Source organism: Flavobacterium sp. JAS, assembly GCF_020991455.1.
GTDB lineage: Bacteria > Bacteroidota > Bacteroidia > Flavobacteriales > Flavobacteriaceae > Flavobacterium.
Genome location: NZ_JAJMOX010000007.1, coordinates 1 through 57,671, shown reverse-complemented (window position 1 = coordinate 57,671; position 57,671 = coordinate 1). Strand labels below are relative to the sequence as shown.

Here is a 57,671-nt window from a genome sequence, read left to right as displayed (position 1 = left end):
ATTTTGTCTCTGGTAATTCTATAGGCATTTCCGTAAGAGCAATATAGCATGAAACCAACATCATGCGTATTTTTTATATTTCGAATAGAATCTAGTGCAAGCGTGAATTTTTTGGCTTCTTCGGCCAATGTTTTATCTCCGGTAAGTTCATAGCCATACCAAAGACTTCCGGGAAAGAAACCCGTAGTCCAATCTGTCAAGCCAGCCAGTCTTACAGTTCCATCAGGATTTACTGAGCGCGGATTCTTTCCGGGTTTATAAGTTTGAGCAGCTTTGTTTAATTGAAATTGAACTACTTCAGTTGTTTTTTTAAACCAAAGCAAAGATGGATCATCCTGAACAGGTTTAGCAAAAGCACTAAAAGTAATGGTCGTGAGAGCCAGAAATAAGTTGAAGGTTTTTTTCATCGTTTAATCGTTTATATGAATATTCGGTTTGGTTGAATATTTTATAAAGCGAATTTAAACGGGAGTTTGAAAATAGGCTTTCAGTTTTTATTATAAATGTTTTGAATTTGTGTAATGACCATATTTTAAGGGTATAATATTGTCATTTTAATTCTTATAATGCTGAAAATTGACAGTTATACTGTAGTATTGTTTTTTTTGTTTTTAATATGTTCCCGATGAGATATTCCCCAGTTAATCATTTCGGTGATAATAGGTCCAAATGATTTGCAGTAATCTGTAGATTCATAAAGGATCGGTATTATTGCATCTCTGTCTTCTGTTCTTTTGACAAGATTGTTGAGTTCCATATCTTTTAATTCTTTCGAAAGCATTCGTGAAGTAATTCCCGGAATGCTTTGCTGAATTTCTTTAAATCGGGTATTTCCATTACAGATAGAATTGATAATAGGCAATTTCCATTTACCACCTAAAACATATATAGTATCCTGAAGTGCACGAACTTCTTCTTGTTGATTTCTTGCCATTGGTAAATATTTTATACTAAGGTATAAAAACATTTTATAATTTTTTCCGATGTGAGTTGTCCACCATATAGGTCAGATAATAAAATATAAGTTATTCGTTTAGTAAGTAACTCAACTCAAATGAACTTCAACAACTTACATGGTTTAACTTTTTTTAAATTGGTATACTCAATGATACCGCTGAAAAAGTAATATGTTCTGCGTTTTAACTTTGTACCGTTAATTTAAAACATAGAAAATGGACAATTTAAAAAATAAAGTTGCAGTAATAACAGGCGGAAATAGCGGTATTGGTTACGCCACTGCAAAACAATTAAAAGAACAAGGAGTTACAGTTGTTATTACAGGAAGAAGAAAAGAAGCAATTGAAAAAGCAGCCTCAGAATTGGGTGTTACAGCTATTGTTGCAGATCAATCGAGTGTTTCGGATATTGATCGTTTAGCTTTAAAAGTCAAAGAAGATTTTGGACCAATTGATATTCTGTTTATCAATGCAGGAATTGCAGGATTAGGAACTATTGAGCAAGCGACAGAAGCTTTATATGATGATATTATGAATATAAACCTTAAAGGAGCGTATTTTACTTTAAGCAAATTTATTCCAATTTTGAAAGACGGAGCTTCGGTTGTGTTTCTTTCTTCTAATACGGCAAGTATGAGTGGGGCAGGTTCATCGATTTATTCTTCGAGCAAAACGGCTCTTAATGCTATAATGAAAATTGCAGCGCTTGAATTGGCTCCAAGAAAAATCAGAGTAAATTCGGTAAGTCCGGGCCCAACAGAAACGGAAGTAATGAAAAAAGTAGGTTTAGACGAAGAAACTGTAAAATCTATTATGGATGTTGTTGTTGACAGGATTCCACTAAAACAAATGGGAACTGCAGCCGATGTCGCTAAAATGGTTTCGTATATAAGCAGTGAAGCTGGTGTGTTTATAACCGGTGCTGATATTATTATGGATGGCGGAATGGTTTTGGCTTAAGCCGAAGTTTTAAGTGAGATGTTGAATGTGATTGTGTTTTCTGCGTCGAATTAGCTTTGATAATTACATAAAAAAGCTCCATTTACTAACCGATAAAGTTAGTAAATGGAGCAACTATTATTTTTTGAATGCAATATAAAATTGCTTTCGGAATTTATTTACGTACTGATTTGAAAGCAGCTCTTAATTCTTTGCTAAAGGTTTCAGGTTGTTCCCAGGCTGCAAAGTGACCTCCTTTTTCTAATTTATTGAAATAAACCAGATTTGGATATGCTTTTTCTGCCCAAGTATGTGGAGTTGTGTATATTTCATCAGGAAAAGCGCTTACTGCTACAGGGATTTTTACATTCTTTGGTGCAAAGAAAGCAAGTTTGTTTTCCCAATACAAACGAGAAGAAGAAACTGCGGTATTTGTTAACCAATACAACGTAATATTGTCCAGAATATCATCTTTAGTAAGACCTTCATTTTTTCCGGCAAAGGTACGCGAGATCAACTCCAGACTTCTTGCATCATGATCTAATATCCATGAAGCTAAACCAATAGGTGAATCCTCGATCGCATATAAGGTTTGAGGACGATTTCCCATTTCCTGAGCGTATGCAAGACCATGTTTGTAGAAAAAGGCAAGTTGTCCATAGGCTTTCTTTTCATCAGTTGAAAGGTTAGTAGGTTCAGGAGCACCACCAAAAGCAGCAGCATCAATTGAAGGAGGAACTGCGCCGGCCATATTTGTATGGATTGCAATAAGTTCTGGTGCAGCTTGTACGCCCATCATATCAGTAATAAGAGCACCCCAGTCACCACCTTGAGCTACAAATTTTTGATATCCAAGACGTTTCATTAAAGTTACCCACGTTTTTCCAACGCGCTCAGGACCCCAGCCTAATTCAGTTGGTTTGCCTGAAAATCCGTATCCGGGAATTGAAGGGATAATAACATCAAAAGCATCTTCGGCTTTTCCACCGTAAGCTGTTGGGTCAGTAAGCGGACCAATAATCTTAAGCTGCTCGATAATAGAGCCCGGCCATCCGTGAGTAATGATGATTGGCAAAGCGTTTTTATGTTTAGATTTTACCTGAATAAAATGGATATCAACTCCATCAATTGTAGTAATGAAATTAGGATAAGAATTGATTTTGTTTTCGATCTTGCGCCAGTCATAATCGTTTGCCCAATATTTGGCAAGTGATTGAATTGTCGCTTGTGGCACACCTTGCGTATTATCTGTAACAAGTTCTTTGTCTGGCCATTTTGTGTTTTGTATTCTACGTTTTAAATCGTCAAGCTGAACTTGTGTCGCATGATATTCAAAAGGACGAATAGACTCAGAAGCATTATTTGCGGCTTGTTTTTTCTGCGCCAAACCAGCTGTTACCATTAATAATAGTAAAGCGGTTGTCAGAATACCGGTAAAGCGTTGTTTGTATTGTTTAATTGTTTTCATTGTTTTTGGTTTTAAAAGAATATTGATTTTAAATTTCTGAGACAAAGGTATTTTGACAATCCAGTTGCTACAATCAGAGAATAGGTCAAACAGGCGAAGTGGGTAGTGAACTGGACAATTTAAAATCTGAAACTTTTGGGCTTAGAAAACAGAATCAAATTATTGGATAAGAAAAGAAATTGTCTTTATTATTAAATCTAATAAATTGGCCTTATGCTATATTTTTGTCTATAAGCTTTTGTAAAAGCGGTCCAATAAGTAGTATAGCGGGTATGACAAGAATATAAGCCATTCCCCATGATCTAAGCCAGACCTTCAAAAAGTTATCCGTAAAACCAAGGTTTATTGCAATCAGACTGAAAGAAATGATTCCTGTTGTAATAATACCCATGCTAAGTGCAAATGCAATTTTATTTTTCATAATTATTTAGATGTTATTAAAAGCACCACATTTATAAGATATGATGCTTTTAAATTGAATTAATAGTTTTGTTGCTGATACTATAAAATGTTACTTTCTGCTGATTTCTCTCAGATCAATGGATACTAATAATGGTTCAGGAAACAATGGAGTGTTATCTTCCTGTCTTACGTATACATTTCTTTTAGTAGCTATTTTAATGCCCTGAACATCGATATAATCAGATAAATAATGCGCAGCGGTAGCACCTCCGGCAATATCTACATTATAATCATGTCTTTTGATAAGGCCATCTTTGTCTATATAAAAAGTCTGCACGGGAGAATGCGTAGCTACTTCTTCCGGAAAGGTTACCTGAAGTCTTCTAAATACTTCCCCTTTTTCTTCCCACGGTTCCAATTCTTCTACTTTGTAACCTTCACCTGCAAAATTAAAGGGAGCATTAAAGTAGGTCCACATTGCATATCCGGTAAAATAAGCAAGTTGAAGACGGCTCCACGGAGTTTCTGTAGTGTATCCCGCAAAAGAGTCCCGCGGATTTGAAAGCTCTTCAAGGACTTCATCTTTACTATTCTTTACAGCAACGTGTCCTGCCGTAAATGCAGTATGCCAGTCTTCATTTAGAAATGGAGAGTGTGAAGTAAATTGTTTATTTGTGTTAGAGGTAACATAAATATCGTCTACTGATCCCGGATGTCCTACCATTGACCAAAGCACTCCATCGCAGATAAGTCTTGCTGAGACAGTCTCGAACTTATTAAAGTTCTCTGTGCCGCCGTGAGCTTTGATTGTCAATTCTAATAAATCATTTTTTGCTTTTTGTTTAGCTGCTTCCATTGTATTTGATTTTAAATTATTTTAAATTTCTGAAACAAAGGTATTTTGACTGTACAGCCAGTACATTCAAAATATAGGTTAAACAGACGAAGTGGATAGTGAACCTGACAATTGCAAACCCGAAATGTCTTGGGTCTGCAGCACTATAATAATGGAATCAAATTATGGGCAAAAAAGCATTTGCCTTTATCCTAAAGGGGGGAGTCTGAATGTGCGGATAAGTGAATTTTTAATATAAAGGTATTCTAATATAATACTGTTATTGTTTTAATATTCAGTTTATTAATGTTTGAAGATCTATTTGCAAAAATCATAAGAAAATACATTTGTAAAGTATTGTAAATAGCAGTTAGAATATCATTTAATATTGGTTATGATAGTATTAAGAGGTAATTTTACATTGTAATACTTATTCAATTCCTGGAATTCTATCTACAATAAGCAGTACGTTAGTCCCATCGCTTCCATCTATTTAATTTTAGAAAAATTGCCATTATTCTGACTGGTTAGATTTTTCAAGTTTGAGAATGTCCGTTTGGGCATCAACTTCGCCTGTTTGAGATATTTCTTGATTTTAAAAGGCTTGTTATCGGGATACTTTTGACCAAGAAATTAACTGATAAACAAATAATTTAAAATCAAAAACACAATGGAAACAATTCAAACAAACAAACGAAGCATTGCAAATATTTTTGCCGTAGGTGCTTTTATGTTGCTTACCACAACAGGTTTTGCACAAAAGAATTTGGAGAAAAGCAAAATAAATTCAGAAGCGATTCGTCCTTATCACATTAGTATTTCAGAAAAAGCAATTACAGAACTTCGTGAACGAGTAAATGCTACAAGATGGCCACAAAAAGAAACGGTAAAAGATCAATCTCAAGGAGTGAAATTAGAACAAATACAAGGTCTTGTAAAATATTGGGGAACGGATTATGACTGGCATAAAACAGAAACCAAGCTAAATGCTTTACCACAATTTATAACGAACATCGACGGATTAGATATTCAATTCATCCATGTAAAATCCAAACATAAAAATGCATTACCTATAATTATTACGCATGGTTGGCCGGGATCTTTCTTTGAACTTTTAAAAGTTATTGGCCCGCTAACAGACCCAATTGCTTATGGCGGAAAAGCCGAAGATGCTTTTGATGTGGTAATTCCTTCAATGCCCGGGTATGGTTTCTCAGAAAAACCTACAGGAACGGGTTGGGGAGTAGAAAAAATTGGAAGCGCTTGGGATGTATTAATGAAACGTTTAGGATACAAACATTATGTTTCGCAAGGTGGTGACTGGGGTTCTGTAATTGCAGATGCAATGGCGCGTCAGGCTCCTGAGGGATTGTTAGGTATTCATGTGAATATGCCTGCAACTGTGCCAGCAGATATTGCCAAAGCATTACAAGACGGAGATCCGGCACCTGCAGGATTATCAGTTAAAGAAAAAGCAGCTTTTAATTCGCTTAATAAATTATATACTCGAGGTGGAGGATATGCCGGAATGATGGTAACCCGTCCTCAAACTATCGGATACGGACTTACAGATTCACCAGTTGGTTTGGCTTCATTTTTCCTTGATAAATTCAATGATTGGACTTACAGCGGTGGTAATGCCGAAAAATCACTTACCAGAGACGAAATCCTTGACGATATATCGTTGTATTGGTTCACTAATACAGCCAATTCTTCGGCAAACTTATATTGGGAGAACAACAATAACAATTTTAATGTTGTCGAGCAAAAAACAAATGAAATCAAAATTTCGGTTGCTGTAACAGTATTTCCCGGAGAGATTTATCAGGCACCAAAAACATGGACTGAAAAAGCCTATAAAAACCTGATCTATTTCAACGAAGTAAATAAAGGAGGTCACTTTGCCTCTTGGGAAGAACCACAGCTTTTTACAGAAGAACTTCGTGCAGCTTTTAAATCATTAAGAAAATAATTTAAAAATCCTTGTGTGGCTTTTTAAACACATATAAACATAGATTTTAATTTTTAAGAAAGAGTAAAATAGAAAATTATAATTTCTTCACATAGCTATGTGAATTCACGCAAAGTGAAACGCCTTTTCAACATTAAGCAGAACTATGTTTCTATGTGTTAAAATAATAACACACAATTTAAACACAAACATTTATGAAAACAAATAAAAATTTAGGGTTATCAGCAATTGTCGTTTTACTTCTTATGGCTTTTGCTCCAAACAGCGCTTCGGCACAACAATCTGACATAAAGCGTACTGATTTACAAAAACATGATTTAAGCATTCCCGGAAGAGAAGCCGTTCAGGTAAAAATTGATTTTGGACCGCATACTGCTTTTGGAAAGCATTACCATCATGGTGAAGAAATCATTTATGTATTAGATGGCACATTAGAATATGAAGTAGAAGTAGAAGGAACTGTAACGCTAAAAGCGGGAGAAGTTTTGTTTATTCCTGCAGGAACAGTTCACTCAGCAAAAAATACGACCAATGCAAAAGCTTCTGAGTTGGCTACCTATGTAGTTGAAAAAGGGAAACCAATTTTAGTACTGAAAAAATAAAACCCTTTACAAATGAATATTAAGCGAATAACTTCGCCCGAAAGCCTGTCCATTTCAGGATTCAAGTTGTCCATTTGAGCTATTTTCTGATCGTCCAGGGATTGTAACCAAGATACCTTTGACGAAGAAATTAACTGATAATGAATTAGTTTAAAAATTAAGTACAATGAAAAATATAGAATCAAACCGAGTTTTAAAAGTGGCTGCAGTACAAATCAGCCCCGTTTTATACAGCCGTGAAGGTACTGTTGAAAAAGTAGTCAACAAGATATTAGAATTAGGAAAAAAAGGCGTTCAATTTGCCACATTTCCAGAAACAATTGTGCCTTATTATCCTTATTTCTCTTTTCTGCAAGCTCCGTTTGCAATGGCAAAAGAACACCAACGTTTATTAGAAGAATCTGTTACGATTCCGTCTGCAGCAACAGATGCAATAGGAAATGCGGCAAAAGAAGCAAATATGGTTGTTTCGATTGGCGTAAACGAGCGAGATGGAGGAACAATTTACAACACACAACTTCTTTTTGATGCAGATGGAACACTAATTCAACGCCGTCGCAAATTAACACCAACTTATCACGAAAAAATGGTTTGGGGACAAGGCGATGGTTCAGGATTGCGTGCAGTCGATAGTGCAGTTGGTCGTATAGGTCAGCTTGCTTGTTGGGAACATTACAATCCGCTTTTTAGATATGCATTAATTGCAGATGGAGAACAAATACATTCAGCTATGTATCCGGGTTCAATCTTTGGACCATTGTTTAGCGAGCAAACAGAAGTTAACGTTCGACAACACGCTCTTGAATCTGCTTGTTTTGTTGTTGTAGCGACCGGATGGTTAGATGCAGATCAACAAGCTCAGATTGCCAAAGATAGCAACGGACCAATTGGCCCTATTAGCGGAGGTTGTTTTACAGCTATTATAGGTCCTGACGGACAAATTATTGGTGAAGCCCTTAAATCTGGAGAAGGCGAAGTAATAGCCGATATAGACTTTGCACAAATAGATGCCCGTAAAAGACTTATGGATGCAAGCGGTCATTACAGTCGTCCTGAATTGCTAAGCTTACTTATTGACAGAACTCCAAAACCTCATGTTCACGAACAAACTGTTTTGCAAGACTAATTTTTGCAGAACAAACAAGAATCAAAAAAAAGAAAATACAAAATGAAAAATAAAGTAAAAATCATTGCTTATACATTAGGAGCAATACTATTCGCAGTTGTGTTTAGTGAAGTTACAGCACAAGAAAAAATTAAAACAGACGAGACAATTCGTCCTTATCGTATCAATATTTCCAATGCAGATTTAAAAGATCTTAAAGAACGCATTCAGGATACAAAATGGCCAGGTAAAGAAACCGTTGCCGATCAGTCTCAGGGAGCAAATCTTTCTAAAATGAAAGACTTAGTAAATTATTGGGGAACTAGTTATGACTGGAGAAAAGCCGAAGCTAAACTAAATGCTTATCCGCAGTTTGTGACTAAAATTGATGGTGTTGATATTCATTTCATTCACGTTCGTTCTAAAGAAGCAAATGCAATGCCTCTTATTCTAAGTCATGGATGGCCGGGATCTGTATTTGAATTTATGAATGTGATAGGACCACTTACTAATCCTGTCGCTTATGGCGGAAAAGCCGAAGATGCTTTTGATGTAATAATACCTTCTTTGCCAGGTTTTGGTTTTTCAGGTAAACCAACAGAAGCGGGATGGAATATTGATCGCATAGCAAAAGCTTGGGTAGTGCTAATGGATCGTTTAAAATACAAACATTATGTTGCTCAAGGTGGTGACTGGGGTGCAGGAATTGTCAATTCTATGGCTTTGCAGGCACCGGCAGGATTACTTGGTATTCATAGTAATTTACCGGCAACATTACCAACAGAAGGTGGTAAAGCACTTGCAAGCGCTATAGCACCAGAAGGATTTTCAGAAAAAGAACGTGCCGCTTTTACACATCTTAGTAAATCAATTAAGGAAGGTGATTTTACCTATAAAATGACAATGACCTCAAAACCACAAGCAGTTGGTTATGCTTTAAATGATTCTCCGGCAGGTCTTGCAGCATGGTTACTTTTACACCCGGGTTTTGCTAACTGGTCGTATGGTACAGATCCTAAGCAATCGCCAACAAAAGATCAGGTATTGGATGATATTTCATTGTACTGGCTTACCAATAGCGCAACTTCTGCAGCACGAATTTACTGGGAAAACAGAAACATCGAAATCGTTGGTTCAGCTTCAATGAAAACAGATCAGATCAAAATACCCGTAGCAATTACTGTATTTCCTCATGACGTTTTTACTTCACCAGAAACGTGGGCAAGAAAAGCGTTCAAAAACCTAATCTATTTTCATGAAGTAGACAGAGGTGGACACTTTGCAGCATGGGAACAACCAGAATTGTTTACAGCAGAACTTCGTTTGGCATTCAAATCTCTTCGATAATAACAGTACAAATTCAAAACAAATAAAAATTTAGAATCAAGTAAAAACAAATAATAAATTTAATTCAACAACAAAATGGAAACAAATAATTCAAAAGTGCTTTACACAGCTGTAACGCACACAACAGGCGGAAGAACAGGAGAATCTCGTAGTTCAGATGGTAAATTAGATATTAAACTTTCAAGCCCGGGATCTACAGGTCCGGGAACTAATCCGGAACAATTGTTTGCAGCAGGCTGGTCAGCTTGTTTTATTGGAGCGATTGGAAAAGCTGCAGCAAATTTAAATGTAAAAGTTCCTGCTGATCTTTATGTTAGTACAGAAATAGACTTAGTTTCAGGAGACGACGGATATTCATTACAAGCACGTTTAAATATTAGCTTGCCAGGTATAGATCCAGAAGTTGCCAAAGCTATCATACAAGGCGCATCAGAGACATGTCCTTATTCTAAAGCTATAAAAGGCAACGTTAAAACAGAGTATAATCTTATCTAAGAAATAAAAGCTCATCTAAAAGGTTCTGATCTCAATATAAAGATCAGAGCCTTTTTTGTTTTATTGAAGAAAGTAAGTTTTAAGACAGAACAATAAACTAATCTCAGACATTATATAAGCCTAAAACTTCAACTTTATGCCTGTCCATTTCAGTCTTTACTTTGTCCGTTTGAGCTGTTTTCTGATTGTATAAGAACCGTTATCGTAATACTTTTGATGAAGAAATTAACTAGTAATCAATTTATTATAAAATTAAAAACGATGAAAACAATATCCAAAATCAAAAGAAACATTATCAGAACAGTAGCTTCAAAAGTAGTTTTAATTGCCGTTTTAGTATTTACAGCTACACAAATCTCGGCTCAATCAGATAAACAAAACACAAAAAAAATTGAAGTAAGCAGTTCACTTGGAACCTTAAAACAAATCAACGCCGGATTATTAAACGTAGGATATACAGAGGCAGGACCTTCAAACGGAACTCCTGTAATTTTGCTTCACGGCTGGCCTTACGACATTCACAGTTATAATGAAGTCGTTCCCATTCTAGTTTCAAAAGGGTACAGAGTAATCACACCTTATTTAAGAGGATCAGGAACAACAACATTTCTTTCAAAAGATACTTTTAGAAACGGACAACAAGCTGCATTAGCCAGTGATATTATTGCTTTGATGGATGCACTTAAAATTGATAAAGCCATAATTGGTGGTTTTGACTGGGGCGCAAGAACAGCGGTTGTAATGGCGGCACTTTGGCCGGAACGTTTACAAGGATTAGTTTCGGTAAGTGGTTATCTGGTTGTAAATTTAGAAGCCAATTTAAAACCATTGCCTCCAAAAGCAGAACTTGGATGGTGGTATCAATATTATTTCGCTACCGAAAGAGGAAAATTAGGATATACACAAAACACTTATGAATTTAATAAACAGATTTGGCAATTGGCTTCTCCGTTATGGAAATTCGACAAAGCCACGTATGATCAAACTGCTCAATCTTTTGACAACCCTGATCACGTAGCAATTGTGATTCATAATTACAGATGGCGTCAATCGCTTGAAGCCGGAGAATCTAAATACGATAGCTTAGAGAAACGTCTTGCAACAAGACCAACAATTAAAGTACCGACGATTACAATAGGAAGCGATTTTGATGGCACTTACGCAGATGGAAAAGCGTACGCAGATAAATTTACAGGAAAATACGAACACAGAATTCTAAAAGGCATCGGACATAATGTACCGCAAGAAGATCCAAAAGCATTTGCGCAAGCAATAATTGATGTTGATGGTTTTAAGAATTAACACCAAATTACTCATCCTGCAAGGTTTTCAAAACCTTGTAGGTTTGATCTTAAGTCTGGAAAATCTAACTATTCCAAGCAAAATATACCTACAAGGTTTTGAAAATCTTGCAGGAATGCAAATAACACATTAAATATAAAATCATGAAAAAAATAAAATTATTACCGGTTTGGATTGCTTTATTTCTTCTGGCAGGAACGATGGCTTTTAGTCAAAATAATCCTGAGAAAAAAGAAACTAAAGGTTTTGCCTTATTAGAATTATACACTTCCGAAGGCTGTTCGAGTTGTCCTCCCGCAGATGAATTGATGGGAAGAATCCAAAACGAATATAAAGACAGCAATGTTTATGTTTTGGCTTATCACGTAGATTATTGGGACAAACAAGGCTGGAAAGACATTTTTAGTAATGCTGATTATACCAAAAGACAGTACGAGTATGCAAAATTTCTGGGTAAAGAACCTATTTACACACCACAAGTAATCGTAAACGGAAAAGCAGATTATATCGCCTCTCAGGAAACGGTTGTGAGAAATGCAATTAAAACGGCACTTTCTAAACCAGCTCTTACCGATTTATCACTAGAAGCTACTCAAAACAATAACAATCTGGCAGTGAATTATACTGTAGAAGGAACTTCAAGAAACAATCAATTATTGATTGCGGTGGTTCAAAAAACTGTCAAAAGCAATGTAAAAAGAGGGGAGAATGCACACCGTGTTTTATCACATTATCAAATTGTTCACCATCTTCATACAATAGATTTAAAAGATAAAAAAGGATCAGTTTCGATACATCTTCCAAAGGATTTCAACACAAATGATTTTGAAGTAATTGGATTTATTCAAGACAGTAAAACCGGAAGTATTTTAGGAGTCAACAGAGCAGATTTTAAGGCTTCTTCATTATAAAAATTAATAGAAAACAGAGTAATGAGAATGATTACTTTAAAGAATAGACTATTGGTTACTATTTGAAAAACAATCATTTTTAATACTTTATTTAAAGTTATAGTTTATATTTATAAAGGTAATTTATTTTGTGATGTAAAAATCAGAACGAAATAAATTGCCTTTTAAAATATCCTATCTTTGACAAAGCAAGAGCTAAAAAACAGATAAAAAATATGGAAAAAGTAAAAAGCTTTCACGTTTCCCGCAAGGTAATTTGGGGAAGTTCTATAGCATTAGCGATTCTTGCTTCGATACCTAAATTATTCGATACCGATTCGACACCTGGAGATATTGTCATTAATTCGTCGATTACGCTAATGTTCTCCGTTTTTATTTGGTATTATAATATTTACAGTCTGCCAAAATTTTCGGCACAGCGCACAAATAAAAGTCTATTTAACTGGAAGCTTTTATTGAGTGTATTATTAGGGATCGTGATTATGGTAATACTCGTAATTGGACATCAGGAACTTTTTCAAATCTCTAAAATGGATGCTCCAATTATGTTTGAATTGCGAGGGATTCTGATCAATTTGATTGTTTATATGTTTCTGCATTTGCTTTTTCAAAACTATCAAACGCAGCAAATGGGAATGGAATTAGAACGTACTCACGCTATAAATCTTGGCGCACAATATGAGCTTCTAAAACAGCAGGTTAATCCTCATTTCTTATTCAATAGCTTGAATACACTAAAATCAATGGTAGATATTCAGGATCCACAGAGTTCTGACTTTATTTTGAAGTTATCGGACTTTTATCGTTTTACCCTCGAAAGTCGTAAACTAGATTTAATTCCGCTTCGGGAAGAACTTCAAATTTTAGATTCGTATGTTTATTTATTGAAAGCCCGTTTTGAGGACGGATTTGTTCTCATAAACGAAGTAGATCAAAAACAATACGATTCGGCTATTCCGCCTTTTACTTTGCAATTATTAATTGAAAATTGCATCAAACATAATATTGTTTCTTTGGATAAACCTTTGCAGATTAATCTATATTCTGAAAATGATTTTCTGGTTATCGAAAATCATATACAACTGAAAAGAGGCGTGTTATCTACAGGCGTTGGTCTTGATAATATCAATCAGCGTTTTGCACATCTAATCCATAAAGAAATTGAAATTGACAAAACTGAAACTACTTTTAAAGTAAAAATACCAATGATCTATGACTATCATAATAATTGAAGATGAAGTAAAAACGGCCAAAGCTCTTGGCCAGCTTATTTTGAGTATCAGGCCCGATGCTCAAATTTTGTCGTATATACAAAGCATAGATGGCGCCGTGAGTTACCTTTTAGAAAATGATCAGCCAGATCTTATTTTCATGGATATTCAGTTGGCAGATGGCTTGTGTTTTGAGATTTTCAAAAACGTTGAGGTTTTATCGCCTGTAATTTTCTGTACTGCTTTTGATGATTATGCTATTGAGGCTTTCAAATCAAACGGAGTCGATTATGTATTGAAACCTTTTTCAAGAGAAAGTATTGCATCGGCAATTAAGAAAGTAGGCGAACTGAAGAATTTCTTTCAAAGGAATAAAAAAATGATGCCTGATTTCGAATATTTATTGACCAGAACAGGGGAGAATGCAGGAAAAAGCAGTTTTTTGGTCTTTAAAAACAATAAATATCAAACGGTTTTAACGGAGAATATTGCCTTTTTCTATATCAAAAATGAAACTCCAACGATTATGTCTTTTGACAAAACAGAATATCAAATTACACAATCTCTTGATGAGGTTCATAAGCTATTGTCTCCAACACAATTCTTTAGAATCAACAGACAATACTTGGTTAATTTCTCGGCTATCAGAGAAGCAGAACATTATTTTTCGCGCAAATTAATCATCAAATTGACAATTCCGACGGAAGAAAAATTACTGGTTGGAAAAGAGAAAGCAACTGCTTTTTTGAGTTGGTTAGAGAATAGATAAGATATTATTATCTACACAAATACAAAAGCTGATTTATTATAAATCAGCTTTTGTTGTTATAAGTATTTTTCCGGTAACGGTATTTTGAATAAAACCAATTAACTCAAAGTCTTTCGGATTTAAATTATTGGTTTTCAGGACAGTAACTTTTCCTTCTTTATTCGTTAATTCAAAAGAATTAAGCTGTCTTACAATCTGTATATGATGTAATGTATTGTCTTTGTTTTCACCTCGAATTACTTTCGAAGTGGCTTGTTTTTGAATTGTAGCCACAAACAAACTGGTGTTTTTCTCTAATAGATTGGTCTTAAAATGAATTTCTAAAGAATCTTTATCAGGTTTTGCTCTTAAGGCTAAATCTGCCGTTGTTTTGATTTCTAAAGCATCTGAAACTTTTCCGTTTAGCGCCGATTCATTATAACCTGCAAATTCTGTAGTTCCGTTAATGATAAATTGAGGCGTGTACATTATAAACAAGTGAAGCCAATCCTGATATTTTTGTTGTCGATTTGTAAATTCTTTCAAACTAAATTGATCGATCCATCCTAAACGATCCCAATAATCTACATGATACGCCAGGAGATAAATGTTTTTGTTACCAGCTTCGCGGTGGAGTTTCGCTATTAATTCATCGGCTGGGGGACAACTCGAACAGCCTTCTGAAGTAAAAAGTTCTACAACGGCGAAACCATTATTGTTAGAGATTTCCAGATTCGTTTTTTCAGATTTGGAGTTTCCCATTAATTCCTCCTGACTATCCGGAAACATGAAACAGTTGAGGAAAAAGAGACCGGAAAGTGCGATCGCTGCGAGTATTAAAAGAGTATTTTTCATAATGTTTTATTTTAAAAATTATTGATTAGCTGTTATTTTATTCAAAGGTAGAGTTGCAATTGGGCGTTAATAAGTAAAAAAGTGCCAACTGACCAGAATAGTAGTTGAATAGTCCAATTTTCGGTATAAATAAAATTGGCTTAGATTGAATCTTAGGACCAATTTTAGTTACAAATCAAAAATGCCCGAGATTAAGTTCTCAGGCATTTTTTGTAATTTCTAATTAGAGTAAAATTAGTCAACCACTATATTTTTGGTATAATTTGCAGTGTACAATTCTCTAAACATGGCATAAGTTACACTTACCATCGCAAAAGCAATTATAGCATCGATTGTAGCAGGAAAACCTAATACAACCAGTTTTGAGAAGAAGGCAAAAATGATATCAAAGAAAATACCTGCAAATACCCATTCTTTCAATCTTAGTAATTTGTTTGGAATTAATAATGTAATAACTCCTGACACTTTCATTACGCCAAGCAAATAAATAAAATGCTCGGGATAACCCAATTGCTGTGTAATTTTCCAAACCACAGGATTTGTTGTAAGTTCAAAAAAACCGCTGGCACCAAACCATAAAGAGGTTAGAATAATTCCTGTCCAATAAATAATTTTTGTTGTTTTTGTGTTCATGATTTTAAATTTTAAGTTGTTAAACAGTACAAAATTGCGTCAGACGCGATCAAAATCATACTGCTTTTTTACTGAAATGGACAATTTTAGATTTGAATCAGACATTATAAACTTTTAGCTTTTGTATAGAACAACCGTTTTGATCTGATGCCGATTCCGTAACTTTGAGGAATACTTTCTGAACGAATTAAATTCATAATTATAAGAATGGGAGCCAAAGAATTATTACAAGAACATATTGCCAAAACTGCTGTATTGACAGAAAAGGAATTCGATTACTTTTTTTCTCATTTTTCACCCATTTCTTTCAAGAAAGGACAAACTATTGTGAGTGCCGGAGATCATGTTGATTGCGAATATTTTGTGGTTTCGGGCTGTTTAAAAGCCTTTTATATAAATGATGATATAAAGATGTATATACTTCAGTTTGCAATGCCAACGTGGTGGACTTCTGATTATAATGCTTTATACAATCAAACGATCGCAACAATAAACATTGATTGTATTACTGATGCCGAAGTGCTTTGTCTTTCGAGTAATGACCGCGAGAAACTATGTGCAGAATTCCATCAAGTGGAACATTTTTTTCGCTGGCGAACCAATAAAGGATATATAGCATCGCAAAAAAGGCTTTTATCTTTTATGAATAACAATGTCAAAAAACGCTACGAAGAGCTTTTGGCATTATATCCTCAATTGTACAATCTTGTCCCAAAACATTTGATTGCTGCTTATTTGGGTGTTTCCAGAGAAACCTTAAGCCGATTACAGGCTCATAAGTAAAGAAGATTTTTGTCATGTTTGCGTTTAGTTTGTCATTTCGACGGAGGAGAAATCTCCGCAAGAAACTAACACAAGTATTTTTCCTAAATTGTCGAGCTACTTGCGAAGATTTCTCCTCCGTCGAAATGACAAGATTGGGTTCTGATTGCGAATGATGGGTTAAAATCCATCTCTACAATATATTTTGTTCCTTCGGAACTCTTCTGATTTAACCCCAAAATCAGAATGTGATCTAGGTCACGTAACCAATTTCTATATCCGCCGTTCCTTTGCATTGTACTTTTAAATACAATAAAAATGGAAACAACAAATTTTAAAATCGTAAGCTCAAATAGCAACGTAGAATGGACTGGTAAAAAAGTTACTGGTGCACATAATGGTACAATTGGTATCAAAGAAGGTAATTTCATCTTGAATGGTGGAAAGGTAAAAGGAGGTAATATCGTTATTAATACTTCTACAATAAAAATTCTGGACATTACAGATCCTGCAACAAACGAACAATTTGCAGGGCACCTTGCTTCAGATGATTTTTTCTCTATCGAAAAATTCCCAACCGCAACTTTTGATATTCTTTCCGTAAAAGAATTGTCAAGCAACACTTATTATCTTGAAGGTAATCTTACTATAAAAGATATTTCGCATGTTGTTGGTTTTGAAGCAAGCGTAGAGAATATTGAAAATGCAATTACACTTTCGGGTAAACTGGTAATTGATCGTACCAAATACGACATCAGATTCCGTTCAGGTAATTTCTTCAAAGACTTGGGAGATACATTGATTTACAATGATTTTGAATTGGATTTCAATATTTCTGCTAAAGCAATATAATTAGAACAAACTAAAAAATTAAAATCATGCCTTACGTAAAAATTGAATTGACTCGCGAAGGAGTAACTCGTGAGCAAAAACAGGAATTAATAAGCGGAATAACCAATTTGATTACAGACGTTTTAAACAAAGATCCGCACTTAACTCACGTTGTAATTCAGGAAATTGAATTAGACGATTGGGGTTACGCAGGAGAACAAGTATCAGTATTAAGAGAAAAAGGCATAACAGCCGATAAAAAATAAAATCATGAAAAAACAAACAATAATCGTAACAGGTGCAGCATCTGGTATAGGAAAAGGAATTGCAAAATATTTTTTGGACAGAGGTGACAATGTTGTCATCAATTCATTAACGCCAAGTGCATTAGAAAACACTTTTAATGAATTTGGAGCAGGTGATAATCTTGCATTGTTTGCTGGCGATGTCAGCGATGTAGCAACAGGAAAGCAATTGGTTGCTCTGGCAATCGAAAAATTTGGATCGGCAGATGTACTTGTGAATAACGCCGGAATCTTTGACAGCAAACCGTTTTTGGAAGTTGACGAAGCGTATTTAGATAAATTTTTGAAAACAAATCTAAAAGGAACCTTTTTTACTACACAAGCAGTGATTTCTCAAATGTTGGAACAAAAAGGTGGAGTAGTAATCAACATCGGAACTCCACTTGTAAATCACGGTTTGGGTGGATGGCCAGCTTCGGCTCCGGTATCAAGTAAAGGTGCTATTCATGCCTTGACAATTCAGTTGGCAGCCGAATTTGGAAAACAAAATATTCGTGTAAATACTGTTGCTCCTGGAGTTATTCGTACTCCAATGCACGGTGATAAAGCAGATCAGAATGCAGGTTTACATTTACTAAACAGAGTTGGAGAAATCGATGATGTTGCCGAAATGGTTTATACTGTAGCAAAAAGTAATTTTATTACCGGATCAATTATCAATGTTGATGGTGGTAAAGCAGCTGGACATAATTTAAACTAAGGTGAAAACTTTTATAGTGATAATAGCTTTGATGTCCTGTGTAACAGCAGGACTTAAAGCACAAAATAGAATTAAAATGGAAAATCAGCAGGCAGATATAGCAGCGATTACAGATGTAGTAGAAAACTATTATTTTAAAGGAATTTACGAAGGCGACGAAATGTTATTGGGGAGTATTTTTCATCCAGGAACATTAGTTTTTGGAAATGTAAAAGGACAACCCTACTTCAAAACGGTAGATCTTTATTTGGATGGTGTCAAAAACAGACAAAGCCCAAAAGATTCAGGAAAACCTTTTAAAGGCCAAATTCTGAATATAAAAGTCGTAAATTCTATTGCGATTGCAGAGATTAATGTTAAAATGTACGACTTTAATTATCGAGATTTTTTATCTCTCCATAAGATTGATGGTCAATGGCTTATCGTCAATAAAATGTTGACAGATTTAAGCGAATAAACTCTAAAACTATAAAGTCATGTGGTACAATACAGAAGCTTCGAAGTTGTTAGGAATCCAATATCCCATTCTTCAGGGACCATTTGGAGGAAATTTATCATCCGTAGAATTGACAGCCGCAGTCTCAAATGCAGGCGGACTTGGCGGATATGGAGCTTATACAATGAGTCCGCAGGAAATTTTTGAAGCAGACAAACAAATAAAAGCGGCGACCAATAAACCGTATAATCTAAATCTTTGGGTTTCGGATTCTGATATGCATCCGAATGGTATTTCAGACGAGCAATTTAATAAAGCAAAAGAAATATTTAAACCGTATTTTGATGAAGTTGGAATTCCGTTGCCGGAGAAACCAGCCTCATTTCAATCCAGATTTGAGAATCAGCTTGAAGTCATTTTAAAGGTTCGTCCCAAAGTATTCAGTTTTATGTTTGGAGTTCCATCTGCCAATGTTTTAGAACAATGCCGAAAATCAGGAATTGTTACTGTTGGCGCAGCGACAACATTAGACGAAGCTATCTTTTTAGAAAATGCCGGTGTAGATATGATTATCGCTTCGGGTTTTGAAGCGGGCGGACATCGACCTTCTTTTTTAGCTTCGGCAGAATCATCTTTAACGGGAAGTTTTGTGTTATTGCAGTTAATTCGGGAAAAAGTAAAAATCCCCGTTATTGCAGCGGGCGGAATCGCTAACGGAAAAGGTGTTACAGCGGCTTTGGCTTTAGGCGCAAGCGCAGCTCAAATTGGGACTGCATTTTTAGCCTGTGACGAGTCGAATGCATTACCTATTCACAAGCAAATGTTATTTTCAGCTGCATCAAAATACACAACTTTATCACGCGCTTATACAGGCAGAGTCGGCCGCGGATTAACCAGCAGAATTGCAAAGGAAATTCTAGGAAAAGAAGCATCTATATTGCCATTTCCGTTACAGACTACTTTTATGTCTCCGTTACGAAAAGCAGCACTCGATCAGGAAAAATGGGATATGATCTTGTTTTGGGGAGGTCAAATAGCGCCAATTCTAAAACATACCAAAGCGAGTGAATTAATGCATTCTTTAATTGAAGAAACCACAACCTATTTTGATAGGTTGAAAGCTTAGTTGTCAAGGAATTTTTCAATCAATGGAACAATAAGCTCAATTTCTTTAAAATTGGGTTTTATTGTTGTTATTTCTCCAATATATTCTCCGTGTCCACCCGGAATTATTGCTAATTCAGAATTTGCAATTTCTCTGTGCAATTCTATAGCATGTTCGGGTGTAATAAGATCTTTATCACCTATTATGATTAATGAGGGAGCTTTAATAGCTTTAATTTTTTCAGAAGGAATGTCTTTGAAATTAACCATCCTTTTTACATCTCTATCATGCATTATTTGTAAACTATTTGGGTCAGCTGCTACTTTTTTATAGCCAGACTGAAGTTGCTCAGGCATATTTTCTAAAGTAGCCTGTTCCATAAAATCCCAAAACCAGTCAGGAACACCATTGCGTTTAGCAAGTGCAGAACCCAAAATTATTTTATCGACTATTTCCGGATGTCGAATAGCAATTTGTAAGGTAGTTGTACCACCATTACTAAACCCGAAAATGTCAGCTTTGTCTATGTTTAAGTTTTTTAAAAAAGTGGCAATATCATCTGCATCTTGCTCAAAGGTGAGATCAGCATTTCGGTCGTTTGTTCGCCCGTGAGCTTGTAATTCAACAGCAATTACCTTTCTGTTTTTGGCAAACAATGGAATGACCTTTTCAAAATTTGTCTGAATAGTTGAGCCACCACCATGAAGGAGTATGAGAGGTTTTCCTTGACCGTAAATTTCATAATACATTTTTAGTCCGTTTACATCGGAATAACCACTGTCAAATGCCAAATTATTGATTGTTGTTGTCATACAATTATATTAAAAGGATTATTTGAGAACCATAATTTTATCGATTAGATTCAATTATTTTTTTACGATGAGAAAGTCCCCAGTTTACTAAAGTTTCGGTTACCGGAAGTACAGATTTTCCATATTCTGTAATGGCATACGCGACAGTTGCGGGTTTAGTATCTTGTTCTGTTCGGCTTACTAGTAAATTTGTTTCCAATTCTTTTAATTCTTTGCTAAGCATTTTGGCCGAAATTCCTCCAATTTCGCGTTGCATTTTCTTAAAATGAATAGTTTGGTGCGTTCGGTTGGTTAAGAAACGCAGAATCATTAGTTTCCATTTTCCTCCCAATACGTCCAGGCTATCGCGCATTGCCATAAGTTCTTCTGAGCAATTGGCTTCGCGAAGTGTTCCGTTGTCATTAATTTTTGCCATACTAGTTTCTCTTAGGTAACCGGTTACCAAGTGTTAACCCATAACAAAAATAAAGTTTTGTGGCTATACTTTTGTATAATAAAACAATAAAAATGAAAGCTATCGTACTACAACAAAATAACGAGTTTCTATTGGAAGAAATAAATATTCCTCAGCCTGCAGACAATCAAATTCAGATAAAAATTATAGCCTCAGGTTTCAATCCGATTGATTATCAAATGACAGAGAATAGATCAGAAAAGAAACGCATGCATTCCAATATTCTGGGTCGTGAATTCTCCGGTATTGTAATGGCATTAGGAAAAGGAGTGAAGGATTTTAAAGTTAATGATGCCGTTTTTTGTGGCTCCGGAAGTATGGGTTCTAACGGTACTTATGCCGAATATATTTGCGTTCCGGAAGCAATTGTGATGCATAAACCGGATACTATTTCTTTTGAAGAAGCCGCAGCAATTCCGTCAGTTGGTTTAACGGCTTTGCAATGTTTGAATCGCATGAAAGCTTCTTTTACAGATTCTATTTTGATTACTGGCGCAGCAGGAGGAGTAGGGAATATATTAGTTAAATTGCTTATTGCAAACGGTTATGAGAATTTTATTGTTACTGCTGGCAATGATCAAAGTATTGCATCTTTGATAGATCTTGGTGTAAAAGAAAATCAAATCATTAACTATAAAAATCAAAAAATTGACGAAGCGGCAATTGCTTTAAACAAAGGCAATAAATTTGATTTTATAGTAGATTTGGTTGGAAATGAAATAGCAGAAATCACTGCGCCACTTTTAGTAGCAAACGGAATTTATGTAGATGTTACAGCATTTTCTACCAGTCTTTCCCGTGAATTACTTTTTAATAAAGGCGCGACAATACTTAATATTTCAAATTATGCTTATGGTATTGAAAAAAAATACGATTACTATAAACAAGGATTGAATCAATTAAGGATTCTTTTACAAGATAAATTGATTGCACCGCCAACGGTTGCAATAGTTGGAAGTCTAGAAGCCGCTACAGTTATTACCGCTCATAAAATACTACGCGAGAATAAAACGCAAGGAAAGAAATTAGTTATGCAAATTGATACAAATTAATTTAATGAATATACAAGGAGCTAAAGACTGGTTTTATAATTTAAAAATATATCGTAAATTAGCTAGGTTACGACTGACTTTATAACAACAGTTTTTTACATTTTCAGAAGCTATTAAAATTATAAAATTGAAGAAAATATGCCTTGGAATCCAGAAGTATATAATAAATTTAAAGATTTGCGATATAAACCTTTTTATGATCTGATGGATCTAATTAAGGAGGCGGAATCTTCAAGCGCAATTGATTTAGGCTGCGGTACCGGCGAACAAACTTCGATACTAGCCAAAAAGTTTAGTAAAACTAATTTTATAGGAATTGATTCCTCTACAGAAATGCTGGAAAGATCAAAGTCATTAGAAACTGAAAATCTCCGTTTTGAGCGTGCAAATGTAGAAGATATTGCAGGATCAGATAAAAAATGGGATTTAGTTTTTAGTAATGCGGCTTTGCAGTGGTCAGATAATCATGAAGTATTATTTCCGAAACTGATTAATTCTATTTATTCAAAAGGACAATTTGCAGTACAGATGCCCATTCAGAAAGAAAACCTGCTGAATAAAATTTTATATCAATTAGCAGACGAAGAACCTTTTAAAACTTATTTTAATGGCTGGCGAAGAGATTCTCCTGTATTAAGTATGGATCAGTATGCGCAAATTATGTTTGATGGCGGACTGGAAGATATTCAGATCATGCAGAAAGTTTATCCTATCATAGCCAATGATCATGAGGCGCTTTATGACTTTATTTCAGGTTCAGCACTGATTCCGTATGTAGAACTTCTTCAGGAAGATCAGAAAGAACTTTTCATCAACACATTTAAAAATAGAATTGCAAAGAATTTTCCGAAACTCCCTGCAATTTATGCCTTTAAAAGAATTTTACTTTACGGAAGGAAAGGTTAAAGAAGCATGGTAAATTAATTTAAAACGTAGAAACACTTTTAACAGAATCTCCTATTGATTCCCACCAATCTTTGTTTTTATTGCCAAAAAGTTCATTAATTTTCTTGTCTCTTGTAAAAGCAGTTTGAATATTGTCATCAAACATTCGATTTATTATGTTTTGCACTCGGCTATCACAAAGAAATAAGCCATGAAAATCAATATTATTGCCAAATTCTAAAAAGAGGTTTTCTTTTTTTACTTCAATTGTTCTTATAGAATCTTTATAAATTGTTGAACTATCAAAAGGAACTGTTCCGTCTCCTGAACCTGTAACCAATTTGTCTAGTTGGACAAAACTTTTAATATTTTCTTTTTTCTTAAGAACTTTTAGTCCTGTAATTGTCTTGTCTTTTGAGCCAACTACAATGATCATTCTTGATCGTAAAGTATCGGGTAATTTTGAAAGATCAAACAATTGTCTATTTCTGAAATCTGTTAGTGCTGTTAATCGTGCTTCAAATAGAGGTTGTATATCATCCCATATATTGGATTGCCAATGATCAAGTTTCGTAAGATCAACAGGAGTATTGTCGTCAAAAGTCATCGAATTTTCATACCATGGAGCGAGCTCTAATAATGAGGGATATGTGCGGACAACTTTTCTAATGTCTTCATTTCGCCCAAATATTTTGCTTAGAAAACTTTTCAAACCTCCATCTCCTTTAATTGCATGTATGACTGCATAAGGAGAACCTCGGAATGGTGGAGCACATAAAACAACTTTATTAATATCATCGTAATTACCATTTAATTCACTTAAATAACAATTGAAGACAAGAGCTCCCATACTATGAGTAATAAACCTGAATCCTTCTACAGAATGGTCCTGCAATTTATTTTTAAGATATTCTACATATTGCGCAAGTCTTTTACCATTAACAGCATTTGATAAACGCCAATCATATCCAAACAGATAAACAGGATCGCCGCTAAATTTTGCAGCAATATTATAAATTGTTTTGTCGTATGGTAATCGTGCAATATGATTGCGTTCAACAATCGTGTTGATGTTTTGATCGTAAAGAGGATTTTGTTGTAGTTTTTCTTCAATATAAGGCCCGGAAATTTTAGTACCAAGAGATGTAAATATGGTGTCGTATGCATTCCACTTTACGTCAAAATCGAATGTATTGGCATTTACCAGTGCAGTGGCCTCAATTCCGGGGATAAAAATTATTGGCTTCATAATTATTGTTTTTTATTATTAATTCAAATGATATTAAATGTAATATTTTTTTAGAAAACTATAAGCATTATCACCCATTACGCGGTTTACAATTTCTTCAGGATCAATGCGATTATGGAGTTGAGTTAAATTTCCGGAATTGTTTTGCATATAGTTGTAGGCTTGTTTTAGTAGATAATCAGAAAGAGTAGGGTAGTTTTCGGCAGTCCAATAACCGTTAAGAGGGTCAATCATGCCATCATAATCACTGCCCAGGCTTTGTATACCCCAGGCAAAAAGTCCTTTTGAATCTAGTAATTCAGCAATGTGTTGTATTTGTCTCCAGATTAAAACAGAGGAATGAAAAAGAACTTTTCTTCTTTCAATTCCATGAGTTTTTTTTAATTCATAATCGCCAGGCGCTACGATACGTCTTTCATCAAGCTGTAGACCAAAAAGGCCATTGGTTTTTGCAACTTTGATTATTTCATCATCAAAAAAATTAATGTCATCCTGCAGGAAAAGATGTTTATCCTTTTCATTACCAATAACGGCGCCATGACTTATAATTACCGGAATATCTTCATTTTTATACTTTGTTTCAAGCAGATTGAAGTACTCGAGTCTTGATTTACGACTCATGTGTTTAATATCAATTAAAATCCTTTTATTATTAGAATTATCCAGAAGCTTTTCGACTACATCTTTTCCAAGTTCAGTAAATCCTTGGTTCATACCAAAACTTTGGTCAACAGTTTTTTTTACAATACCAGTAAGGCTTTGGGCTTGACCGCACAACTCATTATAAAAGTGATGCGCCATGGTAATAAACACGGGACGATGAACCCAGTTTTTTACTTTTTCAACATTTTGCAGAACATAAATAGGGTTGGCATGGTTTGTTTGGGGTTTAATTCCTGTACCAAATACATGAGCACCTTCAATTGTAATAATAACCGCTATTGCGTTAACTTTTTTGGTTTCAATTATTTTTTGGTTAAGGATTGTATCGACATCTGTTGCATTTTTAGCAAGGGTATATTGATATTGAGCACGATCTGCAAGTTTCACCGTTTTACCATCTAATTGCTTTAGATAATTATATTCATTTTCAAGATCAGGAAAATAGTCCGTAATAGACTGAATATAGTCTATGCGTTTTTTACCTACTGAAGTTACAAAGTTCAATAACATGTCGTTGAAGTTGCCTGTATCTAATTTGTTATCAAAGAAACTTCGTTCAATTGGATACAATGAAGCGAATACTATTCCGGTGTTTCCAAAACCCATTGATGAAAAACTACTTTGTCGGTATTTGACCAAACCTCCAATGAGGTCAATGAGTTTTTCTAAAAAATTTGGCGGATCATAATACCATATTGAACTATTAGAAAGCGGACTTTTACTATTTTCTTTTAACGGAAAACTGTGTCCGTAAGATTTCATTGTGGGATGACTATGGATATCTACAAAATATTTCATGATAACAAAGTATTAGATTCATTAATAATTTTAAAAAATCAGATAGGAACTTATGTAAATGAATTAGAAATAAGTATATCACTTTGCGGTTTTTTGTAAAATGATACCTAATTAATTTTCTTTGGCAGATAATAATAAAACTTAAAAAAGAATTTGCAGTTTTCGGCTCATCTCTGTGATAATAAGTGTGTTTCTGTGAGATCCGAAATGCTCGTTTTATAAAGGAAGTATTGTCTCGCTAAATTAACGAATATTTTAATTTTTAGTACTAGGTATTTTTACCCTTTTTTTCTCTTTTTGTTTTTTTATTATGCATGATAATCAGTGAGATAGCTTTGTTAGTTAATCCTTAAACGATGTTTTTTGTGTTAAATTTCTGAAACCAGATCGAAACGGGTATTTCTACTTATGTAGGAATGATCTCTATTTTATAGTTTTGATTATCAAAATGATATGGTTTAATTATAAAATAAAAAGCTATGAGTAAGATTTTAATTTTAACAGTTGACGGAGGCGGTATAAAAGGAATAATACCTTCTTACTTTCTTGAACAATTAGAAAGCGCTAGCGCTATGGGATTACCTTGTTATCAAATCTTTGATATTATAGGCGGGACATCTACAGGAGGTATTATTGCAACTGCTTTGACTTCTCCGTTATTATCAAATGGAACAGAGGTTGTAGAACCCATGACTGCATCAGACATATTTGCAATGTATAAGAATAATGGCGATAAAATTTTTGTTTCCCAAGAATTTGCTGATTTTAAATATGTATCACTTTATTATGGTGATGATGGTAATGGAAACGGTATTGAGCCTTATTTGCAAAGTATATATCAGTCTTATTCACTCAATGATGCAAAAAATAATATGGAGCAAGTGCTACAAGGAAGAACAAAGCATGTTTTTACAACTAGTTATACCATAAATAGCAGTGGAGGAGTGGTTAACAAACCGCAAAAAGGAAGTGATTACGGTCCATATCTGTTTAATTGGCTAGATGCTTCAAACCCATCAGATGATTATTTGGTTTGGGAGGCGGCAAGAGCTACAAGCGCTGCTCCAACATTTTTTCCAGTTGCCAATTTAGGAGGTGGTCAGGGAGCAAATTCACAAGCAAATGAAAGATGGGCGCTGGATGGAGGTGTCATGTCTAATAATCCTGCGATCTGGGCTATTAGCGAAGCATTTAGAACTCAGTTAGTAAGTTCATTGAGTGATATAGTTTTAGTATCGTTAGGAACCGGTACTTATCCAGGCGGAGCAGGATTGGTTACGGCTCATCAGGGAGATCCGGATCCGGATAATGGAAATTGGGGTGAGGCTCCTTGGCTGGCTAGTGATTTATACGATTTAACAGGTGTAGAAAATGGTGATGGTGCCATTATAAAAATCATTACCGAAGCTGTACAATTAGTATCAAGTCAGCAAATACTTGGACTAGAAAGTTCGGGATTATCCTATTACCGACTTGAACCAACGATTACACAAGCCCAATCGCAAATGGACAATATAAGTAAATCTAATGTTGATTCTCTAATTCAGACTGCAACAGATTATCTTAATGGTACAGAAGGTAGTGCTATTTTTACGGCAATTGTTAATGAACTTACTTCAATTATTGATTCGAATAGTGAGGTTGCTTCTAAAAAACAACTTCAATAATTGTTATTAATGTGTTGATAAATAAAGTTTTATATCTTGTTTTTGAAATAAATTTTAAGAAATTAATATTTATATTTGAGAATAATCATTGGCTTATTAATTTAAAATATCTTACCATGGAAAAAGCTATAAAACTAAAAGTACGCAAGGAATTAGATGGTCAGCAACAGTTTAATATAATTAAGTTAAAAGGAAGTTTAATTTCCAATGGATACACCGAAATAATTCATATTTTGGATCAGGACGATGAATTTCATATCAATTCTTTTGCAACACCTGCTGAAACAAGTAATGAAGTACAGGAATACATTACAGCATTTATTAATAAAGAAAATCTAAATGATATGATAACATTTTACAAATGATATAATCCATGTAGCAAAGGCCGGGGAATTAATAATGAAGCCTGCAAAATTTAAATTTTGCAGGCTTCATTATTTTTAAAGGGTGATATCTTTTTCACTCAATATTGACTGATCGAAATGTATTAATACTTCTATTCAAGTTGAATTGCTTCGTTGGAATTAGCATAAAATTTCATTTCTTTCCAATTATAAATCTTAACTTTTTGTGTCTGATTTAGTGCAGCATTATTCATTGCCTTTGCGATCTCTTTTCCGTCAATTTCTTTATAATCAGTCTGTTTTCCAATAAAAACAGGATAGATAAGTTTCCATATCATCATTCCAATTTTTTCAAACGGACGTTTATCTTTTCTATTTCCAACAATCATAGTTGGTCTGAAAATATGAGTGTAGTCAAAATCTAATGCAATAATATCTCTCTCGGTTTCTCCTTTTGTTTTTACGTACTTGATTTTTGAATTTGGATTTGCTCCGGCAGCCGTTACCAGAAAAACAGATTTTGCTCCATTTTCTTTTAATTTTTTTGCTGCTATAACTGGGTAATCATGATCAATTTGATAAAATTCAACTGAACTTTGTTTGCTATTTTGAATGGCTCCAAGTGCAATAAAAATATCATCGACGATAATTTTTTCAATTAACCCCGGTATAGAATTAAAGTCACCTATTAAAACCTTCAATTTAGGGTGAGTACTATTTATGGGCTTCCTTACAACAACAGTTACCTCTTCGTAAATCGAATTGTCTAATAATTCCGAAAGTAATTCAGAACCTACAAAACCAGTAGCGCCAAATACTATTGCTCTTTTCATTTTAATGTTTTCGAAAACTGACATTATTTTGTTGTAAAATGCAGTTGAACAATATTTTCTGCAATAAGTTTATTTTCTTTTAATTCAAGAGTTTTATCAGATGGCATTTGACTAACAAGAAGCGCTCCCGCAGCTGTCAAAATAGGGAGATAGTTGATATAAAATTCATCAGCGTGACCTTCTTTTAGAAAAGATTGATAGGTATAAGCACCTCCGGCAACAAATATTTTCGAATGTCCTTTTACTTGATAAAATTCCATAACTGCATCTATATTTTTTAGAACAGTAACTCCTTCGAGTTCTTCTTTGCAACTTGCAGAAAGTACCGCAATTTCTACACCTTTAAAAGCTTCAAGAGCATTAGGATTACTAGAAAATAGGCGGTAGGTATTTAACCCGATAACCATATTTCCTGTTTGGTGTGCCAGCCCCATACAATCTTGTAATAACTCAAGAGGTACTTGGTAATTGTTTTCGCTTGTTAGTAAAATTAGTCCGTTGGCCGAAACGGCTACATAAAGAATTGTTTCCATTGTTGAATATTTTTAAGCAAAATTATGCTGCATTACCGGCATAAAATTGTACACAACGGACATACACGAAATAAACTTAAAAATTAAACAGAGCAGAGCGGACCAAAGTATTTTGCTGTTAAACCGGATAGTTTTTTGAATTCTCTTGCAAAATGAGCCTGATCATAATAACCAGATTGATATCCAACACCTGTTAATGAAGCATTTGTTTCGTTGATTAGCAATTGTTTTGCCAATTCAAACCGGGCCAAACGTCTGTAAGTTTGAATATTAACCCCTATAATCTGCTTAAACATTCGGGATAAATGTCGGTAGCTTATCTCTGATCCCAGTATTATTTTATATTCAGGATCAGATTGAATAGTTCTTGCAAGTTTTGTAAAACACGAAGTTTGTTCTGTAATACTAGTTAGTAAACCGATAAAAAAAGTGTCCAGCATATTTTGCCTTTCTTTTGTGTTTTTATTCAGCTGAAGTGCTATGGATAGTGAGTTGATGGCTTCTCCAAAAATGTCTTTTGCATCGATACTATTATTCGTTAAAGAGGAGCTTTTTGTGCTGTTAAAAAGAGAAAAAACCACAGGAGAGCAATGAATGATAATAGTATCAATATCATTTTCATCAGGTTGTATTGTGTGAATCTTGTCATGCAATCCCACTACAACAGCAACAGGACTTAATTTGTCGTTAAGTTTTGTCTTTTTAAAATTAAAGATCAAAGAGGCATTAGCGCTAGGCCATAAGTTTTTTTGCAATAATTTTTCATTCGAAGAAGAAAAATGAATGTATTGATAAATATAAGGCAGCAATAAATCTTTTTCAGGAGTATTTACTTCGTAGTGATATTGCATAATATAGTAAGTTACTTCAATTATTTATTCAAACTCATTTGCTTTTCACCCCAGATTCTCATTTGGTTGATAAAAGGGATTAATTCTATTCCATTTTCAATAAGAGTATATTCAACTCGAGGCGGAACTTCAGCATAGACTTTTCTTGAAATTAATTCATCGGCTTCTAACTCTTTGAGTGTTTGCGTTAGCATTTTTGGAGTTATGCCTTCAACAATTTTTTTCAATTCACCGTATCTCATCAAACCATCTTTTAAATACCATAAAATTCTTCCTTTGTATTTTCCGCCTATTCTTTGAAAAGCATAATCAACCGGACAATATGCTTTTTTTAAATTTTTTTCCATTTATATTATTTTTAAATTACTGATAATCAATAATAGTATATTTTTGGTATCTTAAGTACTTAAATGTACGTACTTGTTGTAAAGATATTAAATTACTTTATTTGTTAAAGCTTTAAAGCAAAAAATGAAAAGATTAACCGTTGGATACAATTGTTTCTATATGTTTAAATAAGTCTATGTGTTTAATTTTTTCACGCAGATTTTAAAAAGATTTAAGCAAATGCGCGCAGATAATGATTCCGTTTTAAATCTGCTTAATCTGCCAAATCTGCATGAAATAAAAATCTTTTTTGTTCTTTGTGCCGATAGCTATCGGGAGTGGGTAATATTTTAAATAAACTATGGTTAGACCAGACAGGTTTTAAAACCTGTCTGGTCTCTGTTGAGAAAACATCGTTTAGTTCCTTGTAAACCAATTAGTAAATACACAAAACAATATGAGTAATTTAGCCCAGCAAAATTCAGAAAACATAAAAGTACTTGAAATCCGGAATTATTTATTAAAACCAAATTTAACCGATAAGTTTCGCGATTATTTCCACTCGAAATTTGTTGCCCAAATGGATGAATTGGGTGGCTACACATTGGGAGAATTCAAAATTAATGACGTAAACGACAGGTTTGTTTGGTTTCGTGGTTTTACCGATATGAAAACCAGATTTAAATTTTTGAATGATTTTTATATTAATAGCGCAACCTGGAAAGAATACGGCAAAGGAGCAAACGAGATGATGATAAACTCTGATAATGTTTATTTGTTACGGCCATTAAAAAAAGAAGTTAATAGTGGGGTGTTAAAAACCGAGAAAATATTTACCGTTGTAGATTTTTATATTTGTAACAGCACACTTGAAAAAGTCATTGACCAATTTGAGACTGCATATATTCCTTTTCTTAAAAATTCAAAAATGGAAGATATAACACTTTGGGTGAGTGAAATGACTGAAAATGATTTTCCAAGGCTGCCTGTTTTTCAGGATAAAAATCTTTTAGTAAGTATTTCACATTACAAAGATGAAAAGGAGTTTTATGCCAGAGAAAAGGAAATTGATAATATGCCAGCTGATTTAAAAAAATCAATGCAAGAATTAATAACTATCCAGAATAAACTAGTGCTTTTAAATTTAAACTTTTAAAAAGCTGTAAGTTTTTACTTTTAAATAAAATAACGTCATAGTCTGTAAAATTTTTATATTTGTTTACCATTTTATCGCAGACAATTATGATGGAAAGTGTTTTAGTGCCTAATGATAAAGTAAGCAATTATGTAAAAAATATTTTTTTACTGGAAAACGATTGTGCCGATGATAAAGAGGTGTCTCTTCCTTTTTTTGCCGATGGTTACCCGGGAATCATGTTTCATATTTCAAAGGAAGGCGTATTTCTTCAGCCTGCAAATAAAAAATTAGCCTCTATTTTTCTTTACGGACAAACGATTCACCCAATTGAATTATCAATAAAAGGCAGTTATCGTCTAATTATTTTTCAGCTTTTTCCTTTTGCTGCAAAAATGTTATTGGGAGTTGATCCAAAAGAATTGAATGATGATTGTTTCGATTTAAATTTATTAGATCAGGATATAAAACTTCTTTTGGAACAGCTTAACACTGCAAAAAAAGCGGATAAACAAATTGAGATAATTTCTTCATTTATCGAAAGATTAATTGATTTAAGCAATGATAATATTGATAGTACAATCCAATCGGCGATCAATATTATAATTAGTCATAAGGGAAAAATAACCATAAAGGATTTAAGAGAAAAATTGCACATTACCGAAAGAACTTTTGAACGATTATTTGTGAATCAGGTTGGTGTAAATCCACAACAATTTACCAAAATAATTCAATTTCAAAATTCTTTGGAGCAACTTTCAAGAGAAGATTATTCGCTTTTAACGGATATAGTTTTTGAGAATGGGTTTACGGATCAATCTCATTTTATTAGAACTTTTAAAAAATATACTGGAAAAACACCTACTGAATTTCAAAAAACACCTTAGTTTTTTCTCCTGTATTTTGTCGGTTTCGTTCTATTTTGCATGAAAACAGCATCATAATTTTACCAAAAAATAAAATTATGAGAACTAAAATATCAAAGAGGATAATGCAAATTGCAATTATCGGATTTTTTTCAATTAGTAGTTATAGTCAAAACTTACCAGTCTTAAAATCAGGCAAAGATGTTTTTGAGTTTAAATGTGTCGCATGTCACGGAATAGATGGTACAAAAGGCAAGTGGGGTGCCATAAATTTACAACGCTCTTATCTTGATGATATCGAAATACTTAAGGTAATTTCTAATGGAAGACGAATTATGCCTTCCTGGAAGAAAAAACTAACTCTTGAAGAAATAAAATCTGTTATTTTATATATAAAAACTTTACGTAAATAAATCATTTAAATGAAAACAGCTATGTCTTTATCAAACATTATTTTAGGGATCACAATTCTGGCAACAGCATTAATCGCAGGATTATACTATGGGTATTCTTGTTCTGTTACAATTGGTTTAAATAAACTTTCAAACAAAGAGTATATTTCGGCAATGCAATCAATCAATGTTGCGATCCAAAATCCATGGTTTTTTGCATCCTTTATGGGAACATTATTTTTACTTCCAATTTCGACTTATTTAAATTTCACATCAATGCAATCGCCTAGATTTTTGTTATTATTAACGGCTGCCGTTATTTATGCTATTGGCTCTTTTGGAGTAACAATATTTGGGAATGTACCATTAAACGATATGCTGGCAAATGTAGATTTAAAAACTGCAACCGCTGATGAAATAAGTATGGCAAGACAAAAGTTTGAAAATCCCTGGAATGTGTTGCATAATATTAGAACCATTGCCACAATAATCTCTTTAGCACTTTGCATAATTGCAAGCATAAATGCATCTTCAGAATCATAGTTATGACAATGATTTACTTCATAAACAAACAGACAAAATAATATGGCAACGGATAAAATTTTAAACAAGACAATCAGTATTAATGCTCCGATTTCAAAAGTATGGAATGTTTTGACAAACCCTGAGGAGATCAAAGAATGGTTATTTGGTACCATAGTTATCTCTAACTGGAGAGTTGGAGATCCGATTCTATTTACAGGAAGCTGGCAAGGAGTTGACTACGAAGACAAAGGAGTAATCTTGAAGTTTGAAATTGAAAAGGTTTTTGAATATAATTATTGGAGTGGCTTTTCAGGATTGCCGGACAGTCCGGAGAATTATTCTGTCATTTTATTTGAGTTAACAGCAAATGACGACAAAACAATTCTAACATTGACACACAGCAACTTTGCAACAGAAACAATGTATGAGCATTCAGATAAAAATTGGGATGCAACATTAGACCTAATGAAGAAAATAATTGAAAAATAAAGTAAAATAACGCAGACATTCAAATAGGTAAAATTATTTTTTAAGTTTCGTTTGATTGTAAAATCAGTGATATTTATTGCCTATTTTCTAATTGTGGAAAAAAGAACGAAAACGATATAGTAGAAATGTATATCTTCGTTCCCTAAAACAATATATCTAGTCTTATAGACTAAGTGTGATAAAGTAAAACATCAAAAATAGAAAGGGATAATAGAATAGAATTTAAATTAAGGACAGTGTTATATTGGAGGTTCGTAGTTTTGGGATTAAAAAAGATACTGCGCGAGCAGATTATAAATAGTATTATAGAAAAATGGCTTTGTGCGGAATAATTAGGAATTTGAAATGTTCATTTATTTACGATTTGTCTTATAGGTAGTGAGTCCGAAAAAGGTAAGTTGTATATAGAATAGATGAGCAGCCAGAAGATTCTTTAGTTATTTAGCGAAAGCTTTTTGTTTTTTGATTATCTAACTTAATTTTTTTAAATGAAAACAATTTCAAAATTACTAGTTGCAAACAGAGGAGAGATTGCACTACGTATTTTTCGCGCTGCGGCGGAACTAAAAATTAAAACGGTTGCGGTGTACACCTACGAAGACCGTTATTCACTGCACCGATACAAGGCAGATGAAGCTTATCAGATTGGCAAAGACACAGATCCGTTGAAGCCTTATCTTGATATAGATGAAATTATCAGAATTGCCAAAATTCAGGGAGTCGATGCCATTCACCCCGGTTATGGGTTTTTATCCGAAAATGTAGCTTTTGCTGCAAAATGTCAGGAGAATAACATTTTATGGATTGGGCCGGATCCCGAAATTATGGCGCAATTAGGCGATAAAGTGGCCGCTAAAAAAATTGCTTTTTCGGCCAATGTACCGCTTATAGAAGACAGTAATATTAATCTTGAAACATTTACTGATGCCCAACAAGAAGCCAGCAGGATTGGATATCCATTGATGCTAAAAGCTGCTGCAGGCGGGGGCGGAAGAGGAATGAGAGTAGTGAGGCATTCTGATCAGCTGGAAACATTGTTTCATGAAGCAAAAAGGGAAGCTAAAACTGCTTTTGGAGATGATACAGTATTTCTTGAAAAATTTATCGAGAATCCAAAACATATTGAAGTCCAGATATTAGGTGATAAGCATGGAAATATCGTGCACCTTTTTGAAAGAGACTGTAGTGTTCAGAGAAGATTTCAGAAAGTGGTAGAAATTGCTCCTGCACCAAATTTAAAACAGCAGACCAAAGATAAATTGTACCAATATGCTCTAAGCATTGCAAATAAGGTTAATTATAATAATGCAGGAACTGTCGAGTTTTTGGTCGATCAAGCCGAAAATGTATATTTTATAGAAGTTAATCCGCGAATTCAGGTTGAACATACCATTACAGAAGAGGTAACAGGAATTGATATTGTCAGAAGTCAGATACTTATTGCCTGTGGTCACAAACTATCAGATCCAGGAATATATATATTAGGTCAGGATAGTTTAAAATGCAGCGGATTTGCCATCCAATGCAGAATTACAACAGAAGATCCGGCAAATGATTTCACACCCGATTATGGGACTATTATTGCCTATAGAAATGCCGGAGGTTACGGTATTCGTATCGATGAAGGAAGCTCTTATTCAGGCGTTAAAATTTCGCCTTTTTTTGATTCGATGCTTGTAAAGATTACTGCGCGAGGAAGAACATTAGAGGGAACAAGCCAGCGTTTATTAAGAACCTTAAAAGAGTTTACAATAGAAGGTGTTAAAACCAATATTCCTTTTTTAGAAAACCTTATTGTTCATCCTGATTTTCAGGCAGGAACTGTGACTGTAAATTTTATCGGAGAAAATCCTTCTCTGATGAAAATTAAGGATGGATCCAATAATATAACAAAAAGTTTATCTTTTATAGCAAATACAATAGTCAACGGAAACCCTGATGTTAAGTTTGTTCTCCCGGAGAAAAAATTCATCAGTCCAAAACTTCCCATCCCTTCTAATATATCTCATGAGCCCGGAACAAAACAAATTTTAGATCAGCTAAAACCCAAAGCATTTTCGGAGTGGATTAAAAACCAAAATCAAGTTTTATTTACCGATTGTACAATGCGCGATGCACATCAGTCTCTGCTGGCAACAAGAGTTCGTACAATTGATATGCTTCCATTTGCAGAAACCTTTACAAAGGATTTTCCGCAGATGTTTTCGATGGAAGTATGGGGCGGCGCAACATTTGATGTCGCTATGCGATTTTTGAATGAAAGTCCCTGGGATAGACTGGAGCAAATGAGAAAGGTGATGCCTAATGTATTGCTTCAAATGCTTATAAGAGGAGCTAACGGAGTTGGTTATACAGCTTATCCGGATAATTTAGTAGAAAAATTTATTGAAGTTTCTGCCCAAAAAGGAATCGATGTTTTTAGAATTTTTGATTCTTTAAACAGTATTGATAATATGAGAAACAGCATTGATGCTGTATTAAAAAATACTGATTCCCTTGCCGAAGTCTGTATGGGATATTCAGGTGATATACTAAATCCTGAACGTCCAAAATTCAATCTCAATTATTATTTGGATCTGGCCAGAAGAATAGAAGATACAGGAGCACATATTTTGTGTATAAAAGATATGGCAGGTCTTTTGAAACCTTATGCAGCAGAGAAATTGATCACAGAATTAAAAAAATCTATTTCGATACCAATTCACCTGCATACCCATGACACTGCCGGAATTCAATCTGCAACTTATCTTAAAGCAGTAGAAGCGGGTGTAGATATTATTGATGTTGCATTATCGTCGATGTCTGGGCTTACTTCACAACCTAATTTTAATGTTTTTGCAGAGGCCATAAAAGGCACTCCACGTGATGGAGGTTTTGATATTGACAAACTCAATAAATATTCAGATTATTGGGAGAATGTTCGCGAATATTATTATCCTTTTGAAGCAGATTTAAAATCAAGTACTGCCGAAGTCTATAATCATGAGATTCCGGGAGGACAGTATTCAAATCTTAAACCGCAGGCTTATTCGCTGGGTCTGGAAACAAGAATGACTGATATTAAACAGGCTTATCAGGATGCCAACAGTCTTTTGGGTGATATTATTAAGGTAACACCATCATCAAAAGTAGTGGGAGATCTGGCTATGTTTATGGTAAATAGTAATTTAAGTAAACAGGATGTTCTGGACAAAGGCGAAACACTATCATTTCCCAACTCGGTAAAAGGAATGCTTAAGGGAGAGCTTGGACAGCCTGAAGGAGGATGGCCGGTAGATTTTCAAAAAATGGTTCTTAAATCAGAGCAGCCTTTTACAAACCTGCCTAATGCACACATGACACCTATAGATTTCGGGAATGAGTTCGAAGATTTTAAAAAGAAGTTTTCCGCCTCATGCACTCTGTTAGATTTCTTGTCGTACAAGTTTTATCCTAAAGTTTTTGAAGATTATTTCAAGATTGCAGAGCAGTATGGAAATGTAAGCTATATACCTTCAACTGCCTTCTTTTATGGTTTAAAACCAAATGAAGAAATAACGATTAACATTTCTCAAGGAAAATCTGTAATTGTAAAGTTTCTCTATAAGTCAGAACCCGATCTACTTGGAATCAGAACTGTTTATTTTAAATTAAATGGACAAACTAAGGCTATTGAGATAAAAGACAAATCTGTAAAGACAGCAACTATTCAAAATAGAAAGGCTACTGCAATAGAAGAAGTGGGAGCTCCCTTGCCAGGATTACTAAGTAAAATATGGGTAAAAGAAGGTGAAGAAATTAAAAAAGACCAGCCATTATTTACCATAGAAGCCATGAAGATGGAGAATACAGTTTTAGGCAAAGCAGGTGTAATTAGCAAGATTTATTTGCAAGAGAATAGTCTGGTTGATAAAGGAGATTTGCTTATAGAATATGCATAGTATTATTTAAAATGTTATTAGGGATCAAATTCTCTTTATGACGAACATAAATTGCAAACCTCCAAAATCATTTGATTTTGGAGGTTTTTTTGTAATTGTCTTGTCCTAAAAAAAATTGACTTATGTACATACAGTTTGTACTTTTGCCCTTATGAATGATAACTTTATAAATGAATATTTTGGGATAGGAATACAAAATGGTAAAACGCCTGAAAATTTGGGTGTTTTGTGGCGATCTGCTCAAAACTTAGGCGCTACTTTTATATTTACCATAGGCAATCGATATGCCAAACAAGCCTCTGATACTCATGATGCCGTAAAAGCAATTCCGTATTTTCATTATGATACTTTTGAAGCTTTCTTTGAAAACTTACCTAAAGGAGCTCGATTGGTTGGTGTTGAATTAGATGAAAAAGCTTCCGATTTAGAAACCTTTGAACATCCAAGACGTTGTGTTTATTTACTGGGCGCAGAAGATCATGGCTTATCAAAAAAAGTAATGGATAAATGCCATCATTTAGTAAAATTTAAATCAGAAAAAAGTTTAAATGTGGCCGTTGCAGGAACTATAATTATGTACGACAGAAACTTGTCTAAACCACGTTCATAAAACATATTTTATTGAATGGAACAATTACTGACTGAAGAAATTTTTTCGGCACCCCAGTGGCAAAAAGTAGTATATGGTATTACAAGTCTTATGGCGGCTGGAGCAGAATTTATTGCTATATAAGAATTTAAAAAACGGTAATTTTTCCTGTTTGTATTTTGCCCGAGCTTGTAATTATTTTATAGATATAAATTCCTGAAGCAGTATTTTTCAAATTAATGCTACTGGTTTTAGAAAGCAACGGAGAAGTAATAGTATTTTGTCCACTAATATTGTACAAATAAAAAATAGCACCTTCCTCTTTTTGGGCTTCAATGTTTAATTCTTCATCTTTACTTAATAATGTGGGGTGAACAAAAAACAAATCATCGCCTAAAAAGTTAGCATCAACAATTAGAGAACTTATTACATTATTATTTTCTAAAATTATATTTACTTTATATTTATTGCTACCCTTTATAGGGGCAGTATCTAAAAAAGAGAACGTTTTTGAATTGATGTCATTCATTGTGCTAACGACACTTTCGGCATTATTAATTATTTTTACTAAGTCAATTCTTTTGATATTGTACAAGCTGAAAAGACTGGCATTAATTTTTACTTTGTTCTCTTCAAAAACTTCGGCGAAAGCCAACTCAAAATAACAATTTGAGTTTTGAGTATAGGGTAATGTTGACTCACTTTTTATTCCTTCTCTATTATCAAATACAGGAATAACAGTGTGAATTTTTCCATCGGTATAGATATAACTAGCATTTGTTGTTTGTTCTTTAAATTCTAAATGATCTCCCATTAATTGATAAATATTAAAAGAAGCAACATCAGTAGGTTTGTCCCAATTAATTTCTGTAGTCCCATCACAAACTAAGCTGGTACTGATATTCAAATCATAAGAAATCGTAAAGCTATCCGAGATATAATCAGTATTATCAATGGTCATTTTTAATTTTGCCTTCGAAAATTTTTGTTCTGTAGGAGTATAACCAAATTGTTCGCGATTTAGATTTATACTATTTGCGATAATTTCCCAAGTTTGCCCATCATTGTAACTAATAAACAATTGTCCTGTAGTACCAGAAAAAGAAGAATTCCATTTGAAAGGAGAAAAAGTATTGCCATCAAAAGGAAAATTATCATTATTGACAGGATAATTCCATTCAAATCGATTTTCCAATTCATATTCGTAAGCGATGCTGTATTCCTGAGACGCATTCGAGATGTATGAACCCATAACGTTGACGCTATAAGATCCGGATGCAGGGTTTTCAATAGTGACTTGCTCTATTGTATTAATTTTATCTTTTCCTCTTACCGCTTGTTGCTCAGGAGCATCAGGATTAAGAATCCAGGGTAAAAAAGAGGTGTTGTCAGCCGAAACAACTTCCATGTCTAAATCGTTTACCAAACTTATATTACTGTTTATTGCAGCAGGTAAATCGTTCCATACTAATGTAATTTTTAAGTTTTTTGAATTTGGTGGAAGTATAATGGTATGTGAATTTGTCTGACTGGATGTCAAATTACCGGATATAATTCTGTTTTCGCTGATGGTTTTTAAACATTTATCGGCATTGATATTTCCATAACCATAGGTAAAATCCGGACCAGTGTTGCCTAAATCTTTGGCACTATTAATTAAAATTGCTTTTGTCAGGGCATTAGTTAAAGAGGTATTGTTTATGGTTTTATAATGTTGTTTCATAAGCGTAATAATTCCTGTGGCTAAAGCTGTAGAATTTGAAGTTCCTTGTGTACTAAAGGCTACTAACTCTGGTTTTATTCTGCCATCATAAGCTGGACCTTTTGACGAAAACGGCATAATTACTTCGTTTTGGTTAATGCAACCCACTACAATACTATTTTTGGATTGCTTAAAATTACCAGTAATAGATTTGTAACCCTGAAGTCCGTTATTACCGGAGGAAAAACAATGAGTCAAATCAGGATTTAAGAATAATTGAGAATCATAAGCATTAGCGAGCGAACCATAAAAATTCTCAATCTCTGTACCGTAGGAATGATTTTGAGTGGTGGCTCCTTGTAAAGATTCTACTTCATCAGGATAGATATTCAAAAAGTCTGACGATTGCAGCTTAGCTTTTTGAGCGACTCCTTTCCCTAATACTGAACTATTTCCTAATCCGGAAACTATGGTTGCCATATCCGTCGCATGGCTCGATACAACAGCCGATTGTGTTTGGGAAGGAATGTGCTTGTTTAATAAATCAATATCATTTGCATCAAAAAAATCATCTTTGATAGCGACAATTTGATTTTCGCCTGTTATAAGAGGAAAATTGGTATTGGCCTTATTTATAGAATTGATACTAAAATTTTGATCTATTATTTTTGATTCAACTTTTGGGTGCAACGATTCTTGCGAAATAGAAGATACACTACTTAAAGCTATAATCTCATCTACAAGTTTTTTGGAATTACTCTTTATCATTACAAGATTATTATCTAGTATTTTGATGTCAGAAATGTTCCTTGATTTCAAATCAGTAAGTAATGCTTTGATACTGTCAGTTGCTATTATATAGGGTTTGTCTTCAGTATGATTTGAAAAGTTTGATGGTAATTTCCATAAACTATTAATTGGTGTGGTATTTTTTAAAAGTCGATTAGATCTTAAATTTTCATTTTCAACGATACAAAAAGTACTGTCTAATTTTTTTACAATTTTGTATTTATTGTGATGTGCATTTTCTAAAGATGTAAAATAGTATTTCTCAATTTTTTTTACGTTTTCTTTTTTTATGTATTGTTTCCATTTTTCAGAACTCTGTGAAAAACTAATTGTAGTTATTATAAAAAGGAGAAAAGTAATTTGTTTCTTCATTTACTTTAGATATTAGGGCAATTGTAAACATTATTAATTTAGATAAAGCAAAGATGAAATCGTTACTTAATGATTTCTATTTGAAATATTTATCCGTTGTAGGTGAATCAAAGTTATTAAATTATTTGTAAAAAAAATATGCTTTTTTATTTCCTACATAATCTTCAAATCTGTAAGAGTAATTTTCTCTTTTTATGCCCCAGATTGTATTTTAAATGGTCTATAAAAGTGTAAAATCAATTTTTAACACATGCTGCACAAAAAAATATTGAAGCAGCAAATATTATAGTTAAGGGGTTGATTTGTATTTAGTTATTGATTTTACTGGGCTTGCGGTAATAATCAGATAATTATTATTAAAAAATCAATATAAAATAATATAACAAAAAATGTTAAAATTGTTAAATTGTTGTTTTATAAGTATTTTAAGATTAAAAATTATATAAATTTGATAATAAATATTACAATATTTTGTAAAGCCCCCTATTTACCAACTTATTTTAAAAACCCAAATAACCTATTTATTATTTATGAAAAAAATTAAATCAATTTTAGCCCTGTCGTTTATAGCGCTAACGATTTTGTCCTGTAACAAAGAAGATCAGGCAGATCAATCAAACCAAGCATCTCTTAAAGTAACACCAGAAGTGTTAAATAAACTTAGAGAACTTTCTTTAAATACCACAGATGTTCAAGTGATTACAAACACTAAATTAGATGGTACTACTGAAGATGCATTCCTGATAGAAGGGGATATCATCGTTACTCAAGATCAATTAAACAAAATGGATCTTCACGGAGGTATTACCACTGAACAATACCATACTACTAATTTAGTATCTGCTCCAAGAACAATTAAAATTGTTGGATTAACTGGAAGTGGTGTATCAGCTCTTAGTACAAACATGCGTGCTGGATTACAAGCGGCAGTAAATAGATACAATAATTTAGGATTGTCTATTAATTTTACACTAACTTTTAGTTCAAGTACTTCAGGTGCAAACATTGTTGTCCGGAGACAAAATGGATCTGCCGGTGGAGTAGCAGGTTTCCCTTCAGGAGGGGCGCCTTATAATTCAGTTACATTATATTCTGGATTAGATACTTATTCGACAGGTGTAAATGCACACGTAGCTGCACACGAAATAGGTCACTGTATTGGTTTACGTCATACAGACTGGTTTAGCCGTCAAAGTTGTGGACAGAATTCAAACGAAGGAACAGCTGGTGTTGGAGCAATCCTTATCCCAGGAACACCTTCAGGATATGATGCTACTTCGTACATGAGAGCATGTTTCAGTTCAAGCGAGACAGGAGCGTTCAATGCTAACGATATTACAGCTCTTAACTATTTATATTAAAAATTAAATTAGGGCTCTCTTTACAAAATATAGGAGGCTGTTTCGCAATTTGTGAAGCAGCCTCTGTTTTTTGTATGCCCTGCTCTAAATTGCTTGTTATGATAAATATATTCTATAAAAAGGCTGTAGATTCGCTCGTTAATGATGCGTATATTTGGAATTATAAATTATAATAATGCTATCTATGAAGAAAATAGGATTTTTATCGTTTGGGCATTGGGCCAATCATCCTTCCTATCAAACTCGTACGGCCGGCGATACATTGCTTCAGTCCATCGATTTGGCTGTGGCTGCAGAGGAAATTGGTTTGGACGGCGCTTATTTCCGCGTCCATCATTTTGCAACGCAGTTAGCATCGCCTTTTCCTTTACTTTCAGCCATTGGTGCTAAAACGAGCAAAATAGAGATTGGGACAGGAGTTATTGATATGCGATATGAGAACCCGCTGTATATGGTAGAAGATGCCAGTGCTGCGGACTTAATTTCAGAAGGACGTTTACAATTAGGAATCAGTAGGGGATCGCCGGAACAGGTTATTGACGGTTGGCGCTCTTTTGGCTATGAACCTAAGGAAGGTGAAACTGATGCCGATATGGGACGCAGAAAAGCTTTGGAATTTTTAGATAAACTAAACGGTGTTGGATTTGCAGAGCCAAATCCTAATCCCATGTTTCCAAATCCGCCGGGTTTATTGCGGATTGAGCCGCATTCGGAGGGATTACGAGATCGCATCTGGTGGGGGGCTGCCTCTAACGCTACTGCTATCTGGGCGGCCGAAAATGGAATGTACCTACAAAGTTCTACCTTGAAGTATGACGAAAATGGTAAACCTTTTCATGTGCAACAAGCAGAACAGATTAGATTATATAAAGAAGCCTGGAAAAAAGCAGGACATCAGCGAGAACCAAGGGTTTCAGTAAGCCGTTCAATTTTTGCATTAGTCAACGATCAGGACAAATACTACTTTGGAGATCAGGGCAAAGGGTCAGATAGTTTTGGCAATATAGAAAGAGATAAACGGGCAATCTTCGGAAGGAGTTATGCAGCTGAACCAGACAAACTCATCGCAGAACTAGCACAGGATGAAGCTATTCAGGAAGCCGATACATTATTACTGACCATACCCAACACATTGGGTGTTGAGTACAACGTACATATACTATCGTCTATTCTAAAATATATTGCTCCAGAGTTGGGTTGGCGTTAGATTTTTTTTAAACAAAAGCAATGAAGTACCTGGTCTTTAAAAAAGAGATAAAAAAAAGTCCATTTCGTAAGAAATGGGCTTTTTAGTTTGTGCCCCTTACTGAACAATTTACAAAGCACCTTTTTTGCGGTGATTTGAAGAGACTTTTAAGTGTAAATGTATTTAGGTGATAATGTGTTTGAATACAGTATTTTAACTCGTTTGTTTGTTGTTGTTTTGTGATGTTTAGGTTTGTTATTTTCCTATACAGAAATAATTAGAAAGAAATAACCAGTGAGAATTCAAATTATTAAATGGGCTTCGTATTTTTCATACTGAATAAACATTTGTAATTTTAAGTTGTATCTTATTTGTACCTCAAACTCATTGTACTTTATTATGTGATGGTAAATTATTTTTTGGAGTTGTAATTGATTTTTTTAGGTGAATTTCTCTCAACGCTGTTGAGAGTTTTGCATTTGCAATATTTTGTTTTCGTTGTAGTTTGGTGTTTATCAGTAATATAATTGCCAATTACTTGCGTAACTCAAAAGTTACATATATATTTGTAACCTGAAAGTTACATAACTAAAAAATAAACCACATGCAAACAGAAATTAAAAACGAATGGATTTATGAGCAATCGCCAAACGAAGTTTGGGAATACCTCACGCAAGCAGACCTAATTGTACTATGGTTGATGCCAAATAATTTCGTACCAGTGCTTGGACACGAATTTGAATTCAGGATAAAACCAATACCAAGCCTTGATCTTGATGGAATTATGCACTGTAAGGTGCTTGAAATAGTTCCTTTTCAAAAACTTGTTTATAGTTGGAAAGCAGGCCCAGGCAACGGTGTTATTTCTCTGGACACAATTGTCGAGTGGACTTTAGAAAAATATGGAAATGGCACAAAACTACTATTGAAGCAATCAGGCTTCAGTAAAGACAATGTTGCTATTTTTACAGGAATGACAGACGGCTGGGAGAAAAATATCCAAAAAATGATCAGTCACATCAGTGGTAACAATAATAATATTTCAAAATGAGAATAGGAGTAATCGGAGCCGGTCCTATTGGGAGAACGTTGATACGACAATATGCACTTGCAGGTCATGATATAAAAATGGCAAATGCCAACGATGCTGAAAAACTTAAAAAGCTCGAAGCAGAAACGGGTGCCAAGGCAGTAACGCTTGAACATATTGCTGTTGATATTGATGTTTTGGTCGTTTCCGTGCCGCTGGTGGCAATCCCCGAGCTGGCAAAATCGTTAGGTAAAAGCATTCCTGCCGATACTGTTGTAATAGATACGACAAACTACTATCCCATTAGAGACGGCGTGATTGATGAGATAGAAGAAGGAATAATCGAAAGTGTTTGGGTAGCTAACCACTTGGGGCATCCAGTTGTTAAAGCTTATAATAGCATCCTTGCTGGTTCGCTTCTAGAATCAGGACTTCCAGAAGGAAATCCGGACCGTATTGCATTATCTATTTCAGGTAATGATGAACAAGCAAAATCTTTGGTGGCAACACTTATCAACGACAGTGGTTTTGATACAATGGATGCAGGGAATCTTGAAGGATCTTGGCGCCAGCAACCTGGAAGCCCAGTTTATTGCACCGATCTGAATCTGGCACAGCTGAAAAAAAATATATTCAAGGCGAATAGGGAAGTGCTGCCTGAAAGACGGGAACTTTCTCTGCAATTCATCATAAAGCAGGACCCTGAACAATGGATGGTTTGGTGGAAAAATTGTGTAACAAACAACCGCAGTATATTTGAATGCAATTTAATTGCTTAATCCATAAAACAAAACGAACATGGCAATACCCAATCTCGATGCCTTTCAGGTCATAGCCGATCCAAACCGCAGGCAAATTTTGCGTCTGCTTACCCAAGATAGTTATAACATAAACAGCTTGTCGGAAAACTTCAATATGAGTAGACCAGCTGTTTCAAAACACATTAAAGTACTGCAGATGGCAGGTTTCATTTCCATTCAAGAAATCGGAAGAGAACGATTTTGTACATTAAGCAAGGAAGGATTTATTGAAATAAGGAATTGGATGGATTATTTCGATACGTTCTGGAATAGCAAAATGAAAAATTTAGAGACCATTTTAAATCAACAAAAGAATCCAAATTAAAACATTCCAAATGCAAAAAGAAATTTTATTACAACTGGTAAAACAAAGCAGAAAGGACTGCTCCCATTTCTGTAAAAATATTAATGAAGAGAATATTGATTTTCGTTTAACAGAACAAACGGCATCAGTGGGCTTTATTTACAGGCATATAGGTGAGACATCAAATTTAATAGGGCAATTTTTTGGCTACGAAACAGAGGTAGAAGGTACTACAATCAACCAAAAAGATACCGGAAAGAAATATGATCTTAAAATAAGTCGGATGTATTTTGAAAATGGTTACAATACTCTTGAAAAATTGGTCAAAAACACATCAGATAATGAATGGCTTGAAGAAATAGAAACACCTTGGTTTGGAAAAATTTCAAGGATAAAACTTTTATCAGTCCTGTTATTTCATAATTCCCATCATTGTGGTCAAATATCTTCGACACTTTTGAAAGGGAGAAAACATTGAAATGATGACTACATTAGAAGTTATAACTCCATATTTGGCTATAAGATAAGTTTCAATTAAATTATAGAAATAAATAATTAGATCATATAGTTTTGGTATAATTTGACCAGTAGTTTCGAAATGCGTTGACCGGGGATAAATGTAATAACTCCGTTTTCTGGTACAAGTTTAATATATAAAAGCAAAAGCAGTTTCAAAACTTGAAACTGCTTTTTATTACTACTAATAAAACACATCGAGTTGGTAAGATTTATTAATCACAATCCATTTTCCGTTTTCTTTTTTCATGACTATTAAATAATTATCAGTTAAGCGGAGTACCATAGCTAAAGAAAAGGTGCTTATCAAAATGGTATGTATTGAAAGTGTTTTGGTATCTGGTATCACTAGTCTAAGTTTTAATTTTGTCATATATAAATATTAAAAATTAAAGCAAAATGAATAAGGCACTACTATTAATTGATATACAGAAAGAATATTTTGAAAATGGAGCATTAGAACTTGTAAATCCTATTGATGCAAGTGAAAATGCAAAGAAACTATTGGAGCATTTTAGAAAAGAAAATGGAATTATTGTACATGTTCAGCATATATCCGGAGAAGGTGTTCCCTTTTTTGTTTCCAGAACAAAAGGAGTGGAAATCCATGAAAATGTAAAACCGTTAGTAGGGGAGAAAGTAATTACGAAACAATTTCCTAATAGTTTTAGGGACACTGATTTGCTGGAATATCTTCAGTCAAAAGAGATAACACATTTGGTAATTGCCGGGATGATGACTCACATGTGCATTGACGCAGGTACAAGGGCTGCTGTTGATTTTGGCTTTGAATGCACAGTAATTGGAGATGCCTGCGCTACAATGGATCTTCAGATCAATGGTCAGGGTATTAAGGCCGCAGATGTTCATAATGCTTTTTTGGCGGCATTGGAATTCTTTTACGCAAAAATCACGACAACAAAAGATTATCTGCTGTCTTAAAATAAAGGATAAATAAGGGAATCACTTTTATAAAATGAGCTGTAATTTGTTACTGCTCATTTTTTTGGTTGGAAGTAATTTGTAAATGAAGTTGTAAATTTGCTTTAATTATAATATTTGAGCACATCCTAAAGAAAGTAAAAGAAACGGATTTCAATACGTAAACTAATTAATTTAAGTTGCTAATTTAACAATCCAATAAATTGGCTTTAAAAAAGATTAATCTCTACGGGATATTTTTTCTGATAGATTTTACTATTCTACTATCAATATTTAACTCCTAACGGAGTAACAAAAAATATATCAGAGAGATTATATATTGGTAGAAATCAATTTATTCATGTCAATGTTGTCCTGTAGGGACTACATTTTATTAACTAGCAACTTGAATTAATTAAAGAAAAATGAAAACAGTCAAATTTCATAAAACAGAATGTGGTGTTGAAGTCCTTCTCAATGTATTGCACGGGGATATGCTAAGTGAAAGATATTTGGAGCGTGATACTTATAATGCCGATTTTTTTGAAATTTTACTTTTTAAAACTGCTAAGGGATCTTTGATTTTAAATCAGAATAAAATCGATATAACTGACAATACAATTATTTTTATTTCTCCCTTTCAAAAAAGGCAATGGAATTTGGAGAAAGAGAGATTGGATTATACTGTTCTGGTTTTTCAGGAAAATTTTCTTAATGATTTCTTCTCAGATAAATTCTTTACGTACCGCCTTCTGTATTTCTATCAGTTGAATTATCCTTTGAATATTAGTATTGAAAAGGAAGAACTTCAAAAAGCATTTGGTCAACTTATGGAAATCAAATACGAACTTATTAATACCAGAACAGATAGCATTCATATCATACGCTCCCTTACTTATTACTTGCTTTTGAAGTTTAATAGAATATATGCTGATGCAAATAATCTTTCAATTGACAGGGCAGAAAACAACTTTGCTTATCAGTTTAAGCAGTTACTCGAAATACATATTAGGCAAAAACAGCGCATTGACTATTATGCGGATCTATTAAATGTGAGCAGGATTACAATTAACACTTGTGTAAAAAGACAGTTTAATGTTACCGCGACAGAGTTATTAAAACAGAGACTGCTTTTTGAAATAAAAAATGATCTGATACATTCGGGAAAGACTATTGCTGAGATTGCCTATGATCTTAATTTTTCTGAACCGGGACATATGATGCGATTTTTTAAAACTCAGACAGGAATAACCAGCAGCCAGTTTCTCTCAGATTACCAAAATGGTATATTTTCATAGCATTTTATAAAGGTGTTACAGAATAAGATAAATTTGCAACAACAGAATTACTATGTTTTAAATGAAAGTTTACTGCATAGTAATTTCAATACATTTAAATCTGCCTCGAGGCAGTCAAATTTTTAATATGATCAAAAAATACAAATCCAATAAGATATATTACCAAAGTACGATAGCACTTGCAGGGCCTGTTGTAATTTCTCAACTGGGACATACTCTGGTGCAGACTCTAGATACAGTAATCATAGGGCATTATGCAGGAACTATATCATTGGCAGCAGTCTCGCTGGTTCATTCTGTTTTCATGGTAGTTTTGGTCATTGGATTAGGGGTTGCCTATGGATTAACACCTTTAATTGCACAAGAAAATGGAAAATCAAATTTTAAGGAATGTGCAGAGCTTCTCTCAAACAGCTTATGGCTTAATGTTGCAGCTGCAATTGTACTTTTTTTAGCAGTGTACTATGGTTCTATGTTTGCTATGCAGCATGCAGATCAGGATCCTCAGGTAGTAGAAACAGCAAAACCGTATTTACTTATTTTAAGTTTATCTATTTTGCCTTTAATGATATTTCAAACTTTCAAACAGTTTGCAGAAGGGCTGGGTTTTACAAAACAAGCAATGTCCATAACGATATGGGGAAATGTGCTCAACGTAATTATCGCAGTTATTCTGGTAAAAGGAATGTTTGGGATTGAGCCGATGGGAGTTCAAGGAGTTGGAATTGCAACATTGATAGATCGGGTTTTAATGATGCTGGTTATGATGTGGTATGTGCTTCGATCAGAAAATTTTAGAGTTTATCTGCACCATTTCTCGGTTAAGTTTATTGATTTTTCAAAAATCGCAAAAGTGGTAAAAATAGGATTGCCTGTGGCCATGCAGTATGTGTTCGAAATAGGAGCATTTGCAGTTGCTGCTTTAATGGCTGGTCATATAGGCGCAATAGAACAGGCTGCCCATCAGACAGCAATAACCCTTGCAGCAATGACCTACATGATGGCAGGAGGAATTGCATCGGCTGCAACTATTAAAGTTGGAAATAGTTTTGGAAATCAGAACTACAAAAGACTTCAGAAGTTTGCTTTGGCGTCCTATCATTTAGTTATCATTTTCATGATGTTCTTTGCTGTAATTTTCACACTCTTTAATCAATCTTTACCTTACTTAATAACAAATGACATAAATGTTGTAGCGCTGGCTGCACAATTATTGATAATTGCCGCACTATTCCAACTCTTTGATGGTACACAGGTGGTTGGACTAGGTACATTAAGAGGAATGGGAGATGTCAATATTCCAACTTTTATAACCTTTATTGCTTATTGGCTTATTGGTCTGCCTGTAGCTTATGTCTTTGGTATTTATTTCAACGGAGGGGTAAAAGGAATTTGGTATGGTCTGACCCTTGGTTTATTAACATCATCTGTCTTACTGTATTTAAGATTTCGATATATAATGAATAAAGTCTTAAAAAATAATCTATAAGGAAATATTGAGGTTCTGTCGCATCTAAAGCTAAGTTTTATCTTTACCTTTTTTAAATTCTTAAACTCATGAATACGAAAGGTCATAGCTATCCAAAGTCTATTATACTGTAGGCAGTATATTTTAAGCTTAGGTTTACATTAAGTTATCGGGATGTTGAAGAGATCGTGAAAATGCGAGGAGTTTCTGTTGATCATGCTAATATTCAGCGGGCTAACTATGTTTAAATCTTTCTGTAAATTGACTGATTGGCTTTTAAATTACTTAAAATCTTATATTTGATTCTGACAGATGAGACAGAACCATTTTTTACTGTCTTGTTCTTTTTTTGTAGGCATTACTGCCGCAGGTTAAAGAACAAAACTTTGTCTTTGTCGTTTTTGCAGTAAATTCTTTTTCGCAAAATTGGCAGATTCTGGTTACTTGTATATTTGAGCTCATCTACTTTGTAATTTGCCCCAGTATTTTCTCAATAGGAGAGCTTAAGTACCTTTAAGGGGACTTAAGGGACATGATTTGTCTAAATCTTATATTGATCGTAACGAATTGATTTTGAGGTACAATAAAGATACGAATCTGAACAAAATTTTAAAACAACTAACAAACAAACAGACTTTATCGTTTTTAGTTAAGACGTAGAATTTTGTTAAACTGTAATAACACTTTTTCTAAGAATATATTAATTAAGTGGTAGAAGTGGATTTATAAAAAAAAATATTTGAAATTTTAATTAGGTTAATTAATAGTACCAATAGTTCAACCTTTTTTTCAAATGTGAAATTGGAAATGAATCTTTTGTGCAATAGAGAAGGGTTCCGCAAACGTTATCTTCGCTTCTAGATGGCTAAAATTTTACACTTTTATCGTTTATTTTGTGAAATATGTAAAATAAACTTAATTTAATTTTTTCTGTAAGAAAGACTAAATTAATCTATTACAATGCTTTGCTACATTTTCAAAAGATGATTTTTATGTTTTGTAAAAAAAAACACATCTGAATGTGGAAAGCCGTAAAGATCTCCTTAATAATCGTTTTACATTAGCAAAATCAATTATGAATATTCAGATTATATTCATAATAATTTAGGTAAAATATTAGCATAATTAGTAACTAAAGCGCAGAATATTGTGCTATTGTAAAGTTAAACAAAATATAAAATTGTGCTTTAAAAAGTAGGATGTAAAATTTATGGATGAGAATACGATAATAGACTTATTTAACCAACAAGTTATAAAAATACCAAATAGTATAGCTTTAGTTGTTGAAGGTAAGTGTTTGACATATAAATTTTTAGATGATAGTTCAAATCAATTAGCTAATTACCTTTTAGAAAATTGTGAAATTCAACCGGAAGATTTAGTTGGAATAAAATTAAATCGGGATGAATGGATGATAATTTCATTGTTAGGGATATTAAAATCAGGCGCAGCTTACGTACCTATTGATCTTCATTACCCCAAGCAGCGTCAGGATTTTATTGAAAAAGATACAAAATGTAAGACAATTATAAATGAAGAATTCTTAGAGAAGTTTCATTTAGTATCTTCTGGTTATTCTGATAGTAAGCCAATCAATGTATTGGTTTCATCTAGAAATCTTGCATATGTAATTTACACTTCAGGATCTACAGGAAAACCTAAAGGAGTTATGATTGAACATAGAAGCGTCGTTTCATTTTTAAGACGCATTGATGTTCAATTAGGTTTTGAAGATTTAAATATTGTTGCAGCTACAACAAACGTGACTTTTGATATCTCGGTACTTGAGATATTCGGTACAATATGTTTAGGAAAAAAAATGATTTTGATATCAGAAGACAAATTATTTGATCCTGATTTATTTGTTGAAGAAATAATAAAAAATAAGGTTGAAGTATTGCAGCTTACACCTTCGAGACTACAACAGATATCCAATACATTGTTTAAATCACCTCTTCTGCATCTTCAGAAATTATTGGTAGGTGGTGAAGCATTTCCAAAAGAAATGTATAATCTCTTAAGCGAACATACAAATTTAGAGACTATAAATGTTTATGGTCCTACAGAAACTACAATTTGGAGCACCTTTCTTGATATTAAATCAACTAATAAGCTTTCTATAGGAAAGCCTTTTGAGAATGAATACATCTATATATTGAACGATAAATTGCTGCCTCAACCCATAGGTGTAGCTGGAGAATTGCACATAGGAGGTTCAGGTCTTGCTCGTGGTTACTTAAATCTTCCTGAATTGACCATGGAGAAATTCATAAAGAGTCCATTTATAGAAGGAGATCGTTTGTACAAAACGGGTGACTTGGGCAGATGGCTCGCTGATGGCCGTATTGAGTACATGGGAAGGAAAGACGATCAGTTGAAAGTTAGAGGTTATCGTATTGAGGTTGGAGAGATCGAAAGTATATTACTTCGCGTTCCAGAGATCACTGATGCTGTAGTTTTACCCCATATAAAAGATGATTTAGTAACAGAGCTTATTGCATATTTTGTTTCAAATAAAGAGTATGACATCAAGACTTTGAGGACATATTTAGGTCAGGATCTTCCAGATTACATGATTCCGGGACATTATGTTCGATTGGAATACATTCCCTTAACAAACAGTGGAAAAGTTGACAAGCGTATGTTGCCATCTCTGGGAGGTTTAAGCCTTGAAACCGGAGTAGAATATGTTGCGCCAAAGAGTGAAACCGAAAAACGATTAGCAGCAATATGGCAAGATGTTTTAGTAGGTGACCGTATTGGTGTGCATGATGATTTTTTTGATCTCGGAGGGAATAGTTTAAGGATGACGAGAATTTTATTTAAAATAAATAATGAATTTGAAATAAACGTTTCATTAAAAATATTATATCGATTTATAACTGTATATGAATTGGCCGAATTTATTGAAACAATGTATGAAAATGAAGAAATTGTATCAGATAAATTTGATAGTTTAAAATTGTAATAATAGAATTAAAATCACACGACATTTAAATGATAGAAAATACAGAAATAAAAGCTTTTGATTTAATAAAAGAACTAAACAAAGAAGGAGGGAAAATTTATTATGAAGATAAAGAGATTTATATCAAATATCCTAAAGGTGTAGAAATAAGCCCAGGTTTAATTAGTAAAATAAAATTACATAAGCCGGATTTAATCTCCTATTTTGAAGGTTTTTCTAAAAAAGAAAATATACAGTCAGCAGATCAAAATAAAATTGAAGCAACAAAAATATTTCATGATGGAGAAGACCATTATTTTATAACTCCTACAGAAAAATACTGGGTTGATGATAGTGCGGATCAGGAATATAAGGAAAAGAATAAAGATCACGGTACGATAAAATTCAGCTATGAAATTTTAGGTGAATTTGATAAGGATGTCTTTAATAAATCGATTTTATTTCTAATTAATCGAAATGAAAGCTTGCGAACTACTTTTCATAAGATCAATGAGAAGTTTTACATGAAAGTATCTAATCAGAGTATTTTAGAGCATACTGAATATATCGATTTAAGAGGTCAGGAGATCAGCGAATCTGAATTAAAAGGAATTAGACGATTTATTGAACATAAATTTGATTTGAGTACCGGCCCCCTAATTTTGGCTCGTTTGATTCAAATCGAAGATAAAAAATTTGTTATTTCATTTAATATACATCATGTTATTTCGGATATATATTCAAAACAAATTCTTTTAAGAGATTTTATGGTAACGTATAACTCGTTTTTACAAAACAGACAGCCAGAGTTGCCTAAACTAAAATATCATTTAAAAGAAAACCTTTATTTAATCAATAAATTTATTGAAACTAATGCTGATTCAGATCGCGATTATTGGAATGATTTATATCCTAATTTGCCTGATGAATTAATTATTCCATGTACTACTAAAGTCGTAAATAAAGATGCTGAGAGAATAAAAGAGTCAAAAATATTTGATTATCCGGAAGACCTTTTCAAAAACATGAAATTGATAGCAAAAAAAGAGTCTACCAGTTTATTTGTCGTTTTGCAAACTTCCTTTAAAGCATATTTTAAACATAAAACAAATCAAAGGGATATGTTATTTGGGACATATTCATTTGGGAGAAATTTTGAGATTTCTGAAAATCAAATTGGATGTTATGCAAAAACAGTTTTGATTCGAACAATTTTTGATGAGAAAGATGATTTCATCAATATGGTTAAGAAAGTTAAACAATCCAATACTGACATGAATGATTATCATGCGACTTCCTTAATGGACTCAATTGAAAAAAAATTGTTTCCCAACCAATCTCTTACTGGAGGATTTTGGAAGATTAATATGCAATATGATGATGCACAAGGAAATTATTTGAATAAATCAGATTACCAGGATATAATTCAAAGACCCAATGTTGAGTACAGAGAAATTGTAGATGATAAAGATCCTATTATGGCAATTGATATGGAATTATGGTTTGTTAATACAGGCGATAATTTACAGCTAAATGTAGTTTACGACAGTAGTCGATATGACTCTTTAGGAATTGAAAATTTCATACTCGATTATATTGATTTTATTTCTAAAAAATTAAGTGATATCGATTTTAACCAAATATAATATTGGGACCAGAATAAGTTTATAGATACAAGTAATAAAGATTAATACAAAGTTCTTTTGAAAAATAAAATATTAAAACCTGAATTTATTGGGGACTTTCCTGATACCCAAAATAGAATTGCTTTACTAGTACCTCAATTTAACGAAGATTCCAATTGTAATCTTGAGAATCGTTTAAAATATTTTATGAATATAGCGGAAACATATAAGGATTATATGGACGTTATAATTATTGACGATGGTTCAACAGATAATAGTCTGGAAAAAATTAAATTATTCTTAGACCAAAACCCAAAGTCTTTTTTTGCTGCGTCAGTAAATCCAAATGGTCAAAAAGTTGGAGCATTATTTTCAGTGAGTAAAGTAATTTCTCATGATTTTGTAATCTTGACGGACTTTGATACAGATATAGTAGGATTTCATGAGGCATTTAAAGTTATTAACGAAATGGAATCCAATGTAATGGGATGCTATTTTAAAATGATTCCATTTGAAGGTACCGGATTTGTGTTTAACTGGCAAAAACTGGAGTATTCTTTAGCAAGAAGTCTATATTTTTTTCATCAAAAAGATCTAAGTGTGCCAGTCATGCCGGGTGCCGGATCGTGTTTTAGACGAGATGTATTAAACACGATTTATAATGATCATAGTGGCTTAAGAAATGGTGAAGACAGAGAAGCTACAGTAATTGGACTAAAATTAGGATACAAAGTCATATATGTTGATTCTGTACTAACTCTGACAAGGCCTCCTTTAACACTCCGTAAATTAATTAAACAACGCGTTAGATGGAATCTGGGTTATATTGAAACTCTGGTTAAAGAGAGTGGGTATTATAATTCGCAAATGTTAAAATTAAATATATTAGGAGTAAGAGTGATATTAGACTTTATTACGGTGTTATTTATAATTTTTTTACCTCTAATATTAGTTATTGTCGCTACAATAAATATAAATTATTTCTTGCCTACAACCTTGATTATATACTTGTTCGGATTTATTTCTTGCGCAAGCTTTGTTCTTTTTTCATCAAACGAATTGTCAGAACATAAAAAGAAACTCACCACAATTTTAAGTTTCCCAATTGTCAAAATATTAATTGATTGTATTGCCTGGTCGAAAGCAATTTTATCCTTCTTAAAAAACAATAGAATGGCTAAGGTGTTAAGTGAAAGAGGTTTATAGTTTTTTAAGTTTTTATCGATGAAGTAATTTTATAGTACAAAATTACAACATTTATTTACCTATTAATAATGCATAATTTTTAACAAATGGATAACTCGGATTTAAAATCAACAAGTTTATATACTAACTATTGGAAAAAAAAGATATTAAATAGAGGTAAGACTATATTGTTAGGGAATGAACAAAAATGTCTTCCTTCCTTTTCTATTAAAGCCAATGAACTACATTATTTTAATAAACTTACGAATAAAAATGAAGTAGCACAATATACTGTTGTAACAGCAATTTATACTTTTCTGCTAAATAAATTAATTCTCGATTTTGATGGTTATATAGTAACAGGTTCTAATGATAAAAATAGACCCTTGTTATTATCATGTCATTTTGATTTAAAATTATCATTCAAAGAGTACCTGCAAAAAGTAAAAGCAGAAATTTTAGAAACTTTAAAATATTCAGATTCCAATAATGAGATAGTAGCTAAAAAACGTGGTATAGAAGATTTAAGACCTTTATCTAATTATTCTATTAATATAAATTCCAGTAACGATATTGATTGTAATGGAATATTGTTTGATTTGAAAATAAATGAAGATCAGGATTTTGAAATTCAAGTACATTATTTAGAGGGGTTTGTAGATAAAATAATATTAGAATTATTAATCAGGAATTTTAATCGTTTTATAGTCGACTTAGAAAATAATATTGAAGTTTATTTATCAGAATACGATATAGTATCTGAAAAAGAAAGATTACAATTATTATTAGAATTCAATGATACTAAGGTAGATTACCCTAGTGATAAGACAATTGTAGATTTATTTGAAGAGCAAGTAGAGAGAACACCAAATAATATTGCTGTTGTATTTGAAGGAACAGAATTGACTTATAAGGAACTTAATGAGAAGTCCAATCAACTGGCTTTTTATATTTCTTCTGCATACACTATTAATAAAGAAGATATTATAGGTGTATTTTTACCTAAATCCGATTCAAGTATTATTGCTCTATTGGCGATCTTAAAGTTAGGGGCAGTTTATTTGCCAATAGATACTCATTATCCGCAGGAAAGAATTGATTTTTTAATTCAGGACAGTAGTTTAAAATTATTGATTGCAGATAATTCTGAATTGCAAATTGATAATTGTGATATCGTAAATATTAAGTCTGTAAGGTTAGAGGATTATAGTACTGAAAACATCAATATAAAGTTTTCATCTCAAAATCTGGCCTATATTATTTATACTTCAGGTTCAACGGGAGAGCCCAAAGGCGTTATGATTGAACATACGAGTAATGTGAATATGATTTTACATCAGATTCAGTCTTTAAATATTACAGATAAAGATAGAGTGGTGTGGTTTGCTTCTGTTGCTTTTGATGTATCTGTTTATGAAATTATGATGAGTTTGTACAGTGGAGCTGCTTTATGTATTTCAACTGAAGAAACGATAAAAGATAAGGATGAGTTTGTAAATTTTTTGAAAGTAACAAAATCATCAGTACTTGCTCTTTCTCCGAGTTATTTAGCATTATTATCTAAAGAGGATATTTCGGGATTAAGATGCATTACTACCGGAGGTGAATTACCAAATGTAAGCAAAGCTTTAGAAATTGTAGAATTAGGAATAGACTATTACAATGACTATGGTCCTACAGAATGTTCCGTTTGTGTTTCAAGTTACAGAGTAACGGAGACTGATAGCGATAGAACAATTCTACCAATTGGGCAACCCATTTCGAACACGCAGATTTATGTATTAGATGATTGTTTAAATCTTTTACCGGTAGGAGTTACCGGCAAGCTTTATATATCCGGTGCAGGTTTAGGGAGAGGTTATC

At 33.5% G+C, this 57,671-nt stretch carries 57 protein-coding genes and 1 pseudogene (1 of these 58 running past the window's edge); 41 read left to right on the top strand and 17 right to left on the bottom strand.

Annotated elements, in window-relative coordinates:
* Together LPB88_RS11620 and LPB88_RS11615 are read right to left on the bottom strand one after the other, a co-directional pair.
* On the bottom strand, positions 1-407 hold the 5' end (the start) of the coding sequence (locus LPB88_RS11620; RefSeq protein ID WP_230715657.1) for a glycoside hydrolase family 88 protein. It extends 796 nt beyond the left edge of the window; only the first 407 of its 1,203 coding nucleotides appear in the window; its start codon is at positions 405-407; its stop codon lies beyond the left edge, outside the window.
* Positions 408-583: 176 nt separating this feature from the next.
* The gene (locus LPB88_RS11615) at positions 584-934 is read right to left on the bottom strand and encodes a helix-turn-helix domain-containing protein (RefSeq protein WP_230715656.1); all 351 of its coding nucleotides are present in this window, start codon (positions 932-934) and stop codon (positions 584-586) included.
* Positions 935-1,172: 238 nt separating this feature from the next.
* On the opposite strand from LPB88_RS11615, the gene LPB88_RS11610 reads away from it, so the two are divergent.
* On the top strand, positions 1,173-1,916 hold the full coding sequence (locus LPB88_RS11610; RefSeq protein WP_230715654.1) for an SDR family oxidoreductase: 744 nt from the start codon (positions 1,173-1,175) through the stop codon (positions 1,914-1,916).
* 154 nt (positions 1,917-2,070) lie between these two features.
* Here the strand turns inward: LPB88_RS11610 and LPB88_RS11605 are convergent, their stop codons facing one another.
* The 3 genes from LPB88_RS11605 to LPB88_RS11595 all read right to left on the bottom strand — a co-directional run bounded on the left by LPB88_RS11605 (position 2,071) and on the right by LPB88_RS11595 (position 4,621).
* The gene (locus tag LPB88_RS11605; RefSeq protein ID WP_230715652.1) at positions 2,071-3,363 is read right to left on the bottom strand and encodes an epoxide hydrolase family protein; all 1,293 of its coding nucleotides are present in this window, start codon (positions 3,361-3,363) and stop codon (positions 2,071-2,073) included.
* A 211-nt stretch (positions 3,364-3,574) separates the two neighbouring features.
* Positions 3,575-3,784, bottom strand: a complete 210-nt coding sequence (locus tag LPB88_RS11600; protein ID WP_230715650.1) for a DUF2798 domain-containing protein — start codon at positions 3,782-3,784, stop codon at positions 3,575-3,577.
* A 90-nt stretch (positions 3,785-3,874) separates the two neighbouring features.
* Positions 3,875-4,621 carry a hypothetical protein gene (locus LPB88_RS11595; RefSeq protein ID WP_230715648.1) on the bottom strand — a complete coding sequence of 249 codons (747 nt, stop codon included), beginning with the start codon at positions 4,619-4,621 and terminating at the stop codon, positions 3,875-3,877.
* A gap of 649 nt (positions 4,622-5,270) precedes the next feature.
* On the opposite strand from LPB88_RS11595, the gene LPB88_RS11590 reads away from it, so the two are divergent.
* From LPB88_RS11590 to LPB88_RS11550, 9 genes are all read left to right on the top strand, one after another.
* Positions 5,271-6,572: an epoxide hydrolase family protein gene (locus LPB88_RS11590; protein ID WP_230715646.1), complete on the top strand. Its 1,302-nt coding sequence runs from the start codon at positions 5,271-5,273 to the stop codon at positions 6,570-6,572.
* 194 nt (positions 6,573-6,766) lie between these two features.
* Positions 6,767-7,174: a cupin domain-containing protein gene (locus tag LPB88_RS11585; RefSeq protein WP_230715643.1), complete on the top strand. Its 408-nt coding sequence runs from the start codon at positions 6,767-6,769 to the stop codon at positions 7,172-7,174.
* A 166-nt stretch (positions 7,175-7,340) separates the two neighbouring features.
* Positions 7,341-8,300 carry a nitrilase-related carbon-nitrogen hydrolase gene (locus LPB88_RS11580; RefSeq protein WP_230715642.1) on the top strand — a complete coding sequence of 320 codons (960 nt, stop codon included), beginning with the start codon at positions 7,341-7,343 and terminating at the stop codon, positions 8,298-8,300.
* A 42-nt stretch (positions 8,301-8,342) separates the two neighbouring features.
* Positions 8,343-9,626 (top strand): epoxide hydrolase family protein, encoded by a 1,284-nt coding sequence (locus LPB88_RS11575; protein WP_230715640.1) that lies wholly within the window; start codon positions 8,343-8,345, stop codon positions 9,624-9,626.
* Positions 9,627-9,701: 75 nt separating this feature from the next.
* A complete protein-coding gene (locus LPB88_RS11570) occupies positions 9,702-10,121 on the top strand; it encodes an organic hydroperoxide resistance protein (protein ID WP_230715638.1) in 420 nt (139 codons plus the stop codon).
* A 261-nt stretch (positions 10,122-10,382) separates the two neighbouring features.
* A complete protein-coding gene (locus LPB88_RS11565; RefSeq protein WP_230715636.1) occupies positions 10,383-11,423 on the top strand; it encodes an alpha/beta fold hydrolase in 1,041 nt (346 codons plus the stop codon).
* Positions 11,424-11,566: 143 nt separating this feature from the next.
* Positions 11,567-12,334, top strand: a complete 768-nt coding sequence (locus LPB88_RS11560; RefSeq protein WP_230715634.1) for a thioredoxin family protein — start codon at positions 11,567-11,569, stop codon at positions 12,332-12,334.
* Positions 12,335-12,549: 215 nt separating this feature from the next.
* Positions 12,550-13,566 (top strand): sensor histidine kinase, encoded by a 1,017-nt coding sequence (locus LPB88_RS11555; RefSeq protein ID WP_230715632.1) that lies wholly within the window; start codon positions 12,550-12,552, stop codon positions 13,564-13,566.
* Positions 13,547-14,314, top strand: coding sequence for a LytTR family DNA-binding domain-containing protein (locus tag LPB88_RS11550; protein ID WP_230715630.1), 768 nt, complete (start codon positions 13,547-13,549; stop codon positions 14,312-14,314). Before LPB88_RS11555 ends, LPB88_RS11550 begins: the two co-directional genes overlap by 20 nt.
* 36 nt (positions 14,315-14,350) lie before the next feature.
* On the opposite strand, the gene LPB88_RS11545 is transcribed toward LPB88_RS11550, so the two are convergent.
* Positions 14,351-15,148: a thioredoxin family protein gene (locus LPB88_RS11545; protein ID WP_230715628.1), complete on the bottom strand. Its 798-nt coding sequence runs from the start codon at positions 15,146-15,148 to the stop codon at positions 14,351-14,353.
* 234 nt (positions 15,149-15,382) lie between these two features.
* Positions 15,383-15,781, bottom strand: coding sequence for a DoxX family protein (locus LPB88_RS11540; RefSeq protein ID WP_230715626.1), 399 nt, complete (start codon positions 15,779-15,781; stop codon positions 15,383-15,385).
* A 207-nt stretch (positions 15,782-15,988) separates the two neighbouring features.
* Between LPB88_RS11540 and LPB88_RS11535 the strand changes: the two genes are divergently transcribed.
* Positions 15,989-16,564 (top strand): Crp/Fnr family transcriptional regulator, encoded by a 576-nt coding sequence (locus LPB88_RS11535; RefSeq protein WP_230715624.1) that lies wholly within the window; start codon positions 15,989-15,991, stop codon positions 16,562-16,564.
* An 83-nt stretch (positions 16,565-16,647) separates the two neighbouring features.
* On the opposite strand, the gene LPB88_RS11530 is transcribed toward LPB88_RS11535, so the two are convergent.
* Positions 16,648-16,839, bottom strand: a complete 192-nt coding sequence (locus LPB88_RS11530; RefSeq protein WP_230715622.1) for a hypothetical protein — start codon at positions 16,837-16,839, stop codon at positions 16,648-16,650.
* A 22-nt stretch (positions 16,840-16,861) separates the two neighbouring features.
* On the opposite strand from LPB88_RS11530, the gene LPB88_RS11525 reads away from it, so the two are divergent.
* The 5 genes from LPB88_RS11525 (at position 16,862) to LPB88_RS11505 (ending at position 19,941) form a co-directional block, all read left to right on the top strand.
* On the top strand, positions 16,862-17,395 hold the full coding sequence (locus LPB88_RS11525; protein WP_230715620.1) for a YceI family protein: 534 nt from the start codon (positions 16,862-16,864) through the stop codon (positions 17,393-17,395).
* Between the two features lie 26 nt (positions 17,396-17,421).
* Positions 17,422-17,640 (top strand): 4-oxalocrotonate tautomerase family protein, encoded by a 219-nt coding sequence (locus LPB88_RS11520; protein WP_042564553.1) that lies wholly within the window; start codon positions 17,422-17,424, stop codon positions 17,638-17,640.
* A 4-nt stretch (positions 17,641-17,644) separates the two neighbouring features.
* A complete protein-coding gene (locus LPB88_RS11515; protein ID WP_230715619.1) occupies positions 17,645-18,379 on the top strand; it encodes an SDR family NAD(P)-dependent oxidoreductase in 735 nt (244 codons plus the stop codon).
* A 76-nt stretch (positions 18,380-18,455) separates the two neighbouring features.
* Entirely contained in the window at positions 18,456-18,836 is a 381-nt protein-coding gene (locus LPB88_RS11510) for a nuclear transport factor 2 family protein (protein ID WP_230715617.1), read from the top strand.
* A gap of 19 nt (positions 18,837-18,855) precedes the next feature.
* Positions 18,856-19,941, top strand: a complete 1,086-nt coding sequence (locus tag LPB88_RS11505) for a nitronate monooxygenase family protein (RefSeq protein ID WP_230715616.1) — start codon at positions 18,856-18,858, stop codon at positions 19,939-19,941.
* On the opposite strand, the gene LPB88_RS11500 is transcribed toward LPB88_RS11505, so the two are convergent.
* Both LPB88_RS11500 and LPB88_RS11495 read right to left on the bottom strand, forming a co-directional pair.
* The gene (locus LPB88_RS11500; protein ID WP_230715615.1) at positions 19,938-20,732 is read right to left on the bottom strand and encodes an alpha/beta fold hydrolase; all 795 of its coding nucleotides are present in this window, start codon (positions 20,730-20,732) and stop codon (positions 19,938-19,940) included. The genes LPB88_RS11505 and LPB88_RS11500 overlap by 4 nt on opposite strands.
* Before the next feature lie 37 nt (positions 20,733-20,769).
* Entirely contained in the window at positions 20,770-21,147 is a 378-nt protein-coding gene (locus LPB88_RS11495; protein ID WP_230715614.1) for a helix-turn-helix domain-containing protein, read from the bottom strand.
* A gap of 92 nt (positions 21,148-21,239) precedes the next feature.
* On the opposite strand from LPB88_RS11495, the gene LPB88_RS11490 reads away from it, so the two are divergent.
* Complete coding sequence (locus LPB88_RS11490) at positions 21,240-22,238, top strand: NADP-dependent oxidoreductase (protein ID WP_230715613.1); 999 nt, start codon at positions 21,240-21,242, stop codon at positions 22,236-22,238.
* 138 nt (positions 22,239-22,376) lie between these two features.
* Positions 22,377-23,144 (top strand): methyltransferase domain-containing protein, encoded by a 768-nt coding sequence (locus LPB88_RS11485; RefSeq protein ID WP_230715612.1) that lies wholly within the window; start codon positions 22,377-22,379, stop codon positions 23,142-23,144.
* Positions 23,145-23,163: 19 nt separating this feature from the next.
* On the opposite strand, the gene LPB88_RS11480 is transcribed toward LPB88_RS11485, so the two are convergent.
* Positions 23,164-24,372, bottom strand: coding sequence for a triacylglycerol lipase (locus tag LPB88_RS11480; protein ID WP_230715610.1), 1,209 nt, complete (start codon positions 24,370-24,372; stop codon positions 23,164-23,166).
* A 33-nt stretch (positions 24,373-24,405) separates the two neighbouring features.
* Positions 24,406-25,833 carry a membrane dipeptidase gene (locus LPB88_RS11475; RefSeq protein ID WP_230715608.1) on the bottom strand — a complete coding sequence of 476 codons (1,428 nt, stop codon included), beginning with the start codon at positions 25,831-25,833 and terminating at the stop codon, positions 24,406-24,408.
* Positions 25,834-26,312: 479 nt separating this feature from the next.
* On the opposite strand from LPB88_RS11475, the gene LPB88_RS11470 reads away from it, so the two are divergent.
* Positions 26,313-27,500: a patatin-like phospholipase family protein gene (locus LPB88_RS11470; protein ID WP_230715606.1), complete on the top strand. Its 1,188-nt coding sequence runs from the start codon at positions 26,313-26,315 to the stop codon at positions 27,498-27,500.
* Between the two features lie 116 nt (positions 27,501-27,616).
* Positions 27,617-27,865, top strand: coding sequence for a hypothetical protein (locus LPB88_RS11465; RefSeq protein WP_230715604.1), 249 nt, complete (start codon positions 27,617-27,619; stop codon positions 27,863-27,865).
* A 131-nt stretch (positions 27,866-27,996) separates the two neighbouring features.
* On the opposite strand, the gene LPB88_RS11460 is transcribed toward LPB88_RS11465, so the two are convergent.
* From LPB88_RS11460 to LPB88_RS11445, 4 genes are all read right to left on the bottom strand, one after another.
* Positions 27,997-28,677 (bottom strand): NAD(P)H-binding protein, encoded by a 681-nt coding sequence (locus LPB88_RS11460; RefSeq protein ID WP_230715602.1) that lies wholly within the window; start codon positions 28,675-28,677, stop codon positions 27,997-27,999.
* 23 nt (positions 28,678-28,700) lie between these two features.
* Positions 28,701-29,210 carry a dihydrofolate reductase family protein gene (locus tag LPB88_RS11455; RefSeq protein ID WP_230715600.1) on the bottom strand — a complete coding sequence of 170 codons (510 nt, stop codon included), beginning with the start codon at positions 29,208-29,210 and terminating at the stop codon, positions 28,701-28,703.
* Positions 29,211-29,293: 83 nt separating this feature from the next.
* Positions 29,294-30,061, bottom strand: a complete 768-nt coding sequence (locus LPB88_RS11450) for a helix-turn-helix domain-containing protein (protein ID WP_230715599.1) — start codon at positions 30,059-30,061, stop codon at positions 29,294-29,296.
* A 20-nt stretch (positions 30,062-30,081) separates the two neighbouring features.
* Entirely contained in the window at positions 30,082-30,408 is a 327-nt protein-coding gene (locus LPB88_RS11445) for a helix-turn-helix domain-containing protein (protein ID WP_230715598.1), read from the bottom strand.
* 437 nt (positions 30,409-30,845) lie between these two features.
* Between LPB88_RS11445 and LPB88_RS11440 the strand changes: the two genes are divergently transcribed.
* The 7 genes from LPB88_RS11440 to LPB88_RS11410 all read left to right on the top strand — a co-directional run bounded on the left by LPB88_RS11440 (position 30,846) and on the right by LPB88_RS11410 (position 38,325).
* Positions 30,846-31,544: a hypothetical protein gene (locus LPB88_RS11440; RefSeq protein ID WP_230715597.1), complete on the top strand. Its 699-nt coding sequence runs from the start codon at positions 30,846-30,848 to the stop codon at positions 31,542-31,544.
* Positions 31,545-31,603: 59 nt separating this feature from the next.
* Positions 31,604-32,410 carry an AraC family transcriptional regulator gene (locus tag LPB88_RS11435; RefSeq protein ID WP_230715596.1) on the top strand — a complete coding sequence of 269 codons (807 nt, stop codon included), beginning with the start codon at positions 31,604-31,606 and terminating at the stop codon, positions 32,408-32,410.
* A gap of 77 nt (positions 32,411-32,487) precedes the next feature.
* Positions 32,488-32,802 carry a cytochrome c gene (locus tag LPB88_RS11430; protein ID WP_230715595.1) on the top strand — a complete coding sequence of 105 codons (315 nt, stop codon included), beginning with the start codon at positions 32,488-32,490 and terminating at the stop codon, positions 32,800-32,802.
* Positions 32,803-32,823: 21 nt separating this feature from the next.
* Complete coding sequence (locus tag LPB88_RS11425) at positions 32,824-33,324, top strand: DUF1772 domain-containing protein (protein WP_230715594.1); 501 nt, start codon at positions 32,824-32,826, stop codon at positions 33,322-33,324.
* Positions 33,325-33,366: 42 nt separating this feature from the next.
* Entirely contained in the window at positions 33,367-33,795 is a 429-nt protein-coding gene (locus LPB88_RS11420; RefSeq protein ID WP_230715592.1) for an SRPBCC domain-containing protein, read from the top strand.
* A 488-nt stretch (positions 33,796-34,283) separates the two neighbouring features.
* Positions 34,284-37,715: a pyruvate carboxylase gene (locus LPB88_RS11415; RefSeq protein WP_230715590.1), complete on the top strand. Its 3,432-nt coding sequence runs from the start codon at positions 34,284-34,286 to the stop codon at positions 37,713-37,715.
* A gap of 151 nt (positions 37,716-37,866) precedes the next feature.
* Positions 37,867-38,325 (top strand): RNA methyltransferase, encoded by a 459-nt coding sequence (locus LPB88_RS11410; RefSeq protein ID WP_230715588.1) that lies wholly within the window; start codon positions 37,867-37,869, stop codon positions 38,323-38,325.
* Positions 38,326-38,452: 127 nt separating this feature from the next.
* On the opposite strand, the gene LPB88_RS11405 is transcribed toward LPB88_RS11410, so the two are convergent.
* Positions 38,453-41,167 (bottom strand): S8 family serine peptidase, encoded by a 2,715-nt coding sequence (locus LPB88_RS11405; protein WP_230715586.1) that lies wholly within the window; start codon positions 41,165-41,167, stop codon positions 38,453-38,455.
* 530 nt (positions 41,168-41,697) lie between these two features.
* On the opposite strand from LPB88_RS11405, the gene LPB88_RS11400 reads away from it, so the two are divergent.
* From LPB88_RS11400 to LPB88_RS11335, 14 genes and pseudogenes are all read left to right on the top strand, one after another.
* Entirely contained in the window at positions 41,698-42,528 is an 831-nt protein-coding gene (locus tag LPB88_RS11400) for a M57 family metalloprotease (protein WP_230715584.1), read from the top strand.
* Positions 42,529-42,712: 184 nt separating this feature from the next.
* Complete coding sequence (locus tag LPB88_RS11395; protein ID WP_230715582.1) at positions 42,713-43,735, top strand: LLM class flavin-dependent oxidoreductase; 1,023 nt, start codon at positions 42,713-42,715, stop codon at positions 43,733-43,735.
* Between the two features lie 583 nt (positions 43,736-44,318).
* Positions 44,319-44,765, top strand: coding sequence for an SRPBCC domain-containing protein (locus LPB88_RS11390; protein WP_230715580.1), 447 nt, complete (start codon positions 44,319-44,321; stop codon positions 44,763-44,765).
* A complete protein-coding gene (locus LPB88_RS11385) occupies positions 44,762-45,523 on the top strand; it encodes an NADPH-dependent F420 reductase (protein ID WP_230715578.1) in 762 nt (253 codons plus the stop codon). The genes LPB88_RS11390 and LPB88_RS11385 overlap by 4 nt, the downstream gene beginning before the upstream one ends.
* Before the next feature lie 19 nt (positions 45,524-45,542).
* Positions 45,543-45,869, top strand: coding sequence for a helix-turn-helix transcriptional regulator (locus tag LPB88_RS11380; RefSeq protein ID WP_230715576.1), 327 nt, complete (start codon positions 45,543-45,545; stop codon positions 45,867-45,869).
* A gap of 10 nt (positions 45,870-45,879) precedes the next feature.
* On the top strand, positions 45,880-46,326 hold the full coding sequence (locus tag LPB88_RS11375; protein ID WP_230715574.1) for a DinB family protein: 447 nt from the start codon (positions 45,880-45,882) through the stop codon (positions 46,324-46,326).
* A 437-nt stretch (positions 46,327-46,763) separates the two neighbouring features.
* Positions 46,764-47,306: a cysteine hydrolase family protein gene (locus LPB88_RS11370; RefSeq protein ID WP_230715573.1), complete on the top strand. Its 543-nt coding sequence runs from the start codon at positions 46,764-46,766 to the stop codon at positions 47,304-47,306.
* 404 nt (positions 47,307-47,710) lie between these two features.
* The gene (locus LPB88_RS11365) at positions 47,711-48,583 is read left to right on the top strand and encodes a helix-turn-helix domain-containing protein (protein ID WP_230715571.1); all 873 of its coding nucleotides are present in this window, start codon (positions 47,711-47,713) and stop codon (positions 48,581-48,583) included.
* A gap of 61 nt (positions 48,584-48,644) precedes the next feature.
* Complete coding sequence (locus LPB88_RS11360; protein ID WP_370635832.1) at positions 48,645-50,072, top strand: MATE family efflux transporter; 1,428 nt, start codon at positions 48,645-48,647, stop codon at positions 50,070-50,072.
* Between the two features lie 68 nt (positions 50,073-50,140).
* Positions 50,141-50,284, top strand: a pseudogene (locus tag LPB88_RS11355) (IS6 family transposase); the annotation flags it as partial.
* A 977-nt stretch (positions 50,285-51,261) separates the two neighbouring features.
* Positions 51,262-53,019: an amino acid adenylation domain-containing protein gene (locus LPB88_RS11350; protein ID WP_230715567.1), complete on the top strand. Its 1,758-nt coding sequence runs from the start codon at positions 51,262-51,264 to the stop codon at positions 53,017-53,019.
* 29 nt (positions 53,020-53,048) lie between these two features.
* Positions 53,049-54,644 carry a condensation domain-containing protein gene (locus tag LPB88_RS11345; RefSeq protein WP_230715565.1) on the top strand — a complete coding sequence of 532 codons (1,596 nt, stop codon included), beginning with the start codon at positions 53,049-53,051 and terminating at the stop codon, positions 54,642-54,644.
* 57 nt (positions 54,645-54,701) lie between these two features.
* On the top strand, positions 54,702-55,829 hold the full coding sequence (locus LPB88_RS11340) for a glycosyltransferase family 2 protein (RefSeq protein WP_230715563.1): 1,128 nt from the start codon (positions 54,702-54,704) through the stop codon (positions 55,827-55,829).
* A 167-nt stretch (positions 55,830-55,996) separates the two neighbouring features.
* On the top strand, positions 55,997-57,671 hold a 1,675-nt coding region (locus LPB88_RS11335), incomplete at its 3' end, for an AMP-binding protein (protein WP_230715561.1).

Coding starts and splice junctions, on each gene's coding strand:
- LPB88_RS11495 (WP_230715614.1), bottom strand. CDS start 21,147: ATGGCAAAAATTAATGACAACGGAACACTTCGCGAAGCCAATTGCTCA.
- LPB88_RS11505 (WP_230715616.1), top strand. CDS start 18,856: ATGTGGTACAATACAGAAGCTTCGAAGTTGTTAGGAATCCAATATCCC.
- LPB88_RS11405 (WP_230715586.1), bottom strand. CDS start 41,167: ATGAAGAAACAAATTACTTTTCTCCTTTTTATAATAACTACAATTAGT.
- LPB88_RS11480 (WP_230715610.1), bottom strand. CDS start 24,372: ATGAAGCCAATAATTTTTATCCCCGGAATTGAGGCCACTGCACTGGTA.
- LPB88_RS11440 (WP_230715597.1), top strand. CDS start 30,846: ATGAGTAATTTAGCCCAGCAAAATTCAGAAAACATAAAAGTACTTGAA.
- LPB88_RS11510 (WP_230715617.1), top strand. CDS start 18,456: ATGGAAAATCAGCAGGCAGATATAGCAGCGATTACAGATGTAGTAGAA.
- LPB88_RS11380 (WP_230715576.1), top strand. CDS start 45,543: ATGGCAATACCCAATCTCGATGCCTTTCAGGTCATAGCCGATCCAAAC.
- LPB88_RS11525 (WP_230715620.1), top strand. CDS start 16,862: ATGGAAACAACAAATTTTAAAATCGTAAGCTCAAATAGCAACGTAGAA.
- LPB88_RS11395 (WP_230715582.1), top strand. CDS start 42,713: ATGAAGAAAATAGGATTTTTATCGTTTGGGCATTGGGCCAATCATCCT.
- LPB88_RS11475 (WP_230715608.1), bottom strand. CDS start 25,833: ATGAAATATTTTGTAGATATCCATAGTCATCCCACAATGAAATCTTAC.
- LPB88_RS11375 (WP_230715574.1), top strand. CDS start 45,880: ATGCAAAAAGAAATTTTATTACAACTGGTAAAACAAAGCAGAAAGGAC.
- LPB88_RS11515 (WP_230715619.1), top strand. CDS start 17,645: ATGAAAAAACAAACAATAATCGTAACAGGTGCAGCATCTGGTATAGGA.
- LPB88_RS11545 (WP_230715628.1), bottom strand. CDS start 15,148: ATGAAAAATACTCTTTTAATACTCGCAGCGATCGCACTTTCCGGTCTC.
- LPB88_RS11590 (WP_230715646.1), top strand. CDS start 5,271: ATGGAAACAATTCAAACAAACAAACGAAGCATTGCAAATATTTTTGCC.
- LPB88_RS11390 (WP_230715580.1), top strand. CDS start 44,319: ATGCAAACAGAAATTAAAAACGAATGGATTTATGAGCAATCGCCAAAC.
- LPB88_RS11550 (WP_230715630.1), top strand. CDS start 13,547: ATGACTATCATAATAATTGAAGATGAAGTAAAAACGGCCAAAGCTCTT.
- LPB88_RS11540 (WP_230715626.1), bottom strand. CDS start 15,781: ATGAACACAAAAACAACAAAAATTATTTATTGGACAGGAATTATTCTA.
- LPB88_RS11400 (WP_230715584.1), top strand. CDS start 41,698: ATGAAAAAAATTAAATCAATTTTAGCCCTGTCGTTTATAGCGCTAACG.
- LPB88_RS11605 (WP_230715652.1), bottom strand. CDS start 3,363: ATGAAAACAATTAAACAATACAAACAACGCTTTACCGGTATTCTGACA.
- LPB88_RS11615 (WP_230715656.1), bottom strand. CDS start 934: ATGGCAAGAAATCAACAAGAAGAAGTTCGTGCACTTCAGGATACTATA.
- LPB88_RS11450 (WP_230715599.1), bottom strand. CDS start 30,061: ATGCAATATCACTACGAAGTAAATACTCCTGAAAAAGATTTATTGCTG.
- LPB88_RS11535 (WP_230715624.1), top strand. CDS start 15,989: ATGGGAGCCAAAGAATTATTACAAGAACATATTGCCAAAACTGCTGTA.
- LPB88_RS11385 (WP_230715578.1), top strand. CDS start 44,762: ATGAGAATAGGAGTAATCGGAGCCGGTCCTATTGGGAGAACGTTGATA.
- LPB88_RS11430 (WP_230715595.1), top strand. CDS start 32,488: ATGAGAACTAAAATATCAAAGAGGATAATGCAAATTGCAATTATCGGA.
- LPB88_RS11580 (WP_230715642.1), top strand. CDS start 7,341: ATGAAAAATATAGAATCAAACCGAGTTTTAAAAGTGGCTGCAGTACAA.
- LPB88_RS11500 (WP_230715615.1), bottom strand. CDS start 20,732: ATGACAACAACAATCAATAATTTGGCATTTGACAGTGGTTATTCCGAT.
- LPB88_RS11560 (WP_230715634.1), top strand. CDS start 11,567: ATGAAAAAAATAAAATTATTACCGGTTTGGATTGCTTTATTTCTTCTG.
- LPB88_RS11360 (WP_370635832.1), top strand. CDS start 48,645: ATGAAAGTTTACTGCATAGTAATTTCAATACATTTAAATCTGCCTCGA.
- LPB88_RS11460 (WP_230715602.1), bottom strand. CDS start 28,677: ATGAAAAGAGCAATAGTATTTGGCGCTACTGGTTTTGTAGGTTCTGAA.
- LPB88_RS11455 (WP_230715600.1), bottom strand. CDS start 29,210: ATGGAAACAATTCTTTATGTAGCCGTTTCGGCCAACGGACTAATTTTA.
- LPB88_RS11470 (WP_230715606.1), top strand. CDS start 26,313: ATGAGTAAGATTTTAATTTTAACAGTTGACGGAGGCGGTATAAAAGGA.
- LPB88_RS11350 (WP_230715567.1), top strand. CDS start 51,262: ATGGATGAGAATACGATAATAGACTTATTTAACCAACAAGTTATAAAA.
- LPB88_RS11410 (WP_230715588.1), top strand. CDS start 37,867: ATGAATGATAACTTTATAAATGAATATTTTGGGATAGGAATACAAAAT.
- LPB88_RS11445 (WP_230715598.1), bottom strand. CDS start 30,408: ATGGAAAAAAATTTAAAAAAAGCATATTGTCCGGTTGATTATGCTTTT.
- LPB88_RS11570 (WP_230715638.1), top strand. CDS start 9,702: ATGGAAACAAATAATTCAAAAGTGCTTTACACAGCTGTAACGCACACA.
- LPB88_RS11345 (WP_230715565.1), top strand. CDS start 53,049: ATGATAGAAAATACAGAAATAAAAGCTTTTGATTTAATAAAAGAACTA.
- LPB88_RS11365 (WP_230715571.1), top strand. CDS start 47,711: ATGAAAACAGTCAAATTTCATAAAACAGAATGTGGTGTTGAAGTCCTT.
- LPB88_RS11420 (WP_230715592.1), top strand. CDS start 33,367: ATGGCAACGGATAAAATTTTAAACAAGACAATCAGTATTAATGCTCCG.
- LPB88_RS11370 (WP_230715573.1), top strand. CDS start 46,764: ATGAATAAGGCACTACTATTAATTGATATACAGAAAGAATATTTTGAA.
- LPB88_RS11490 (WP_230715613.1), top strand. CDS start 21,240: ATGAAAGCTATCGTACTACAACAAAATAACGAGTTTCTATTGGAAGAA.
- LPB88_RS11425 (WP_230715594.1), top strand. CDS start 32,824: ATGTCTTTATCAAACATTATTTTAGGGATCACAATTCTGGCAACAGCA.
- LPB88_RS11585 (WP_230715643.1), top strand. CDS start 6,767: ATGAAAACAAATAAAAATTTAGGGTTATCAGCAATTGTCGTTTTACTT.
- LPB88_RS11595 (WP_230715648.1), bottom strand. CDS start 4,621: ATGGAAGCAGCTAAACAAAAAGCAAAAAATGATTTATTAGAATTGACA.
- LPB88_RS11465 (WP_230715604.1), top strand. CDS start 27,617: ATGGAAAAAGCTATAAAACTAAAAGTACGCAAGGAATTAGATGGTCAG.
- LPB88_RS11520 (WP_042564553.1), top strand. CDS start 17,422: ATGCCTTACGTAAAAATTGAATTGACTCGCGAAGGAGTAACTCGTGAG.
- LPB88_RS11555 (WP_230715632.1), top strand. CDS start 12,550: ATGGAAAAAGTAAAAAGCTTTCACGTTTCCCGCAAGGTAATTTGGGGA.
- LPB88_RS11610 (WP_230715654.1), top strand. CDS start 1,173: ATGGACAATTTAAAAAATAAAGTTGCAGTAATAACAGGCGGAAATAGC.
- LPB88_RS11565 (WP_230715636.1), top strand. CDS start 10,383: ATGAAAACAATATCCAAAATCAAAAGAAACATTATCAGAACAGTAGCT.
- LPB88_RS11415 (WP_230715590.1), top strand. CDS start 34,284: ATGAAAACAATTTCAAAATTACTAGTTGCAAACAGAGGAGAGATTGCA.
- LPB88_RS11485 (WP_230715612.1), top strand. CDS start 22,377: ATGCCTTGGAATCCAGAAGTATATAATAAATTTAAAGATTTGCGATAT.
- LPB88_RS11575 (WP_230715640.1), top strand. CDS start 8,343: ATGAAAAATAAAGTAAAAATCATTGCTTATACATTAGGAGCAATACTA.
- LPB88_RS11600 (WP_230715650.1), bottom strand. CDS start 3,784: ATGAAAAATAAAATTGCATTTGCACTTAGCATGGGTATTATTACAACA.
- LPB88_RS11530 (WP_230715622.1), bottom strand. CDS start 16,839: ATGCAAAGGAACGGCGGATATAGAAATTGGTTACGTGACCTAGATCAC.